Annotated in this window: 51 protein-coding genes (2 of these 51 only partly in view); 37 read left to right on the top strand and 14 right to left on the bottom strand. The window is 68.0% G+C overall.

The window, feature by feature from the left end:
• The 8 genes from RZE77_RS29595 to RZE77_RS29630 form a co-directional block, all read left to right on the top strand.
• A protein-coding gene (locus RZE77_RS29595; protein ID WP_319443265.1) for a PilN domain-containing protein crosses the window boundary here: on the top strand, positions 1–72 show its 3' portion. The gene continues 450 nt to the left of window position 1, outside the view; the window shows 72 of its 522 coding nt (coding positions 451–522); the start codon falls outside the window, past its left edge; it ends in the stop codon at positions 70–72.
• On the top strand, positions 57–662 hold the full coding sequence (locus tag RZE77_RS29600) for a hypothetical protein (protein ID WP_319443266.1): 606 nt from the start codon (positions 57–59) through the stop codon (positions 660–662). The genes RZE77_RS29595 and RZE77_RS29600 overlap by 16 nt, the downstream gene beginning before the upstream one ends.
• Entirely contained in the window at positions 659–1171 is a 513-nt protein-coding gene (locus RZE77_RS29605; protein ID WP_319443267.1) for a hypothetical protein, read from the top strand. Before RZE77_RS29600 ends, RZE77_RS29605 begins: the two co-directional genes overlap by 4 nt.
• Positions 1168–3429: a secretin N-terminal domain-containing protein gene (locus RZE77_RS29610; protein ID WP_319443268.1), complete on the top strand. Its 2262-nt coding sequence runs from the start codon at positions 1168–1170 to the stop codon at positions 3427–3429. Before RZE77_RS29605 ends, RZE77_RS29610 begins: the two co-directional genes overlap by 4 nt.
• Positions 3426–3899, top strand: a complete 474-nt coding sequence (locus tag RZE77_RS29615; RefSeq protein WP_319443269.1) for a type II secretion system protein — start codon at positions 3426–3428, stop codon at positions 3897–3899. Before RZE77_RS29610 ends, RZE77_RS29615 begins: the two co-directional genes overlap by 4 nt.
• Positions 3900–3901: 2 nt before the next feature.
• Positions 3902–4285: a type II secretion system protein gene (locus tag RZE77_RS29620; RefSeq protein WP_319443270.1), complete on the top strand. Its 384-nt coding sequence runs from the start codon at positions 3902–3904 to the stop codon at positions 4283–4285.
• Positions 4260–4760 (top strand): type II secretion system protein, encoded by a 501-nt coding sequence (locus tag RZE77_RS29625; RefSeq protein WP_319443271.1) that lies wholly within the window; start codon positions 4260–4262, stop codon positions 4758–4760. The genes RZE77_RS29620 and RZE77_RS29625 overlap by 26 nt, the downstream gene beginning before the upstream one ends.
• Positions 4761–5041: 281 nt before the next feature.
• Positions 5042–8239, top strand: a complete 3198-nt coding sequence (locus RZE77_RS29630) for a hypothetical protein (protein ID WP_319443272.1) — start codon at positions 5042–5044, stop codon at positions 8237–8239.
• 105 nt (positions 8240–8344) lie between these two features.
• Here the strand turns inward: RZE77_RS29630 and RZE77_RS29635 are convergent, their stop codons facing one another.
• Both RZE77_RS29635 and RZE77_RS29640 read right to left on the bottom strand, forming a co-directional pair.
• The gene (locus RZE77_RS29635; protein ID WP_319443273.1) at positions 8345–8719 is read right to left on the bottom strand and encodes a hypothetical protein; all 375 of its coding nucleotides are present in this window, start codon (positions 8717–8719) and stop codon (positions 8345–8347) included.
• 22 nt (positions 8720–8741) lie between these two features.
• A complete protein-coding gene (locus RZE77_RS29640) occupies positions 8742–9635 on the bottom strand; it encodes a LysR family transcriptional regulator (protein ID WP_319443274.1) in 894 nt (297 codons plus the stop codon).
• Positions 9636–9746: 111 nt separating this feature from the next.
• On the opposite strand from RZE77_RS29640, the gene RZE77_RS29645 reads away from it, so the two are divergent.
• From RZE77_RS29645 to RZE77_RS29715, 15 genes are all read left to right on the top strand, one after another.
• A complete protein-coding gene (locus RZE77_RS29645; protein ID WP_319443275.1) occupies positions 9747–10745 on the top strand; it encodes a Bug family tripartite tricarboxylate transporter substrate binding protein in 999 nt (332 codons plus the stop codon).
• Positions 10745–12058 (top strand): FAD-dependent oxidoreductase, encoded by a 1314-nt coding sequence (locus tag RZE77_RS29650; protein WP_319443276.1) that lies wholly within the window; start codon positions 10745–10747, stop codon positions 12056–12058. Before RZE77_RS29645 ends, RZE77_RS29650 begins: the two co-directional genes overlap by 1 nt.
• Positions 12059–12313: 255 nt before the next feature.
• Positions 12314–13570 carry a hypothetical protein gene (locus RZE77_RS29655; protein WP_319443277.1) on the top strand — a complete coding sequence of 419 codons (1257 nt, stop codon included), beginning with the start codon at positions 12314–12316 and terminating at the stop codon, positions 13568–13570.
• A gap of 293 nt (positions 13571–13863) precedes the next feature.
• Positions 13864–16536 carry a pyruvate dehydrogenase (acetyl-transferring), homodimeric type gene (gene aceE / locus RZE77_RS29660; RefSeq protein ID WP_319443278.1) on the top strand — a complete coding sequence of 891 codons (2673 nt, stop codon included), beginning with the start codon at positions 13864–13866 and terminating at the stop codon, positions 16534–16536.
• 8 nt (positions 16537–16544) lie between these two features.
• Positions 16545–17828 (top strand): dihydrolipoyllysine-residue acetyltransferase, encoded by a 1284-nt coding sequence (locus tag RZE77_RS29665; RefSeq protein WP_319443279.1) that lies wholly within the window; start codon positions 16545–16547, stop codon positions 17826–17828.
• Positions 17829–17840: 12 nt separating this feature from the next.
• Positions 17841–19577: a dihydrolipoyl dehydrogenase gene (gene lpdA, locus RZE77_RS29670; protein ID WP_319443280.1), complete on the top strand. Its 1737-nt coding sequence runs from the start codon at positions 17841–17843 to the stop codon at positions 19575–19577.
• Between the two features lie 9 nt (positions 19578–19586).
• On the top strand, positions 19587–20381 hold the full coding sequence (locus RZE77_RS29675; protein ID WP_319443281.1) for an alpha/beta fold hydrolase: 795 nt from the start codon (positions 19587–19589) through the stop codon (positions 20379–20381).
• Positions 20382–20398: 17 nt separating this feature from the next.
• Positions 20399–22684, top strand: a complete 2286-nt coding sequence (locus tag RZE77_RS29680; RefSeq protein WP_319443282.1) for an NADP-dependent malic enzyme — start codon at positions 20399–20401, stop codon at positions 22682–22684.
• Between the two features lie 13 nt (positions 22685–22697).
• Positions 22698–24095: a dicarboxylate/amino acid:cation symporter gene (locus tag RZE77_RS29685; RefSeq protein ID WP_319433225.1), complete on the top strand. Its 1398-nt coding sequence runs from the start codon at positions 22698–22700 to the stop codon at positions 24093–24095.
• Between the two features lie 32 nt (positions 24096–24127).
• Positions 24128–25462 carry an NAD(P)/FAD-dependent oxidoreductase gene (locus RZE77_RS29690; RefSeq protein ID WP_319443283.1) on the top strand — a complete coding sequence of 445 codons (1335 nt, stop codon included), beginning with the start codon at positions 24128–24130 and terminating at the stop codon, positions 25460–25462.
• A 47-nt stretch (positions 25463–25509) separates the two neighbouring features.
• Complete coding sequence (locus RZE77_RS29695; protein ID WP_319443284.1) at positions 25510–26694, top strand: acetyl-CoA C-acetyltransferase; 1185 nt, start codon at positions 25510–25512, stop codon at positions 26692–26694.
• 40 nt (positions 26695–26734) lie between these two features.
• Entirely contained in the window at positions 26735–27490 is a 756-nt protein-coding gene (phbB, locus tag RZE77_RS29700; RefSeq protein ID WP_319443285.1) for an acetoacetyl-CoA reductase, read from the top strand.
• Between the two features lie 4 nt (positions 27491–27494).
• Positions 27495–28175, top strand: coding sequence for a DUF6781 family protein (locus RZE77_RS29705; RefSeq protein ID WP_319443286.1), 681 nt, complete (start codon positions 27495–27497; stop codon positions 28173–28175).
• 34 nt (positions 28176–28209) lie between these two features.
• Positions 28210–30045 carry a sensor histidine kinase gene (locus RZE77_RS29710; protein ID WP_319443287.1) on the top strand — a complete coding sequence of 612 codons (1836 nt, stop codon included), beginning with the start codon at positions 28210–28212 and terminating at the stop codon, positions 30043–30045.
• Positions 30042–31409 carry a sigma-54-dependent transcriptional regulator gene (locus RZE77_RS29715; RefSeq protein WP_319443288.1) on the top strand — a complete coding sequence of 456 codons (1368 nt, stop codon included), beginning with the start codon at positions 30042–30044 and terminating at the stop codon, positions 31407–31409. The genes RZE77_RS29710 and RZE77_RS29715 overlap by 4 nt, the downstream gene beginning before the upstream one ends.
• A gap of 9 nt (positions 31410–31418) precedes the next feature.
• Here RZE77_RS29715 and RZE77_RS29720 read toward each other — a convergent pair whose 3' ends face one another.
• From RZE77_RS29720 to RZE77_RS29735, 4 genes are read right to left on the bottom strand one after another with little or no spacing between them, the layout of a single operon-like run.
• Positions 31419–32636 (bottom strand): NAD(P)/FAD-dependent oxidoreductase, encoded by a 1218-nt coding sequence (locus RZE77_RS29720; protein ID WP_319443289.1) that lies wholly within the window; start codon positions 32634–32636, stop codon positions 31419–31421.
• A 4-nt stretch (positions 32637–32640) separates the two neighbouring features.
• Positions 32641–32958 carry a non-heme iron oxygenase ferredoxin subunit gene (locus RZE77_RS29725; protein ID WP_319443290.1) on the bottom strand — a complete coding sequence of 106 codons (318 nt, stop codon included), beginning with the start codon at positions 32956–32958 and terminating at the stop codon, positions 32641–32643.
• A gap of 8 nt (positions 32959–32966) precedes the next feature.
• Positions 32967–33437 (bottom strand): aromatic-ring-hydroxylating dioxygenase subunit beta, encoded by a 471-nt coding sequence (locus tag RZE77_RS29730; RefSeq protein WP_062364529.1) that lies wholly within the window; start codon positions 33435–33437, stop codon positions 32967–32969.
• A gap of 1 nt (position 33438) precedes the next feature.
• The gene (locus RZE77_RS29735) at positions 33439–34704 is read right to left on the bottom strand and encodes an aromatic ring-hydroxylating dioxygenase subunit alpha (protein WP_319443291.1); all 1266 of its coding nucleotides are present in this window, start codon (positions 34702–34704) and stop codon (positions 33439–33441) included.
• Between the two features lie 128 nt (positions 34705–34832).
• Here RZE77_RS29735 and RZE77_RS29740 point away from each other — a divergent pair, with 128 nt between their 5' ends.
• Complete coding sequence (locus tag RZE77_RS29740) at positions 34833–35747, top strand: LysR family transcriptional regulator (RefSeq protein WP_319443292.1); 915 nt, start codon at positions 34833–34835, stop codon at positions 35745–35747.
• Positions 35748–35771: 24 nt separating this feature from the next.
• On the opposite strand, the gene RZE77_RS29745 is transcribed toward RZE77_RS29740, so the two are convergent.
• Positions 35772–36443, bottom strand: coding sequence for a GntR family transcriptional regulator (locus RZE77_RS29745; RefSeq protein WP_319443293.1), 672 nt, complete (start codon positions 36441–36443; stop codon positions 35772–35774).
• Positions 36444–36554: 111 nt separating this feature from the next.
• On the opposite strand from RZE77_RS29745, the gene RZE77_RS29750 reads away from it, so the two are divergent.
• The 13 genes from RZE77_RS29750 (at position 36555) to RZE77_RS29810 (ending at position 50117) form a co-directional block, all read left to right on the top strand.
• Entirely contained in the window at positions 36555–38249 is a 1695-nt protein-coding gene (locus RZE77_RS29750; protein ID WP_319443294.1) for a thiamine pyrophosphate-binding protein, read from the top strand.
• 59 nt (positions 38250–38308) lie between these two features.
• Entirely contained in the window at positions 38309–39283 is a 975-nt protein-coding gene (locus RZE77_RS29755) for a tripartite tricarboxylate transporter substrate binding protein (RefSeq protein WP_185738408.1), read from the top strand.
• A 4-nt stretch (positions 39284–39287) separates the two neighbouring features.
• The gene (locus RZE77_RS29760) at positions 39288–40010 is read left to right on the top strand and encodes a VOC family protein (protein WP_319443295.1); all 723 of its coding nucleotides are present in this window, start codon (positions 39288–39290) and stop codon (positions 40008–40010) included.
• 122 nt (positions 40011–40132) lie between these two features.
• The gene (locus RZE77_RS29765) at positions 40133–41053 is read left to right on the top strand and encodes an AraC family transcriptional regulator (protein WP_319443296.1); all 921 of its coding nucleotides are present in this window, start codon (positions 40133–40135) and stop codon (positions 41051–41053) included.
• Between the two features lie 189 nt (positions 41054–41242).
• The gene (locus RZE77_RS29770; protein WP_319443297.1) at positions 41243–41962 is read left to right on the top strand and encodes a pirin family protein; all 720 of its coding nucleotides are present in this window, start codon (positions 41243–41245) and stop codon (positions 41960–41962) included.
• A 139-nt stretch (positions 41963–42101) separates the two neighbouring features.
• Positions 42102–42755 carry a hydrolase gene (locus tag RZE77_RS29775; RefSeq protein ID WP_319443298.1) on the top strand — a complete coding sequence of 218 codons (654 nt, stop codon included), beginning with the start codon at positions 42102–42104 and terminating at the stop codon, positions 42753–42755.
• Between the two features lie 17 nt (positions 42756–42772).
• Entirely contained in the window at positions 42773–43048 is a 276-nt protein-coding gene (locus RZE77_RS29780) for a DUF1427 family protein (RefSeq protein ID WP_319443299.1), read from the top strand.
• 71 nt (positions 43049–43119) lie between these two features.
• Entirely contained in the window at positions 43120–45042 is a 1923-nt protein-coding gene (locus RZE77_RS29785) for an amidohydrolase (RefSeq protein WP_319443438.1), read from the top strand.
• On the top strand, positions 45042–45437 hold the full coding sequence (locus RZE77_RS29790) for a DoxX family protein (RefSeq protein WP_319443300.1): 396 nt from the start codon (positions 45042–45044) through the stop codon (positions 45435–45437). The genes RZE77_RS29785 and RZE77_RS29790 overlap by 1 nt, the downstream gene beginning before the upstream one ends.
• The gene (locus RZE77_RS29795; RefSeq protein ID WP_319443301.1) at positions 45430–47031 is read left to right on the top strand and encodes an MFS transporter; all 1602 of its coding nucleotides are present in this window, start codon (positions 45430–45432) and stop codon (positions 47029–47031) included. Before RZE77_RS29790 ends, RZE77_RS29795 begins: the two co-directional genes overlap by 8 nt.
• 39 nt (positions 47032–47070) lie before the next feature.
• Entirely contained in the window at positions 47071–47892 is an 822-nt protein-coding gene (locus RZE77_RS29800; RefSeq protein ID WP_319443302.1) for an alpha/beta fold hydrolase, read from the top strand.
• A gap of 19 nt (positions 47893–47911) precedes the next feature.
• Positions 47912–48511 (top strand): AraC family transcriptional regulator, encoded by a 600-nt coding sequence (locus tag RZE77_RS29805; RefSeq protein WP_319443303.1) that lies wholly within the window; start codon positions 47912–47914, stop codon positions 48509–48511.
• A 160-nt stretch (positions 48512–48671) separates the two neighbouring features.
• Positions 48672–50117 (top strand): catalase, encoded by a 1446-nt coding sequence (locus RZE77_RS29810; protein WP_319443304.1) that lies wholly within the window; start codon positions 48672–48674, stop codon positions 50115–50117.
• On the opposite strand, the gene RZE77_RS29815 is transcribed toward RZE77_RS29810, so the two are convergent.
• From RZE77_RS29815 to mdcE, 7 genes are all read right to left on the bottom strand, one after another.
• A complete protein-coding gene (locus RZE77_RS29815) occupies positions 50114–51043 on the bottom strand; it encodes an AraC family transcriptional regulator (RefSeq protein WP_319443305.1) in 930 nt (309 codons plus the stop codon). The two genes, RZE77_RS29810 and RZE77_RS29815, sit on opposite strands and share 4 nt — an antisense overlap.
• 112 nt (positions 51044–51155) lie before the next feature.
• Positions 51156–52130, bottom strand: a complete 975-nt coding sequence (locus RZE77_RS29820) for an alpha/beta fold hydrolase (RefSeq protein ID WP_405547946.1) — start codon at positions 52128–52130, stop codon at positions 51156–51158.
• A gap of 123 nt (positions 52131–52253) precedes the next feature.
• A complete protein-coding gene (gene acs / locus RZE77_RS29825) occupies positions 52254–54176 on the bottom strand; it encodes an acetate--CoA ligase (protein WP_319443440.1) in 1923 nt (640 codons plus the stop codon).
• A gap of 95 nt (positions 54177–54271) precedes the next feature.
• A complete protein-coding gene (locus RZE77_RS29830) occupies positions 54272–55180 on the bottom strand; it encodes an acyltransferase domain-containing protein (protein ID WP_319443306.1) in 909 nt (302 codons plus the stop codon).
• Positions 55177–56040, bottom strand: a complete 864-nt coding sequence (gene mdcB, locus RZE77_RS29835; RefSeq protein ID WP_319443307.1) for a triphosphoribosyl-dephospho-CoA synthase MdcB — start codon at positions 56038–56040, stop codon at positions 55177–55179. Before mdcB ends, RZE77_RS29830 begins: the two co-directional genes overlap by 4 nt.
• Positions 56037–56720, bottom strand: coding sequence for a malonate decarboxylase holo-[acyl-carrier-protein] synthase (gene mdcG / locus RZE77_RS29840; RefSeq protein WP_319443308.1), 684 nt, complete (start codon positions 56718–56720; stop codon positions 56037–56039). The genes mdcB and mdcG overlap by 4 nt, the downstream gene beginning before the upstream one ends.
• Positions 56721–56746: 26 nt before the next feature.
• Positions 56747–56968, bottom strand: partial view of a biotin-independent malonate decarboxylase subunit gamma gene (gene mdcE, locus RZE77_RS29845; RefSeq protein WP_319443309.1) — the end only. It continues 480 nt past the right edge of the window; only the last 222 of its 702 coding nucleotides appear in the window; the start codon falls outside the window, past its right edge — the gene reads right to left on this strand; its stop codon occupies positions 56747–56749.

The following is a 56968-nucleotide window of genomic DNA, read 5'->3' on the forward strand; positions in this document are numbered from 1 at the left end:
CAGGCGGACAACCCGGTTCCTGGTGGCAAGCCCGTGGCGTTCCAGTTGGCGGCCGAATGGAATCGGCCGTGACCGCCCGAGGGATTCGCCTGGACGAGCTCATCGGGCGCTTGCGCTGGGGTGCGCGCCTGGCGTGGGAAGACGTCGCCTGGCCTGAATTCCTTGCGGTTGCCGCCCTTGTTCTTGGCGCTGGCGTCGAGTTCTGGGTGAACAAGCCATTGCGCCAGGAGCTGCGCGAACTCCGCGCTTACACGGCGACGGCAAAGGTGGATTCCCCGGCAGAACTGGCGATAGCTCCGGAGCGGGGAGGCGCAGACCTGGTCGCAGGGTTCATGGCCTTTCTCCCGGCGACGGAAATGCGGGAGCAGCAGATGCAGACGCTGCACAGCCTGGCAAGCGAAAGCGGCGTCGCGCTCTCTCGCGTGGAGTACGGACACGGCAGGCTGGAACATCTGCCCGGCCAGCGAATGACGATGCAGCTCTCCGTGTCCGCCGAGTACGGGCCGTATCGGAAGTTCATGCACAACCTGCTGGTCGCCATGCCCAACCTGGGCATCGATCGCGTGACGATGGAAAGAGCGCCCGGGCCAGGGGACAAGCTCAACATCCGTCTTGAAACTACCCTCTATTACCGAGTTGCGGACCCAGGGAGCGCGCGATGAAGGCGCTGTCTTTGTCCAAGCCGTTGCAGGCCGCCTTGCTGTTGACGGCCGCGCTGACGGCGATTGCCTTGCTGAAGCCCGACGCGCTGGACACTCCGGCCGCAGCTCCATTGCAGGTGCATGCCCCGCAGGATCGAACGAGCACCTCACCAGGTTCGGGAGCGCCCTGGATGCGCCTGGCGGGCGAGGAATGGCGGCCCTCGGACGCCGAACAGAGGCGTGCGGCCGAAGCGGCAGCCGCTGCGGCTGCTCCCGTGGTGCCTCCAGCGCCGCCCATGCCATCTCCAAAGCCCACGGCACCCGACCCCGCGCTGACCTACCTCGGCCGCATCGACCAGGACGGGCGCAGCTACGTCTTCCTGGGCAAAGGGGCCGATCCGCAGGTGGTCGAAATCGGCAGCCTGGTCGATCCGCAGTGGAGAGTCGAAAAGGCCAGCGCCACGCAGATCGAGCTTCGCTACCTTCCCCTGAACGAGACTCGCATGATCCCTGTGACTGCGGCGCAATGAAAAAGAACATGTCCGCTCCCTTCGTATCGCCCAGGCTGGTTATGCTCCCGCTGCTGATCGGGCTCCTGTCCGGATGCGCCACCTACCTGGAGGAGCGCCGCGCCGATCAGCTTCTGGCCGAAGGCAGCAACGATGCGGCACTGGTCATGCTGAGCCAATTGGCGAAGACCGACCCGACCGGGTACCGCTTGAAATACCTCCAGGTCAGAGATGGCGTCTTGCGCGACATGCTGCAGAAGGCGCGGCGTCTTGCCGCGGAGAAAAAGACTGCGGGTGCTGAAGAGGGATACCGGGCGGTGCTCCGCATCGATCCTCAGAACGAGGCGGCGCTCGCCGGCCTGGCCGCGCTGGAGCGCGATACCCGTGAGTCGGAACAGATGGGCCAGGCGAGTGCGGCCCTCAAGAATGGCGATTCCGCGGCGGCGATGCGCTCCCTCAGGTCCGTCTTGTCCGAGAACTCGTCGCAGCCCGAGGCGCAACGGCTCCTCCAGGGCATCGAGCTGGAGAGAAACCGCGGCCTCACCGCCGATCCTGTGCTGTCCGAGGCCCTCAAGAAGCCCGTGACCCTGGAGCTCAGGGACGTCGGCATCCAGATGGTGCTCGAGATCCTGTCGCGCACGTCGGGCGTCAATTTTGTGGTCGACAAGGATGTGAAGAGCGACATCAAGACCACGATCTTCGCGAAGAACACTTCGGTCGAAGACGCACTGAACCTCGTGCTGCGTACCAGCCAGCTCAACAAGAAAATTCTCAACGAGTCGACCCTGCTGATCTACGCCGACACCGACGAAAAGAAGAGGCGCTACGAAGACCTGGTGATGCGCACGTTCTACCTGAAGAACGCCGATCCCAAGAAGATGCAGGAGATGGTGAAGGCGCTGATCAATCCGAAGTCGATCTATGTGGACGACCGGTTCAAGATGATGGTGGTGCGCGACAACCTCGACGTCATTGCGGCCATCGAGCGTCTCGTGGCCACCTATGACATTGCCGACCCTGAGGTGCTGCTGGAAGTCGAGATCCTGGAGGTCAACTCCAATGGCCTGCTCAATGCAGGCGTTCAGTATCCGGACCGGTTGGGCGTCAGCGTCCTTGGCAAGGCCGGATTGGCGGGGCAACTGACGGTCAATGAAATCAGAAACCTCAACCGCGACAATTTTCAGCTGTTCCTGCCGGATCCGTTGCTGGTACTCAACCTGAAGCAGACCAGCAGCGATGCAAAGACGCTGGCGAACCCTCGGATCCGCGTCACCAATCGGCAGAAGGCCAAGGTCCTGATCGGCGACAAGGTGCCCGTGATCACCACCACGATCAACCAGACCTCCAGCGCGTCGACCGAATCGATCAGCTACCTCGACGTGGGCCTGAAGCTCGAGGTGGTTCCGGAGATCCACGTGAACAGCGAGGTGACGATTGCGATCGACCTTGAGGTGAGCAATGTCGTGAAGGAAATCCGCTCGACCACCGGACTGCTGGCCTACCAGATCGGCACGCGCAATGCGAGCACGATGCTGCGCCTGCGCGATGGCGAAACCCAGGTGCTGGCAGGTCTCTTGAAAGACGAGCAGAACAACAATTCGGCGGGCATTCCCGGCCTTGGGACGGTGCCGGGTGTGGGCCGGCTGTTCTCGAACCAGACGAACACCAATGGCCGGTCGGAGATCGTCCTCTTGATCACGCCGCGCATCGTGCGGGCCATGCCGACGCCGCCGGCCCATGTCGTCGAGTTTCCGTCCGGCACGGCGGACAACGCCTCCGTCAGGCCCATGCGGCTGACGCCCATTGGCCAATACAGTGGCAGCGACGTGCAGTTGACGCAGGGCTCCAACCTGTCCGGAATGCCCGGGGGAATCCAGGGAGGAGCGCCGGGCGCCCCGGCGATTCCTGCCGTGGACTTGCGTGTTCCCGACCGCGTGCAAGTGGGCACCGATTTCAATGTCACGGTCAATCATGACGCGCCCTACGAGTCGATCGAATTCGACTTGGTTCTGGACCAGCCGGGCATCGAGCTGGCGCGGCCTGCCAAGGAAGCAGAGGGTGCCCAGGTGCAAACGGCGCAAGCCGGGCAGATCATCCACGTGAGCGGAGGAAAGCGGACACAGCCAGGTGCGGTGGTTGCCGTGATTGCGATGAAGGCCGCCAGGATGCCGGCGTCGCCCGTCAGCATTTCCGTTCAGAACCTTCGGGTGAAGGGCGCGGGCGGCGCAGATCTTCCTGCCGCAGTCACCTTGCCCAGGCAGTTCGCGGTGCATCGATGAATGCAGCCCGCGGATTCACGCTGATCGAGATGATGGTCACGGTGGTGCTGGTGGGCATCCTGGCATCCGTTGTGGTGCCGCTCACTGAAATGTCCATCCGGCGGGGAAAGGAGCAGGAGCTGCGCATTGCGCTGCGCGAAGTGCGCGGCGCCATCGACGCCTACAAGCGCGCGGGAGACGAGGGACGCATCTACCGCTCGGCAACGACCACGGGCTATCCGGAAACGCTCGATGTGCTCGTTCAGGGGACGCCCGACCTCAAGGACCCGGGGCATCGGAAGATCTTCTTCCTGCGCCGTGTACCGCGCGATCCCATGAATGCGGACATGAAGCTAGCGCCGGCCGCCACCTGGGGCAAGCGCGCTTACTCGAGCGAGGCCGATCGGCCCAAGGAAGGCGACGACGTGTACGACATCTATTCACTCAGCAAACGAGCGGGCCTGAACGGCGTGCCGTACACGCAGTGGTGAACATGACGAACAACAGAAGCCGCGGCTTCACGCTGATCGAGTTGCTGGTGGTGATGGCCATCGTGTCGGCGTTGCTCAGCATCGTGGTGCCGCGCTACATGCAGAAGGTCGACGTCGCGAAGGAGGCGGCGCTGAAGGAGAACCTGGTCGCGCTTCGCATCGCGCTCGACCAGCACTACAGCGACAAAGGCGCATACCCCGAGAAGCTCGCCGACTTGGTCGCCCAGCGCTATTTGAGAGCGCTCCCGCTGGATCCGGTGACCGAGCGCCGGGATTCCTGGATACCTTCCCTCCGCGAGGAAGAGGGCGGCAGGAAGGTTGTTCACGACGTGCACAGCGGCGCGGCTGGCAATGCCTTGGATGGAACTGCGTTCAAGTCCTGGTAGCCGCACCGGCGCGCGGTATCGACAGCGTCGGCAGCAAGGGGTGGGCTACCTCTTCATGCTGCTGGCGGTGTTCTTGTTGTCGCTGGGCGTTGGCAAGGCGATGGATGTCTATTCGGCGAGTGCGCAAAGAGAGCGCGAGGCCGAACTCGTCCATGTGGGCTCTCTGTACCGCGAGGCCATCAAGGACTACTACCTGAGTGCTCCCAGCGGGCAGCGCCGCTATCCCGTTCAGCTCGAAGACCTCCTGAAGGATGCGCGGCATCTGGTAACGCGCCGCTATCTGCGGCAGCTCTACCAGGACCCGATGACCGCCAAGGCGTTCACGCCGCTTCTGGCGCCTCAGGGTGGCATCTGGGGCGTGGCGAGCGCTTCTTCGAGCCAGCCGATCCGTTCGGTGGTGCCGACCGGCATCACCTTGAAGCAGTCACCGGCGCAGCATTATTCGGACTGGCAGTTTGTCTACGATGGGACTTGAAATGCATCGGCGTGGTCAGTCGCGGCTAGCAAGCGCAGCTCAAAGGCGCGGCCGGATTCGATGTCGTGTTACGTGGTACGTGATCCCCCACGTAACGTAGCAACAGCCAAAAGCTTGGGCGCCTGTGACGAACGGCGCGGCTTCCGCCACACGCATGAACAGCGAAAAAGCCTTTCAAATCAAGGGCTTGCAATAAATCGCACGAGGCTTCCCCGGAGTGGTAGGGCAGTGGCACGCATGTTGCCACTTGTGACCATCCATTCAACGAGGAGGCCTCTCACATGACCGCGTCGCAGACATCGATTCCATCCACTTCCGGAGCCGTCAACAACGACGTTGCACCGGTGGTCATCGCCCAAGCCACGGTGACCCCCATCGCTCCGATGGGATCGTCCGCAGTGCCACCGGTCGCCGCCTCCGGGCCGTCCAGCATCGGATCGCTTTCCAATGCCACTCCCGGCACCGCGCTGATTCGCGACGGCGTCCGGATTCCCGTGGACGGCAGCCACGCCCTTCTCACCGGCGACCGCGTGCTGGTACCCGAAGGTGGCCAGGCCAACGTGTTGTTTCCCGGCTCGCCTTCCAACAAGGCGCCCTTGTCCGGCGTCTTTACCGGCGGCACCGACGCAACGCTCGGATCGACCAAGCTGCCCGGCGGCCTCGAGCAGGTGAACGTCGACGTCGCCACGGGCGACCTCAAGATCACGCCACCCGACAACGATGCCGACGCAGCAGCTGTCGCCGTTACCAAGGCGCATACCGGCGCAGCCGGCATCGGCCTGGGCGAATTCGCCCTCGGCGCGCTCGGAGCAGTCGCGCTCGGTGCGGCATTGAGCGGCGGTGGCGGCAGCGACGGCGGAACGGTTCCGTTCTTCCTTGGCAGCGGGGCCGGCACCGGCGGCGGTACGGGAGGCGGTCTCGATGATGGTGACAGCGACAGCGACAGTGATGCTGATGCTGATGCTGATGCTGATGCTGATGCTGATGCTGATGCTGATGCTGATGCTGATGCTGATGCCGATGCCGATGCCGATGCCGATGCCGATGCTGACGCCGATGCAGACGCCGACGCCGACGCTGACGCTGACGCTGACGCCGATGCCGATGCCGATGCCGATGCCGATGCAGACGCCGACGCTGACGCTGACGCTGACGCTGACGCTGACGCCGATGCGGATGCCGATGCTGACGCCGATGCCGATGCCGATGCCGATGCTGACGCCGATGCCGATGCCGATGCCGATGCCGATGCAGACGCTGACGCCGATGCGGATGCCGACGCCGACGCCGACGCTGACGCTGACGCTGATGCCGATGCCGATGCCGATGCCGACGCCGACGGCGATGCCGACGCCGACGCCGACGCCGACGCCGACGCTGACGCTGATGCTGATGCTGATGCTGATGCTGATGCTGATGCTGATGCTGATGCTGATGCTGATGCTGATGCTGACGCTGATGCAGATGCAGATGCAGATGCAGATGCGGATGCGGATGCCGATGCAGACGCTGATGCAGACGCTGATGCAGACGCAGACGCAGACGCAGACGGCGATCACCTCCTCGATCCGGGCGATGACCTCACCGGCGGCCTGATCGGCTCGACCGACGACAACCTGGGCCTGGGTGGTTCACTCACACCAGTGCCCGGCGTCATCGACGGCGCGACCGACCTGATCGACGACATCGTGTCCCCGATCCTGGGCGAGGAGTTCACGCGGGACGATCCGAACCAGTTCGATCCGGTGGACGACTTCACCGAAACCGTGGTCGACAGCGTGGACGGCGTGGCCGCGCCCATCGTCGACGCCCTGCTGGGCGAAGGCGCCACCGATGCACTGGTCGGCCAGGTCGACCACGTCACCGACGCGCTTCAGAACGGCCTGGACAACCTCGTGGGCGAAAACGGCATCCTGAGCGGCGCGACCACGGCCCTCGGCCTCGACGGTGTCCTGGAAGACCTCGTGGGCGACGGCGGCGTCGTCGAAAACGTGGTCGAAAGCGTGCTGGGCGAGAACAGCCTGCTGAGCGGCCTGATGCAAGAAGAGGGCCTCGTAGGCGGCCTGCTCGCCGAAGACGGCCTGGTCGGCAACCTGCTGGGTGAAGACAGCGCCGTCGGTGGCCTGCTGGGCGAAGTGCTGAGCGACGAAGGCCTCGTCGGCGGCCTCCTGGGTGAAGACGGCGCTCTGGGCGGCCTGCTCGGCGGACCGCTGGGCCAAGAGGGCCTGCTCGGTGGCCTGCTCGGCGGCGAGGGCGCACTCGGCGGCCTGCTGGGCGGCGACGGGCTGGTCGGTGGTCTGCTGGGCGGAGAAGGCACGCTGGCCGGCGTGCTGGGCAGCGAGGGCCTGACCGGCAGCCTGCTCGGCCAGGACGGCGTGGTGGACAACCTGCTCGGCGTGAACGGTGTCGTCGGCGGCCTGATCGGAGACAGCCCGCTCGGTGGCCTGCTGGGCGGCGAGGACGGCCTGCTCGGCGGCCTGACCGACGGCGTGCTGGGTGACGATGGCCTGCTGGGCGGCCTGTTGGGCGAAGACGGCGTGGTCGGCGGCTTGCTGTCCGAGGACGGCGTGCTGGGCAACCTGCTCGGTGGCGATCTGCTGGGTGGTGACTTGCTTGGCGGCGACCTGCTCGATGGCGTCCTCGGTGAAGACGGCATCGTCGGCAACCTGCTTGGCGGCGACCTCCTGGGTGGCGACTTGCTCGGCGGCGACCTGCTCGACGGCATCCTTGGTGAGGACGGCCTTGTCGGCAACCTGCTCGGTGGTGACCTCTTGGGTGGTGATCTGCTGGGCGGCGACTTGCTCGACGGCGTGCTGGGTGAAGACGGCCTCGTTGGCAACCTGCTCGGTGGTGACCTCCTGGGCGGTGATCTGCTCGGTGGCGACCTGCTCGATGGCATCCTTGGTGAGGACGGCCTTGTCGGCAACCTGCTCGGTGGCGATCTCCTGGGTGGCGACTTGCTCGGCGGTGATTTGCTGGACGGCGTGCTGGGTGAAGACGGCCTCGTTGGCAACCTGCTCGGTGGTGACCTCTTGGGCGGTGATCTGCTCGGCGGTGACCTGCTGGACGGCGTGCTGGGTGAAGACGGCCTGGTCGGCAACGTGCTCGGTGGCGACCTCCTGGGTGGTGATCTGCTCGGCGGCGATCTGCTCGACGGCGTGCTGGGCGAAGACGGCCTCGTCGGCAACCTGCTGGGTGGCGATCTCCTGGGCGGTGACTTGCTCGGCGGCGATTTGCTCGATGGCGTCCTCGGTGAAGACGGCCTGGTCGGCAATCTGCTCGGTGGCGACCTCTTGGGTGGCGACCTGCTCGGCGGCGATCTGCTCGACGGCGTCCTCGGCGAAGACGGCCTCGTCGGCAACCTGCTCGGCGGCGACCTCCTGGGAGGAACCATCGCTCCGATCAGCAGCCAGGTCGACCAAGGGCTTGGCGGCAGCGGAACGCCGGTTGCCAGCATCCTGGACAGCCTGCTGGGCTGATCGATGATCCGGCCACCGTCCTTCTTCGAGAGGGGCGGTGGTGGATGCTTCTGAAAGGGGACAGGCCTTCGCGGCCTGTCCCGGACAAGCCCGCGCAGATCTGGCTCAGCGAAACGCTGCGGCCGGGTCGGCGCGGCGTACTTCCATCACGCCATGCGCGGTGGCCTGCTCGTAGACCGATGGCACGCGCGTGGCCAGGTGCAGCAGGATGCGCGGCGCGCGGGTCTTGACAGACCATCGAAGCAGAATGCCGGCCGCTACCAGCGGCCCGCCTATCCATGGATAACCGGCCAGCGCCACGGCGATGCCCGGGCCAATGAGGGCAATCGCCAGCGGCAAGGCGTACGTCCGGTGGGACACAAACGCCGCTGCCAGCGCGGGATTGACGATCACGCGAAAGCGCCCTTGCGGCAGGCCTTGGCGGAATTCCTCGAAAGGGACGTGTTCGGCCGTGTCCCGCATTTCGCTTTGGTTGTTCATGCGCTGCATTCTGACGCGGTGTTCAGCCGCGCCCCGCCTGCTTCAGCGAGGCAGCCGCCAGCTCGATCATCCGCTTGCCGAGCATCGACGGCGCGAAGCCCTCGTGCGCGAGCGCAAAGATGCCCAGCAACGGACTGCCGACGATCGGCCGGAAGTCCAGCTCGTCGCTGCGACAGGCGCGCGCCGTCAGGTCGTCCACGATCGCAATGCCCGCGCCGCAGGCTGCCAGCGCGCAGGCCATCTGGCCGGAACGCACCTCGACCGATGACGCCGCCTCCACCTGGCTGCTGGCACACCAGTCGGCAATGATGCGGCCCTGCGGCGTGTCCCGGCTGAACGAGATCAGGCGCTCGTTCAGCACGTCGCGGGGGCGCAGCAAGCGCTTCGACGACAGCGCATGGCCCCTGGGGAACACGCAGACAAGGCGCCACTGTCCGATCGGTTTCGATGCCAGCAGTGCGTTGTCGGTCGGGATGGTCGAGATCGCGAGGTCTGCTTCGCGGCGGATCAGGCGGCCGAGCATTTCGCGGGTCGGCAATGTCTCCAGGTAGATCCTGGCTGCCGGATATTCGCTTGCCAGCGCCGCGACGGCGCGCGGCACGGCGACCAGCGCGGTGCTCGGGCTGGCCAGCACGCGCAGCGACAGCCGCGCGCCCGATTTGAGCTCCTCGGCGCGTTCCGTCACCCGCCGGATGCCGCCATACACCTCGGACACTTCTTCGTGGAGGGACTGCGCTTCCGGGGTCGGCAGCAGCCGGCCCTTCTTGCGCTCGAACAGGCGCAGGCCCAGCTGCAGTTCGATGTGCGCCAGCATGCGGCTGATGCCCGGCTGCGACACGTGGAGCAGGCGCGCGGCGTCCGTGACGGAGCCCGCCAGCATCACGGCACGAAATACCTCGATCTGTCTCAGGTTCATCTGGGCCTCCGGATAACACGATGTTATGGGAACGCCCGATCTTGGTATTGGCTGGCGAAGCCGCCGCTTCCTATGATCGATCGCACGGCCCCCCAGACGAGAGACAAGCGAATGACCGAACACCTTCCGACAATGAACCGGCGCGCGGTGCTTTCCACCGTCGCGCTTGCCCTTGCCGCCGCCCATGCAGGACGCGGCCTGGCCGCACAGGCCTGGCCGAGCAGGACAGTGCGCATCATCGTGCCGTTCGCGCCGGGCGGTGGCGCCGACAGCTCGGCGCGCGTGCTGGCCGAAGTGCTGGCGCCGGCGCTGGGGCAGAGCGTCATCGTGGAGAACCGGCCGGGCGCCGGCAGCACCATCGGCGTGATGGCCGCCGCGCAGAGCAGGGACGGCCACACGCTGCTCATGGGCAGCAACAGCATGGTGATCAACCCGGTGCTGAATCCGTCGATCGCCTACGACGTGGCGCGCGACTTCGACGCGGTCGGCATGGTGTCGGCGCAGCCGCTGGTCCTGGTCGTGCCCGCGTCCTCGAAGATCGCCAGCTTTGCCGATCTGGTCGCCGAGGCGAAGGCACGGCCCGGCACGCTTACCGCCGGCAACAGCGGCAACGGCACGCTGGCACACCTGACGGCCGAGCTGTTCGCGATCCAGACGCAAGCAACGATCACCAGTGTTCCCTACAAGGGCGAGAGCGCGTTGGTGCCCGACCTGATCGGGGGGCTGGTGTCCTTCGGGTTCCTGAACCTGCCCAGCGTGATCGCGCACATCCGCTCTGGCCGCCTGCACGCGCTGGCCGTGTCCTCGCCTGCGCCCGTGGCCGCACTGCAGGGCGTGCCGACGCTGCGGTCGCTCGGGCAGCCGAGCCTCGAGGTGCAGGGCTGGGCCGCGCTGGTCGCGCCGAGGGGCACGATTCCACCGGAAGGCCTCGCCCGGCTGGAAACGCTGCTGACGCAGGCCCTGGCGACCGATGCCGTGAAGACTCGCTTCGCTTCCTTGAGCGTGGAGCCTGTCGCGAGCGGCCGAGAGGCCACGGCGCAGCACCTGAAAGCAGAGGGCGCGCGCTGGCAGCAGGTGATCAAGGCGCGCGGCATCAAGGCGGATTCGTGATGGACGGCAAGAGCTTCGGCTATCGCATCGCAGCGGCGATCGGCGCGGATGTGGTCGTCTGCGGCGGAGGCGTTGCCGGTGCGATGGCGGCGGTTGCGGCCGCACGCGCCGGCGCTTCGGTGGTGCTGGTCGAGCGCTACGGCTTTCTCGGCGGCAACGCCACGGCCGGGGCCGTCGCGCAGTTCAACAGCTGGCAGACGGCCAACGGCCGCCGGGTGATCGGGGGCCTGGCCGACGAGGTCGTGATGCGGCTCGAAAGGTACGGCGGCGCCGGCGAGCACGCGAGCTTCGTGATGTCGACCGGCCACAGGATGGACCGCGTCGAATACGCACCCGAGGTACTCAAGCTGGTGCTGGACGACATGGTCCAGGAAGCCGGCGTGCGCCCGCTGCTGCATGCCAGCGTGCTCGACGTCCGGGTGACCGGTCGGCACATCGATGCCGTGCACGTGCTGACCAAGAGCGGCGTGGTCGAATTGCGTGCGCAGGTGCTGATCGACGCCTCCGGGGACATCGATGCGCTGAAGCGCGCGGGCGCTGCTTTCCTCGAGCTCGATGATGGCGAGGCGTTGCAGCCGGCCACGATGATGTTCCGCTTCGGACCGATCGACTTCGCACGTTTCGAAGCCCTTTCGAAGACCGAGGTCGCGGCCCTGGCGCGGCGCGGCTACGACGAAGGACAGCTGGCGCGCGCCGCGTTGCACGCGAGCCGCGATCCCTTCAGCACCGACGGCTGGTTCAACATCGGCCGCCTCGGCATCGACGCCACGGACGCCATGGCCCTGGGCGCCGCCGAGATCGAGGGCCGGCGCCAGGCCTGGAAGGCGGCCCAGTACCTGCGGCGATGCGTGCCGGGTTGCGAGGCAGGTCAGCTGCGCGCATTCGGCACGCAGGTCGGCGTTCGCGAAACACGCCGCATCGTCGGCGACCATGTGCTGACCAGCGAGGAACTGCTGCGCCCGGAGCAGTTCCCCGATGCGATTGCCGCCGGCGCATATCCGATCGACATCCATCCGGCTGCCGGCGGAGAACTGCGCTACGAAGGGCTCGACGGCGACCACGCCTACCAGATTCCTTACCGCAGCCTGATTCCGGTCGGTTTCGACAATGCACTGGCGGTCGGTCGTGGCGTCTCGGCGACGCACAGCGCGCACGCCGCGATCCGCGTCATGACCATCTCGATGGCCGTCGGCCAGGCGGCCGGTGCGGCGGCTGCGATGGCCGCGCAGCCGAAGCAGGCCGGGCGCGTTCGTGCGGTCTCGATGCCGGCACTGCGCGAGCGTCTGTTCAGGGACGGGGCCAAGCTGGCCTGACCCGAAGGATCTGCGACACGGAATGTTGCTTCGACATTCCTTTTTTGTCGGCCGCAACCCGAATGCCATCCACGGCTGCCGCAAGTCGACCCCGAAGCGACACTCCACGTCACTTTCCGCTCCGATTCGTGCGTTCTTCGCCGGCAGCAGGCGCGGGTATGGATCGTGCACCGTGTGCCGCGGCAGCTGATTGCCTTCATTCTCAAAAAATCTTCTTTCATGATCATGTTTTTCCGGCGATGCGTTTCTGCACTGATGCTTTCGGTGCTCCTGTTCGGCTGCGGTGGTGGTGGCGGTGGCGGTGGCGGCGGTAGTCAAGGTGGCGGCTTCGCCGGCCTGATCGGCTCGGCCGGCAACAGTGGCGGCGGCACAGGTGCTGCTGCAGGTGGTTCGAGCGGCACGGGCGATGCAGGTGGCACAGGTGATACAGGCGGCACAGGCGGCGGCACTTCGCCCATCCCGGCGACTGCCGCATTGGTGGCAAAGCTCGGCAAGCCCGCGCGGGTGCTGCTCGGACTCGGCGCGGGCAACACCCTCGCGCAGATGAAAAGCCAGGACATCCATCCGGACATCGTCGACGCGTATCTCGTCGGCGTGGGCGCAGGTGCCTGGCCCACCTGGAACAGCCCCGACGGGGCCCACATCACCTTCACCGCGCAGGCCGCCCAGGCCTACGGCGCCGTCCCGATGTTCACGCTCTACCAGATGGCAACGAGCGGCGAGGGCAACATGAGCATCATCAACGACGCGGCCTTCATGAACGGCTACTGGTCGCAGGTGCGGCTGATGTACCAGCGCGTCGCGGCCCTGGGTACGCCCGTCCTAATCAACCTGGAGCCGGACTTCTGGGGCTTCGTCGCGGCACAGGCGCCGGACCGCGACGCGACGCGGCTGACGGCCCTCGTGAACAGCCAGTCCGAATGTTCAGCGTTGCCGAACACCGCCGCAGGCCTGGGGCAATGCCTGGTGCAGATGGGCAGGCAGATCGCGCCCAAGGCGCTGCTCGGGTTCCCACCCGCGTTCTGGAGCGGCACCGCTGCCGAGATCGGCGCACAGATGCGCGAGGTGGGGGCGCACCAGGCGGACTTCATCGTCGCCCAGACCACCGACCGCGACGCGGGCTGCCGGGAAGTTGCATCGCCGCCCGCGGAATGCACCGGGCGAAGCGGCCCGTTCTACTGGGACGAAAGCAACGTTGCCAGCCCGAACTTCCACGAGTCCCAGAAACAGATCTCGGACTACCGCACCGCGCTGGGCAACGGGCTGCCGATCCTGTGGTGGCAGACGCCGATGGGCGTGCCCTCCGCCACGCCGGGCGGCACCGACCTGCACTATCGCGACAACCATGTCGACTACATGCTGCGCAACGCCCAGGAGTACGGCGACACCCACGCCTTCGCGATCGTCTTCAGTGCCGGAGGCGCCGTTCAGACCTCGATCAGCACCGATGGCGGCCAGTTCGCCCGCCTGTCGACCCAGTACCTCGCACGCGGCGGCGCCGCTTTGAAGTAGCAGCGATCGGCAACGGCGGGAGCATGGCACTCCTGCCCTTGTCGCGCCCGGCACGAGAGGCCGGCGTAGCGTCAGGGTTCACCCCAATCACCGGTCCGGCAATTCGGACGGCCTCATCGCCGCGCATCCGGATCGTCGGCAGGGCGTCCACTTCATTCCTGCTTCGTTCCCCATGAAATCAATGACTTAGCGTGCCTTGCGCGCCACGCGTCGCGTGGCACATCGATTGCTCTGTACCAAGGCCGGCCGCATCGCCCGATGCAGGTCCCGGCCATGACACAGGAGACAAACCGATGAGCACCATGGGTGACCTTGACCCCACGGAAACCGGCGAATGGGTCGATGCGCTCGGCGCGGTCCAACAGCACCGCGGCAGCGAGCGCGCGAACTTTCTGCTGAATCGCCTCGTCGACGAGGGCCGCCGCGACGGCGTGTACGTGCCGCGCTCGCTGAACACGGCCTACCGAAACACCATCCCGCCCGAGAAGGAAGAAAAGTCTCCCGGCAACCGCGAGATCGAGCACCGCCTGCGCTCGATCATCCGCTGGAACGCGATGGCGATCATCCTGCGCGCCAACAAGGATTCGTCCGAACTCGGCGGCCACATCGCGAGCTTCCAGTCGGCGGCCACGCTCTACGACATCGGCTTCGGCCACTTCTGGCATGCGGCCACCGACACGCATGGCGGCGACCTGCTGTTCATCCAGGGCCACAGCTCGCCCGGCATCTACGCGCGTGCATTCCTCGAAGGCCGGCTGAGCGAGCAGCAGCTGCTCAACTACCGGCAGGAGTCCGAAGGCAACGGCATCCCGTCGTACCCGCACCCGTGGCTCATGCCCGATTTCTGGCAGTTCCCCACCGTGTCGATGGGCCTGGGCCCGCTGATGGCGATCTACCAGGCGCGCTTCCTCAAGTACCTGCATGGCCGGGGTCTTGCCGACACGGCGCCGCGCAAGGTCTGGGCCTTCATGGGCGACGGCGAGATGGACGAGCCCGAGTCGCTCGGCGCCATCTCGCTCGCGGGCCGCGAGAGCCTGGACAACCTCGTGTTCGTCATCAACTGCAACCTGCAGCGCCTGGATGGCCCGGTGCGCGGCAACGGCAAGATCGTGCAGGAGCTCGAGAGCGTGTTCCGCGGGGCCGGATGGAACGTCATCAAGGTGCTCTGGGGCAGCGGCTGGGACGCACTGCTCGCCAAGGACAAGAGCGGCAAGCTGCTGCAGCGCATGGAAGAGTGCGTGGACGGCGAGTACCAGGACTTCAAGAGCAAGAGCGGCGCCTACGTGCGCGAGCATTTCTTCGGCAAGTACGACGAGACCCGCGCGCTGGTCGCAGAGATGAGCGACGACGAGATCTGGGGCCTCACGCGCGGGGGCCATGACCCCGAGAAGGTGTTTGCCGCCTATGCCGCGGCCGTCAGGCACAAGGGCCAGCCCACGCTGATCCTGCCCAAGACGGTGAAGGGCTACGGCATGGGCGAATCGGGCGAGGGCCAGATGATCGCGCACCAGGCCAAGAAGATGACGCAGGACGCGCTGCGCGGCTTTCGCGACCGCTTCCAGATCCCGGTGTCCGACGAAGAGCTGCCCGACGTGCCCTTCATCCGGCTCGCCGAGGACAGCCCCGAGATGAAGTACCTGCGCGAGCGCCGCGCCGCGCTCGGCGGCTACCTGCCGCAGCGCCGCCGCAAGTCGACCGCGCTCGAGATTCCGCCGCTGGCCACCTTCGAGCGCCTGCTCAAGGACACCGGCGAGCGCGAGATCTCGACCACCATGGCCTTCGTGCAGATGCTCGGCACCTTGGTGCGCGACAAGCAGATCGGCAAGCACGTGGTGCCGATCGTGCCCGACGAGTCGCGCACCTTCGGCATGGAAGGCATGTTCCGCCAGCTCGGCATCTGGTCATCGCTCGGCCAGCTGTACAAGCCGCAGGACGCCGACCAGCTCATGTACTACCGCGAGTCGAAGGACGGCCAGGTGCTGCAGGAAGGCATCAACGAGGGCGGCGCGATGTCCAGCTGGATCGTCGCGGCCACCTCGTACAGCACGAACAACGTGCCGATGATTCCGTTCTACATCTACTACTCGATGTTCGGCCTGCAGCGCGTGGGCGACCTGGCCTGGCTGGCCGGCGACATGCGGGCGCGCGGTTTCCTGCTGGGCGGCACTGCCGGGCGCACCACGCTCAACGGCGAGGGCCTGCAGCACGAGGACGGCCACAGCCACATCCTGGCCGGCACCATTCCCAACTGCGTCTCGTACGACCCGACCTTCGCCTACGAGGTGGTGGCCATCGTGCGCGACGGCATGCGGCGCATGTACGCCGAGCAGGAGGACGTGTATTACTACATCACCCTCATGAACGAGAACTACCCGCACCCCGGCATGCCCGAGGGCAGCGAGGCGGGCATTCTCAAGGGGCTCTACCAGCTCGGCGACGGCGGCAAGACACCCAAGAAGGGCCACCGCGTGCAGCTCATGGGCAGCGGCACCATCCTGCGCGAGGTGATGTTCGCGGCCGAGCTGCTCAAGAACGACTTCGGCATTGCCGCCGACGTATGGAGCGCCACCAGCTACAACGAGCTGCGCCGCGACGGCATGGCCGCCGAGCGATGGAGCCGGCTGCACCCGACCGAGCCGGCGCGCAAGAGCCACGTCGAGCAATGCCTCGAAGGCCACGACGGCCCGGTCATCGCGGCCACCGACTACATGCGCAACTACGCCGACCAGGTGCGCGAATACATGCAGGCCGCGGGCCGGCGCTACACCGTGCTGGGCACCGACGGGTTCGGGCGCAGCGACTACCGCCGCAAGCTGCGCCGCTTCTTCGAGGTCGACCGCTGGCACGTGGCCGTGGCCGCCCTCAAGGCGCTGGCCGACGACGGCGTGATCAAGCACACCGTGGTGGCCGAGGCCATCGAGAAGTACGGGCTCGATGCCGAGCGCGCCGCCCCCTGGACCGTCTGAGGCACGACATGAGCAATGCAATCGACATCAAGGTGCCCGACATCGGCGACTTCAGCGACGTGCCCGTCATCGAGATCTTCGTGAAGGTCGGCGACACGGTGAAGGCCGAAGACCCGCTGGTCTCGCTCGAATCCGACAAGGCGACGATGGATGTGCCCGCGCCGGTCTCGGGTGTGGTGACGGCCATTGGCATCAAGATCGGAGACAAGGTCAGCGAAGGGTCGGTGATTCTTTCGCTGGCGACGGGCGATGCGCCGGTGGCGGCGGCCGCTCCCTCACCCCAACCCTCTCCCGCGGGCGGGAGAGGGAGTGAAGCGGCGGCGGCGGTGCTGCCTGCCGGCAATGCAGAGGTCGAAGCCGGCTTCGCGCTCGCCTATGCCGGTCCGGCCGTGCGCAAGCTCGCACGCGAGCTCGGCGTCGACCTCGGCAAGCTCAAGGGCACCGGCGACCATGGCCGCATCGTGCGCGCCGACGTCGAGGCCTTCGCGAAGGGCGGCGGTACGTCTGCTGCACCGGCCGCGTCCAAGGCCGCACCCGCAGGCGGCGGCGTCGGCGGCATCGACCTCTTGCCCTGGCCCAAGGTCGACTTCGCCAAGTTCGGCCCGACCGAGCGCAAGGAGCTCTCGCGCATCAAGAAAATCAGCGCCGCCAACCTGCACCGCAACTGGGTCGTCATTCCGCATGTGACGACGCACGACGAAGCCGACATCACCGAGCTCGAGCCCTTCCGCGTGCAGATGAACAAGGAGCTGGAAAAGTCGGGCGTGAAGATCAGCATGCTGCCCTTCATGATGAAGGCGGCGGTGGCCGCGCTGAAGAAGTTCCCGGAGTTCAACGCCAGCCTCGACGGCGACGCACTGGTGCTCAAGAACTACTGGCACATCGGCTTCGCGGCCGACACGCCCAACGGGCTCATGGTGCCGGTGATCCGCGACGTCGACAAGAAGACCGTGCCCGAGATCGCGAAGGAGATGGGCGAGCTCGCCAAGCTCGCGCGCGACGGCAAGCTCAAGCCCGACCAGATGTCGGGCGGCACCTTCACCATCAGCTCGCTCGGCGGCATCGGCGGCATCTACTTCACGCCGATCATCAACGCGCCCGAGGTCGCCATCATGGGCGTGTGCAAGAGCTACTGGAAGCAGCACTCCGCCGACGGCAAGACCTGGACCTCGCGCCTCACGCTGCCGCTGTCCCTGTCGTGGGACCACCGCGTGATCGACGGCGCCGCCGCCGCGCGCTTCAACGTCTATTTCGCCAACGTGCTCGCCGACCTGCGGCGCGTGCTGTTCTGAAGGAAGCTCCCAATGGCAAACACGGTGGAAGTCAAGGTCCCGGACATCGGCGAATTCAAGGATGTCGCGGTCATCGAACTGCTGGTCAAGCCGGGCGAAGTCATCGCGGTCGATACCGGGTTGATCATGGTGGAGTCGGACAAGGCCTCGATGGAGATTCCTTCGAGCCATGCGGGGACGGTGAAGGAACTGAAGGTCGGGCTGGGGGACAAGGTGAGCGAAGGCTCCGTCATCCTGGTCATCGAGACGGCTGCTGCGGGGGCGGGGGCACCCTCACCCCAGCCCTCTCCCGCCAGCGGGAGAGGGAGTGAAGCGGCCGGCTACGCCGGCAAAGTAGATCTGGAATGCGAAGTGCTCGTGCTCGGCGCCGGCCCCGGCGGCTATTCGGCCGCATTCCGCAGCGCCGACCTCGGCATGAAGACCGTGCTGGTCGAGCGCTACGCGACGCTCGGCGGCGTGTGCCTCAACGTGGGCTGCATCCCCTCGAAGGCGCTGCTGCACACGGCCGGCGTGATGGACGAGGTGAAACTGCTCGCCAAACACGGCATCAAGTACACCGCGCCCGAAGTCGACATCGACGCGCTGCGCGGCTTCAAGGATGGCGTCATCAAGAAGCTCACCGGCGGCCTGGCGGGCATGGCGAAGGCGCGCAAGGTCGAGGTGGTCACCGGTGTCGGCAGCTTCCTCGATGCGCATCACGTCGAGGTGGTGGGCGAGGGCGGTGGCAAGCGCGTGCTGAAGTTTGCCAAGGCCATCATCGCCGCGGGCTCGCAGGCCGTGAAGCTGCCCTTCATGCCCGAGGACGAGCGCGTCGTCGACTCCACCGGCGCGCTGCTTCTCAAGGGCATTCCCAAGCGCATGCTGGTGATCGGCGGCGGCATCATCGGCCTGGAGATGGCCACGGTGTACTCGACCCTGGGCACGCGCATCGACGTGGTCGAGATGCTCGACGGCCTCATGCAGGGTGCCGACCGCGACCTCGTCAAGGTGTGGGAGAAGTTCAACGCGCCGCGCTTCGACAACGTGATGCTCAAGACCAAGACCGTCGGTGCCAAGGCGACGAAGGCCGGCATCGAGGTGAGCTTCGAAGGCGAAAAGGCGCCTTCCACCCCGCAGCTCTACGACCTCGTTCTGGTCGCCGTGGGCCGCAGCCCCAACGGCGGGAAGATCGGCGCCGACAAGGCCGGCGTGGCCGTCACCGAGCGCGGCTTCATCGAAGTCGACAGGCAGATGCGCACCAACGTGCCGCACATCTTTGCCATCGGCGACATCGTGGGCCAACCCATGCTCGCCCACAAGGCCGTGCACGAGGCGCATGTGGCGGCCGAGGTGGCGCACGGCGAGGCCGCGTACTTCGATGCGCGGCAGATTCCCTCGGTGGCCTACACCGACCCCGAGGTGGCCTGGGCCGGCAAGACCGAGGAGCAGTGCAAGGCCGAGGGCCTGAAGATCGGCAAGGCGGTGTTCCCGTGGGCCGCATCGGGCCGCGCCATCGCCAACGGGCGCGACGAAGGCTTCACCAAGCTGCTGTTCGACGAGGCCACGCACCGCATCGTCGGCGGCGGCATCGTCGGCACGCATGCGGGCGACCTGATCAGCGAGCTGTGCCTGGCCATCGAGATGGGCTGCGAGCCCGCCGACATCGGCAAGACCATCCACCCGCATCCGACGCTCGGCGAATCCATCGGCATGGCCGCCGAGCTGTTCGAAGGGGTGTGTACCGACCTGCCCCCGGTGAAGAAGAAGTAGGCCGCCGCGATGCCGCTCGCACTGGCTTTCGAAGCGCTGGGATCGGGCCCTCCGGTGGTGATCCTGCACGGCCTGTTCGGCGCGGGGCGCAACTGGATGCGGGTTGCAGAGGCGCTGGCCGCGGACCACCGTGTCTACTTGCCCGACGCCCGCAACCACGGCGCCTCGCCCTGGGCCGAGTCCATGTCATACGTGGAGATGGCGGAGGACGTGCTCGCGCTGATCGAGCGGGAGCAATTGCAGCGGCCCTTCGTGATCGGGCACAGCATGGGCGGCAAGACGGCGATGGCGCTGGCGCTGTCGCATCCGCAGGCCATCGGCGGCATCGCCGTGATCGACATCGCGCCGGAGAGCTACACCGATCAGTTCTCGTCGTACGTGTCGGCCATGCGCAGTCTCGATGTGGCGGGTGCCGCCGGCCGCCGCGAAATCCACCAGGCACTGGCCGACAGCCTCAACGCGGAGGCCCCGGTCGACTTCCTGATGCAGAACCTGCGCCGGCAGAACGACCGCTTCGACTGGCGGTTGAACCTGCTCGCCACGGGCCTGTGCATGCGCGAGCTCTGCGGCTTTCCCGAAGCCTTGCGCGACGCGCGCTACGACGGTCCGGCGCTCTTCATCCACGGCGCGGAGTCCGGCTACGTGCGGCCTTCGTCGCTCGCCGGCATCCGCGCGCTGTTCCCGCGTGCCGGGACCGAGCGCGTCGCCGACGCGGGGCACTGGGTGCATGCCGACCAGCCCGCGGCACTGCTGTGCGGGCTGCGCAATTGGCTGGCCGGCGGTGGCACGGCCGTCCCTCAATGACATTCCACGGAGACACCATGTCCGACGACAAACTGCGCGAAGCCGCACTCGACTACCACCGCTATCCCACGCCAGGCAAGATCTCGGTGAACCCGACCAAGCCGATGGCCACGCAGCGCGACCTTGCGCTCGCGTACTCGCCCGGCGTGGCCGAAGCCTGCATGGAGATTGCCCGCGACCCGGCCGAGGCCATGAACCTCACCTCGCGCGCCAACCTCGTGGCCGTCATCACCAACGGCACGGCGGTGCTGGGGCTGGGCAACATCGGGGCGCTGGCCGGCAAGCCGGTGATGGAAGGCAAGGCCTGCCTCTTCAAGAAATTTGCCGGCATCGACGTGTTCGACATCGAGCTCGACGAGAACGATCCCGACGCGCTCATCGACACCATCGCGCGGATGGAGCCCACCTTCGGCGGCATCAACCTGGAGGACATCAAGGCGCCCGAGTGCTTCTACATCGAGAAGAAGCTGCGCGAACGCATGAAGATCCCGGTCTTCCACGACGACCAGCACGGCACCGCCATCGTCGCGGCCGCCGCCATTCTCAATGCGCTGCGGCATGTGCAGAAGGACATCCGCGAAGTGAAGCTGGTGGCCTCGGGCGCCGGTGCGGCGGCGCTGGCCTGCCTCGACCTGATCGTGAGCCTGGGCCTGCCGATGCGGAACATCTACGTGTCCGACAGCGCGGGCGTGGTGTACACCGGCCGCAAGGAGCAGATGGACCCGAACAAGGCCCGCTATGCGCAGGAGACCCCGGCGCGCAAGCTGGCCGACGTGATAGCCGGCGCGGACATCTTCCTCGGCCTTTCGGCCGGCGGCGTGCTCAAGCCCGAGATGGTGAAGGAGATGGCGCGCGACCCGATCATCCTCGCCATGGCCAACCCGGCGCCGGAGATCCTGCCGGAAGACGCGCTGGCCGTGCGGCCCGATGCGATCCTGGGCACCGGCCGGTCGGACTATCCGAACCAGGTCAACAACGTGCTGTGTTTTCCGTTCATCTTCCGCGGCGCGCTCGACGTGGGTGCGACGGCCATCAACGAAGAGATGAAGCTTGCCGCGGTGCGCGCCATCGCCGAACTCGCGCATGCCGAGATTCCCGAAGTGGTGGCGCAGGCCTACGGCGCGCTCGGCCTGCGCTTCGGCCGCGACTACCTGATCCCCAAGCCTTTCGACCCACGGCTGATCGAGGCGGTCGCGCCCGCGGTGGCGCAAGCCGCGGTCGACAGCGGCGTGGCAACGCGGCCCATCGCCGACATGAAGGCCTACCGCCAGCGCCTGTCGCAGTTCGTCTACCAGTCGGGCAGCAGCATGCAGCCGCTGTTCGCAGCCGCCAAGCAGTCGCCCAAGCGGGTGGTCTACGCCGAGGGCGAGGACGAACGCGTGCTGCGCGCCGCGCAGGTGGTGGTCGACGAAGGCCTGGCGCGCCCGCTGCTGCTGGGCCGGCCCGAAGTGATCGCCGAGCGCATCGCGCAGTACGGCCTGCGCCTCACGCTGGGCACCGACTGCGAGGCCGTCGACCCGCTCGATGCGGCCGTGCATGGCGATGCGGCCGAGGCCTACTACCAGCTCAAGCGCCGCGAGGGCGTCTCGCGCCTGGTGGCGCAGACCGAGATGCGCAGCCGCGGCACGCTGCTGGCGGCCGTGCTGGTGCGCCAGGGCCGGGCCGACGCCATGCTGTGCGGCACGCTCGGCAGCTACGGCGACCACCTGCGCCATGTGCGCGACGCGATCGGCCTGCGCGCGGGCGCCAGGACCATGGCCGCGATGCAGATGCTGATGCTGCCGGGGCGCCAGCTCTTCATCTGCGACACGCACGTGAACCGCGACCCCGATGCCGCGCAGGTCGCCGAGATCGCGCTGCTCGCGGCCGAGGAGGTGCGCCGCTTCGGCGTGACGCCGAGCGTGGCGCTGCTGTCGCACTCGAACTTCGGCGGCTCGGACGCGGCCTCGGCCGTGAAGATGCGCGAGGCGCTCGCGCTCATCAAGGCGGCCGATCCGCAGCTCGCGGTGGAGGGCGAGATGCGCGGCGACGCGGCGCTGTCCAAGACCATCCTCGACCACGAGTTTCCGGATTCGGCGCTGGAGACCGAGGCCAACGTGCTCGTCATGCCCAACGTCGACGCGGCCAACATTTCGTACAACCTGCTGCGCATGGCGGCCGGCAGCGGCATCACGGTGGGCGGCATCCTGCTGGGCGCGGCGCGCTCGGTGCACATCCTCACGCCGTCGTCCACCGTGCGCCGCATCGTCAACATGACGGCGCTGGCGGTGGTCGATGCCAACTCGCACCGCAATGCGGCCTGACGAGGGTGCGGCCATGAACGACACCGTGACGCCGCCGGCGTCTGAAATTTTCCAGGAGATTCCCGTGGACCAACCATCCGTCGCACCCAAGCCCTTCTACAGATCGCTCTACTTCCAGGTCATCACCGCCATCGTGCTCGGGGTGCTGCTGGGGCACTTCTGGCCCGACACCGGCGCATCGATGAAACCGCTGGGCGACGGCTTCATCAAGCTCATCAAGATGATCATCGCGCCGATCATCTTCTGCACCGTGGTGGTGGGCATCGCGGGCATGGAGGACATGAAGAAGGTCGGCAAGACCGGCGGCCTGGCGCTCCTGTACTTCGAGATCGTGAGCTCCATCGCGCTGGTGGTGGGCCTGGTGATCATCAACATCGTGCGCCCCGGCGCCGGCATGAACGTCGACGTGAGCCAGCTCGACGCCAAGAGCGTGGCGGCCTACACCGGCCCCGGCAAGATGCAGAGCACCACCGACTTCCTTCTCAACGTGATTCCCAACACGGTGGTCGACGCCTTCGCCAAGGGCGAGATCCTGCAGGTGCTGCTGATCGCGGTGATGTTCGGCTTTGCGCTGCACAAGTTCGGCGGCCGCGGCACGCTGGTGTTCGACGTGATCGAGAAGGGCTCGCACGTGCTCTTCGTGATCGTGGGCTACATCATGAAGGTCGCGCCCATCGGCGCCTTCGGTGCCATGGCCTTCACCATCGGCAAGTACGGCGTGAGTTCGCTGCTGCAGCTGGGCCAGCTGATGGCCACCTTCTACCTGACCTGCCTGCTGTTCATCTTCGTGGTGCTGGGGGGCATCGCGCGCTTCCACGGGTTCAGCATCTGGAAGTTCATCAAGTACATCAAGGAAGAACTGCTGATCGTGCTGGGCACCTCGTCGAGCGAATCGGTGCTGCCGCGCATGATGGCCAAGCTGGAGAACCTGGGCGCCAAGAAATCGGTGGTCGGCCTGGTGGTGCCCACGGGCTACTCCTTCAACCTGGACGGCACCTCGATCTACCTGACGATGGCGGCGGTGTTCATCGCGCAGGCAACCAACACCGACATGACGCTCACGCAGCAGCTCACGCTGCTCGCGGTGCTGCTGCTCACCTCGAAGGGTGCGGCGGGCGTCACGGGCAGCGGCTTCATCGTGCTGGCGGCCACGCTGTCGGCCGTCGGCCACGTGCCGGTCGCGGGCCTGGCGCTGATCCTGGGCATCGACCGCTTCATGTCGGAAGCCCGCGCGCTGACCAACCTGATCGGCAACGGCGTGGCCACGGTGGTGGTCGCCAAGTGGACCAATGACCTGGACACCGTGCGCATGAAGCGCATCCTGGACAACGAGACATCGGCCGAAGCCGACGCGCCCGAGGCGGTGCTGGACAAGGTCGAGACCCACATGCCCGTGGCCCAGCCGCGCTGAGGCGCCCACATGCCCGTACGGAACAGCCCGCCATGAACAGCTCCGTGCAGAAGCACCGCGTGGTCATCGTGGGCGGTGGCGCCGGGGGCCTGGAGCTGGCCACCCGACTGGGCGATTCGCTGGGCAAGAAGGGGCGGGCGGACGTCACGCTGATCGACAAGCACCGCACCCACGTGTGGAAGCCCAAGCTGCACGAGATCGCCTCGGGCAGCATGGACATGAGCGCGCACGAGGTCGACTACCTCGCGCAGGCGCACTGGCACCACTTTCGCTTCCGGCTCGGCGAGCTGACCGGCATCGACCGCGAGCGGCGCGAAGTGCAGGTGGCGCCGTACCTGGACGACGAAGGCCGGCTGGTCACGCCCGAGCGCGCCTTCGGCTACGACACGCTGGTGGTCGCCATCGGCAGCCTCAGCAACGACTTCGGCACGCCCGGCGTGCGCGAGCATGCGCTGCGGCTCGAATCGAAGGCCGATGCGCAGCGCTTTCACCAGCGCATGGTCAACGCCTGCATCCGCGCGCATGCGCAGGCCACGCCGCTGCGCCCCGAGCAGCTGCACGTGGCGATCATCGGCGCGGGCGCCACGGGCGTGGAGCTGGCGGCCGAGCTGCACCGCACCACGCGCGAAGTGGTGGCCTACGGGCTGGACCGCGTGGATGCCGAGAAAGACATCCAGGTCAGCGTGATCGAAGCCGCCGACCGCGTGCTGCCCGCATTGCCCGCGCGCATGTCGACCGCCACCGAGGCGCTGCTGCGCAAGCTGGGCGTGGATGTGCACACCGGCGCCAAGGTGGCCGAGGTGCTGCCCGAGGGCGTGCGCCTGGCCGACGGCCGCGTGCTGCCGGCCGAGCTGGTGGTGTGGGCCGCGGGCGTGAAGGCGGCCGATTTCATGAAGGACATCGCGGGCCTGGAGACCAACCGCAGCAACCAGCTCGCGGTGCTGCCCACGCTGCAGACCACGCGCGATGCGGACATCTTCGCGATCGGCGACTGCGCGGCCTGCGACTGGCCCGAAGCCAATGGCGGCAAGGGCGGCCTGGTGCCGCCGCGCGCCCAGGCGGCGCACCAGCAGGCCTCGCACGTCGCGGCGCAGATTCGCCGGCGCCTGGACGCAAAGGCGCTCGAGCCCTACCGCTACCGCGACTTCGGCTCGCTGGTGTCGCTCGGCGAGTTCAGCACCGTGGGCAACATGATGGGCGGCCTGATCGGCGGGAGCCTGATGGTCGAGGGGCTGTTTGCGCGGCTCATGTACATCTCGCTCTACAAGATGCACGAACTGGCGCTGCACGGCGTCGTCAAGGTGTCGCTCGACACGCTCGCCCGCCTCATCACGCGGCGCACCGAACCCCACGTCAAGCTGCATTGAGCAGCAAAGGGCCATCCTTCTTTCGCACCAACCTCAAGGAGATTCTCATGTCAGACGATATCGTGATCGTGGCCGCGCAACGCACGGCAGTCGGCAAGTTCGGCGGCGCGCTGGCCGGCACGGCCGCACCGGAACTGGGCGCGCATGTGGTGAAGGGGCTGCTCGAGAAAGCCGGCGTACCGGGCGATGCGGTGTCCGAAGTGATCATGGGCCAGGTGCTCGCGGCCGGCGCTGGGCAGAACCCGGCGCGGCAGACGGTCATCAAGGCGGGGCTGCCGATCGGCGTGCCGGGCCTCACCATCAACAAGGTCTGCGGCTCGGGCCTGAAGGCCGTGATGCTGGCGGCGCAGGCCGTGAAGTGCGGCGACGCCGAGATCGTGGTGGCCGGCGGCCAGGAGAACATGAGCGCCGCGCCGCACGTGCTGCCCAACTCGCGCAACGGCCAGCGCATGGGCGACTGGAAGCTGGTCGACACCATGATCGTGGACGGCCTGTGGGACGTCTACAACCAGTACCACATGGGCACCACGGCCGAGAACGTGGCAAAGAAGTACGGCATCACGCGCGAGATGCAGGACGCGCTCGCGCTCGCCTCGCAGCAGAAGGCCGCGGCCGCGCAGGATGCGGGGCGCTTCGACGACGAGATCCTGCCGTTCAGCATCGCGCAGAAGAAGGGCGACCCCATCGTCTTCGCGGCCGACGAGTTCGTGAACCGCAAGACCAATGCCGACGCACTGGCCGGCCTGCGCCCGGCCTTCGACAAGACGGGCTCAGTCACCGCCGGCAATGCCTCGGGCCTGAACGACGGCGCGGCCGCGGTGCTGGTGATGTCGGCCTCGCGCGCCGCCGCGCTCGGCCTGCAGCCGCTGGCGGTGATCCGCGCCTACGCGAGCGCCGGCCTGGACCCGTCGCTCATGGGCATGGGCCCGGTGCCCGCTTCGCAGCTCGCGCTCAGGAAGGCCGGCTGGAAGGCGCAGGACCTCGACCTGATGGAAATCAACGAAGCCTTCGCGGCCCAGGCCTGCGCGGTCAACCGCGAGATGGACTGGGACACCAGCCGCATCAACGTGAACGGCGGCGCCATTGCCATCGGCCACCCCATCGGCGCCTCGGGCTGCCGCGTGCTGGTGACGCTGCTGCACGAGATGCGCCGCCGCGGCGCCAACAAGGGCCTGGCCTCGCTGTGCATCGGTGGCGGCATGGGCGTGGCGCTCGCAGTCGAACGCGCTTGAACAAGTTTTTTTGTCACACAACGCACCAAGGAGAAATCAGATGAGCGAGAGCAAGCAGCAACAAGTGGTCCTGGTCACCGGCGGCATGGGCGGCCTGGGCGAGACGATCTCCACCAAGATGGTCGATGCGGGCTACAAGCTCGCGGTGACCTATTCGCCCGGCAACAAGTCGCACGCCGACTGGGTGGCGCAGATGGCCGAGCGCGGCTACCAGATCCTGGCCGTGCCCTGCGACGTGGCCGACTACGACTCCTGCGCACGGGCGGTGGGCCAGGTGCGGGAAGCCCTGGGCCCGGTCGACGTGCTGGTCAACAACGCCGGCATCACGCGCGACATGACCTTCAAGAAGATGGACCAGATCAACTGGAACGCCGTGCTGCGCACCAACCTCGACAGCCTGTTCAACATGAGCAAGCAGGTGGCCGACGGCATGGTGGAGCGGGGCTGGGGCCGCATCATCAACGTGTCGTCGGTGAACGGCTCGAAGGGCGCGTTCGGGCAGACCAACTACTCGGCCGCCAAGGCCGGGGTGCACGGCTTCACCAAGGCGCTGGCGCTTGAAGTGGCCAAGAAGGGCGTGACCGTGAACACCATCTCGCCGGGCTACATCGGCACGAAGATGGTCACGGCCATTCCGAAGGAAGTGCTCGACAGCAAGATCCTGCCGCACATTCCCGTGGGGCGCCTGGGCAAGCCCGAGGAAGTGGCGGGGCTGATCATCTACCTGGCCTCGGAGGAGGCGGCCTTCGTGACGGGCGCCAACATCGCCATCAACGGCGGCCAGCACATGCAATGAACGCATGACCATGATCCTCAAGAACGGCATCGATCAGGCCGCGCTGATCACCAAGTTCACCGACGCCTCCGCGAGGCAGGGCGAAACCATCCGCAAGGCCGTGCACGAGGCCACGCTCAAGGCGCTGCAGGGCCGCGAGCTCACGCTCGCGAACATCCGGCAGGTGCTGGGCACGGTCACCAAGGCGGCCTCGGCCGGCGCAGAAGGCAGCAAGCTGCCCGCGCCCGACGTGCAGGCGCTGCTGGCCAAGGCCTTCGCCGGCATGGACGGTGCGCTGGAGCAGGCGGTGCTGGCCAACCAGCGCGCGCTGCAGCAGCTGGTCGACCAGGGCGTGAGCCTGCGCGAGACGCAGCTCAAGAAGGCGCTCGCCGACATCGAGAAGATGGAAGACACGCTGTTCGCCAGCGTCAGAAAGGCGGCGCCGATGGACGGCCCGTGGAGCGGCGTGTTCCAGGCGCTGCAGGGCAAGGGCACCGGCACCGGCGCGCGCGCCACCGCGGCGCTCGAACAGCTCATGGAAGACACGCACAAGAACCTGCGCGATGGTCGCGCGCTGAGCCTGCGCGCCACGCAGGCGATGCTCGACAGCTATGCGACGCTCGCGAGCGGCGTGCTGATCGGCATGTCCGAAGCCCTGAAGCAGGGCGGGGCGGCTTCCGGACGCACGCCATCGGGCAGCCACTGATGCGGCGGCGGCGGCCTTGTGCAATAACGGGTTCATGATTCCACGGGAGCCGGCCCGGCGCTTCGACTTGCCTTCCCGCAGCCCGAGACGGTGGCGCGGCCTGCCGCGCTGGTGCGGCGCACTGGCGCTGGTGGCCGCGGCCGCCTTTGCGGGGCACCACTTCGCCATGCAGAACGGCCTCGCGCGGCTGCGCGAGGCGGCCGACCACCGGCTCGACATGCTCGCAACAGGGCTCGATGCCGACCTGGCCCGTTTCGAGTACCTGCCGGCGCTGCTGGAGATGACGCCCATCGTCCCCGGGCTGCTCGGTACGCCCTCGGACGCGTCGCTGCGCGATGCGGTCAACCGCTATCTCGACGGCGTCAACGCTGCTGCCGGCGCGGAGATGCTCTACGTGCTGGACGCCGCCGGCACCTCGCTGGCGGCTTCCGACTGGAACCGGCCCGGCACCACCGTCGGCCAGGACCTGTCGTTCCGGCCCTACGTGATCGATGCGCTGGGGCAGGGCAAGGGCCGCTTCTATGGCGTCGGCATCACCAGCCGCAAGCCCGGCTACTACCTCTCGTATGCCTTGCGCCGCGACCAGCCCTCGCGCGGCGTGGTCGCCGTGAAGGTCAACCTGGAGGAAACCGAACGCGCCTGGCGCAAGCTGCCGGGCGACGTGGCGCTGATCGACCAGCGCGGCGTGGTGATCCTCGCCACCCGCGAAGAGCTCAAGTTCCGGCCGATGCTGCCGCTCGACGCCCTGCAGCGGGCCGAGGTGCAGCGCTCGCGCCCCTACGGCGAGGCCGGCCTGCAGCCGCTGCAATGGGCGCTGAAGCAGACGCTGGCGCGCGATGTGAAGGTGATCGCGCTCGACGGCGTCGACCAGCTGGCATCGACGCGTTCGCTGCGCGGTGCACCGTGGCAGCTGATGGCGCTCGACGACCTGGCGCCGGTGCGCGTGGGCGCGCGCAACGCAGCCATCACCGCGAGCCTGGCAATGGCGGTGCTGCTGCTGGTTGCCGTCACGCTGTGGCAGCGCCGCCGCGCCGTGCGGCAGAAGCTGGCCAACCAGGCTGCGCTGCAGGCGGCGCACGACACGCTCGAGTCGACCGTGGTGGCGCGCACCGCACAGCTGCGCGCCGCCCAGGGCGAGCTGGTGCATGCCGGCAAGATGGCGGCGCTGGGCCAGATGTCGGCCGGCGTGGTGCACGAGCTGAACCAGCCGCTCACCGCAATGCGCACGCTCTCGGAGAGCGCTGCCATCCTGCTCGACAAGAACCGCCTGGACGACGTGCGCGGCAACCTGCAGCGCATCCGGGGCATGGTCGACCGCCTCGCGCGCCTGACCTCGCAGCTCAAGACCTTCGCGCACAAGAGCGAACTTCCGCTCGCGGCGGTGCCGGTGGCGCGAGCCGTGGCCGACGCGCAGGCCATCGTGGCCGAGGCCACGAAGAAGAACGGCGTCGCCATCGAGGTCGACGTGCAGCCCGCGAGCCTGAGCGTGATGGCCGAAGAGGCCGCGCTGGGCAGCGTGCTCGTCAACCTGATGCGCAACGCCATCGACGCCATGCAGGCCTCGCCCCGGCGCAGGCTGCGGCTCGAGGCGCGGCCGCAGGAGGGCCGGGTGATCCTGCGCGTGAGCGACACCGGGCCGGGCATTCCACCCGACATCCTGCCGCGCCTGTTCGAGCCCTTCGTTTCCAGCAAGCCGGCGGGCGCGGGCCTCGGGCTCGGGCTCGCGATCTCGGCACAATTGGTGCGGGCCATGGACGGCACGCTGCGCGCGGCCAACCTGCCGGAAGGCGGCGCCTGCTTTGTCGCCGACCTGCCCGCCGCCGTCCACGCCATCCATATTCCCGCCCTTACAGGAGTGATCAACAAGTGAGCGAAACCCCCGTCATCCGGGTGATGCTGGTCGAGGACGACGAAGACGTCCGCATCAGCACGACGCAGGTGCTGACCCTGGCCGGTTTCGAGGTCGAAGCCTTTGCGAGCGTCGAACGCGCACGCGGCCACATCCGCTTCGGCGTGCCGGCCATCGTGGTCTGCGACGTGCGCCTGCCGGGCCTGAGCGGCGCCGAATGGTTGCCCGAACTGCACGGCATCGATGCCGAGCTGCCTGTGATCCTGGTCACTGGCCACGGCCATATCGCGATGGCGGTGCAGGCCATGCGCGAGGGCGCCTACGACTTCATCGAGAAGCCTTTCAGTTCCGAGCGGCTGGTGGCCATCGTGCGCCATGCCGTCGAGCGCCGGCAGCTTTCGCTGCAGGTGCGCGCGCTGCGCGATGCACTGGAAAACTGGAACGGCATCCAGTCGGTGCTGATCGGCCGCTCGGCCCAGATGCAGCTGGTGCGCCGCAACGTGATGACGCTGGCCGAAACTTCGGCCGACGTGCTGATCTACGGCGAGACCGGCACCGGCAAGGAACTGGTCGCGCGCTGCCTGCACGACCACAGCGAGCGCCGCCGCCAGCATTTCGTTCCGCTCAATTGCGGCGGCCTGCCCGAGGCGCTGGCCGAGAGCGAGCTGTTCGGCCACGAGGCCGGCGCCTTCACCAGCGCCAACCGCGTGCGCGTGGGCAAGTTCGAATATGCCAACGGCGGCACGCTCTTCCTCGACGAGATCGAGAGCATGCCGGTGGCGGTGCAGATCAAGCTCCTGCGCGCGCTGCAGGAACGCTGCATCGAGCGCATCGGTTCCAACAAGGCCATTCCCTTCGACTGCCGCGTGGTGGCCGCAAGCAAGGACGACCTGAAGGAAATGAGCGACCGCCAGAAATTCAGGGCCGACCTGTACTACCGGCTCGGTGTCGCCTTCATCGAGCTGCCGCCGCTGCGCGAGCGGCGCGAAGACATTCCCCTGCTGTTCGAGCACTTCACGCTGCTGGCCGCGAGCCGCTACGAGCGTGCGGCGCCGCTGCCCACCAACGCCCAGCTGGCCGACCTGATGGCCTATGCGTGGCCGGGCAACGTGCGCGAACTGCGCAACGTGGCCGACCGCTTCGTGCTGGGCCTGCTCGGCGAGCGCCTGACGCAGACCCGCGGCACCGGCGAGGGCTCGCCGGCGCTGCCGCGCGCGCTGCCGCAGCAGGTCGAATCCTTCGAGCGTGCGGTGATCGTCGAGGCGCTGCGCAAGCACCAGGGCGACCAGCCGGCCACGGCTGCCGCGCTGGCCATCGCGCGGCAGACGCTGCACGACAAGCTGCGCAAGCTCGGCATCGCGGCGGAAGAGTTCAAGGCCCAGTGATCCGTCGCCTCACAGCCTGGCGAGCGGCACCTGCAGGTCGGCGAGCTGCGCCGCATCCACGCGGGTGCGGCGCTCGATCAGCCGCCGCGCAAAGCGCAGGTCGCGCGCGGCGTTGGGGCCCAGCGCCGCAACGACCTTGCCGGCGTCCAGGAAGAACATCATGAAGCTGCTGGAATTCCGGTCGCCGCGCACCACCACATCGTGCGCCGGCGTGGGCATGCCGAAGATCTGCAGATTGACCTCGTACTGGTCGGACCAGAACCAGGGCAGCGGCTGATGGTTCACCGCGATGCCGAGCGCGGCACGCGCGGCGGCAATGCCTTGCTCCTGGGCGTTCTGCCACGATTCGAGCCGCATCCGCCGCCCCGCCCATTCGCAGTGCCATGTGGCCACGTCGCCCGCGGCCAGGATGTCGGGATCGGATGAGCGGCACTGCGAATCGACCTGCACGCCGCCCTCGCATGCCAGGCCCGCCTCGCGCGCGAGTTCGTCGTTGGGGACCAAGCCGACACCGACGAGGACCGCGTCGCATTCGAGCGCGCGCCCATCGGTGAATGAGGCCGTGAGGCCGCCCCCCGCGTTCTGCGCCAGGCGCTCGATGCCGGTGCCGAGCCGAACGTCCACGCCATGCGTTGTATGGAGCTGCAGCAGGTAGCCGGAAATCTCCGGCGGAACGGTGCGCTCGCAGAGCCGGCCCATCGCTTCGACCACGGTTACGTCCAGGCCCTTCTTCCGGGCCGTCGCGGCCACCTCGAGCCCGATCCAGCCGCCCCCGACGACGAGCAGCCGCTTGCCGGCCGACAGCGCGGCACCGAGCGCCGCCGCATCCTCGATGCTGCGCAGGCTGAAGACGCCGGGCAGATCGGCGCCTGGAATATTCAGGCGGCGCGCCCGGCCGCCGTTGCAGAGAATCAGCTTGTCGTACGGAACATGCTCGCCCTGCGTCAGGTGGAGCTGCTTCGCCGCCCGGTCGATGAAGGTCGCGCCGACGTTCGGCCGCCAGTCGACCCCGAGCGCATCGAAGGCCTCCGGTTTCAGCAGGTGGGTCGTGTCCGCGTGCGCGTCCCCGGAGAGCACCGCCTTGGACAGCGGCGGGCGCTCATAGGGACGATGGGGCTCATCGCCGATCAGCACCACGCGCCCCGCGAAACCCTCGCTGCGCAGCGTCTGCGCGGCCCAGCCGCCGGCCTGGCCGGCACCCACGATGGCGATGGTCCCGGTGCCCATGGCTTCAGTCGAGCGAGAGGAACACGCGGCCCGCGTCGATCCTCACGGGGTACGCGCGGATTGCCTCGGTCACCGGCGCGCAGGTCGGCTTGCCATTGCGCACGTCGAACTTGCCCTGGTGCAGCGGGCACTCGATCTCGTGCCCTTCGAGAAAGCCCTCGCACAGGCGTGCATGGCCGTGGGTGCACACGTTGTCGGTCGCGTAGATCTGGCCCTCCACGTTGTACAGCGCAATGTCGCGCCCGCCGACCTGCATGCCGACGACATCGTCGGTCGGAACTTCGTCGACAGCTGCGGCCTCGGTCCATTGGGAATCGTTCATGGCTGGCCTCAGAGGGGATAGATGACGGAGTTGGGGATCATCTCGCTGTCGTAGATGACCTGGCGCGAGGCGAACTTCAGTCCCTCCGGGGTGCGCACGACCACATCGATGTAGCGCCCCACGTTGAACACGCTCGAGAGTTCCGAGAGCTTGGTGCGGAACACCGCGTAGTTGGCCTCGCACTCGAAGCGGTCCGCCTCGGCCTTCAGCACGAGCGGCGTCCCGACCACGTGGCGCTGGTAGTAGGGGTCGTGGAACAGGGTCTCGCGGATGCCGTAGACGCGGTCCTTCAGCATGCCCTTGCTCTCGAACGACAGCGTGGCCAGCGGAAAGCCGCGTTCGTGGTTCTCGCGCGGCTGCAGGCGGTAGCTGCAGTCCTCCGTGAAGAATTCCGGCCAGAGTTCCCATTGGCCGGAGCTCACGGCCTGGGCGTAGCGGGCGTAGAGCTGGGTCAGCTCGAAGTAGTCCTGGAAGTTCATCTCAAGCCTCCATCACCTTGCGCCAGTATTCGTACATGCCCCGGATCAGGGTCTCGGTGACCATGTGGTCCGTGTCGCCGACCTCGCGGCCGCCGAGCTCGGCGAGCGTGCGGTGGAAGGGCTTCTGTTCGAAGCCTTTCTGCGAGAGCTCGATCACCTCGCCATCGTCGGCCGAGACGAAGCCCGCCGGCCCGAAGAGATTGGCCTGGCGCAGCCGCCGCAAGGTCATGGCCTCGTCGTCGTCCTCGAAGCCGAAGTGCGTCCAGACGAAATCGAAGGCGCCGGGGCCGCTCGGCTGGATGTGCCGGGTCGAGACGCTGTTGACCTGCTGCTGGAAGACCACGCTCGGAAACAGCGTCATCATCACCGCCGTCGGGCCGCGCCACCATGGCTCGGGCACGATGTCCAGGAAGCGGTCGTCGTTGAGCTTCATGCTTTCCTTGAAGCTCGACACCTGGGTGACCTGGTCCGCCTTGCCGCTCGCGCCGCGGGTCGAGATCATCGCGGCGTGCCGGTGATGGCGGTCCATCTTCAGCTCCGACTTGTTGTCCGCGCGCCAGAGCCCGAAGGTGACGAACCACGTGTGCAGCAGGCCCGGGTGGTACGGATCCTTGATGTTCTCCTGCATCAGCTTCCAGTTGCCGGGAATGCGCTGGCGGTTGTAGCCGAGGATCGTGAGCTTGCGGCCGTTGAAGAGCCGGTCGAAGTAGCCCAGGATCTCCGGGCCCATGAAGTCCTCGAGCGATTCCACCTCCGCATCGAAGGACGCGAACACGACGCCGCCGCGCGTCGCAACCTTGAGCTTGTTGAGGCCGTGCTCGGCCGGCTTGAAGTCGGCCGGCATCCCGCCGTTGACCTTGCCGTCCTGCTTCACGCCGCGGCGAAAGGGCACGCCCTGCAGGTCGCCGCCGAGCGAATAGTTCCACTGGTGATAGGGGCAGGTGAAGCCGCCGGCCTTGCGGTTGCCGTGCCGCTCGCGGCAGAACTGCATGCCCCGGTGTGCGCACACGTTCTCCACCACGCTGATGGAATCCTCGGCATCGCGGACCATGATCACCGAGCGCTCGCCGATCACCGTGCGCTTGAAGTCGCCGACCTCCGGAATCTCGGCCTCCAGGCCCACGTAGCACCAGTGGCCCCGGTAGAAGAGGCGCTCGAGCTCGCGCCGGTGCTGGCCGGCCTCGGTGTAGGCCATGAAGGGGATGCGGCTCGTGCCCTTGTCTTCCCAGCGGATCTGCTGCGGAAAAACGGCGGATGTGTCGTCCATTTCTTTGTCTCCTTGCGGCCGCGTCGCCCGGGCCGCTCGTCTCGTGGTCCCCCATGATCGGCCGTCCGGGCCCATCGTTCAATAGAATGTGCCGAATAGTTCATATAGATTTCGCGAATGGGGACGCCGTGGAGCTCAAGGACATCGACCTCAACCTGCTGGTGGTGTTCAACCAGCTGCTGATCGACCGGCGGGTGTCGAAGGCGGCGACGAATCTCGGCCTCTCGCAGCCGGGCGTGAGCAACGCGCTGGCGCGCCTGCGCAAGCTCACCGACGACCCGCTGTTTCTTCGAACGCCCAAGGGCATGGAGCCGACGCCTTTTGCCGAGCAGCTGGCCGCACCCACCGCGAGCGCGCTGCAGACGATCCATGCCGCCATCAACCAGCGGAGCTCCTTCGATCCGGCCACCTCGACGCGCGCCTTCACCATCGGCATGACCGACATCGGGGAGATCTATTTCCTGCCCAAGCTGATGAAGGAACTGGCGCGCGTGGCGCCGGGCCTGTCGATCAGCACTGTCCGCAACACGGCGGTCAATCTCCAGGACGAGATGGAATCCGGCCACGTCACGCTGGCCATCGGCCTGCTGCCGCAGCTCAAGAGCGGCTACTTCCAGCGGCGGCTGTTCAAGCAGCACTACGTCTGCATGTTCCGCCGCGGGCATGCGCTCGACAAGCGGCAGATCTCGCTGGCCGAATTCTCAAAGGCCGATCACGTGGTCGTGGTCTCGGAGGGAACCGGCCACGGCAAGGCGGACGAGCTTCTGAGCCGCAAGAAGATCGTGCGCAAGGTCGTGCTGACCGTGCCGCACTACGTGGCGGTCGGCCATATCCTGCACGGCTCCGACCTGGTGGCCACCGTGCCCGAGCGGCTCGCGCAGGCCTTGGCCGAGCCCTTCGGCCTGTCTTATGTGCGGCATCCGGCCAGGCTGCCCGAGATTGCGATCAGCCTGTTCTGGCACGGCCGCTATCACCGGGACCCCGCCGTGGCGTGGCTGCGCGCCTTGATCGCGCGGCTTCACGGGGAGGGCGGGCCGGGTTGAGCTTGCGCCGGCGCCGGGTGCCTTTCAACGCACGGCCTCGGGTGGCAGGTAGATCCTCGCCAGCCCCTTGGCAATCGCCTCCACGATCTGCTCCTTGCGCAGCCCGATGTGCGCCTTGAGCGCCTGCTGCGCCGCCGCCTCGTCGCGCGCCTGCAGGGCCTTGAGGATCTGCAGGTGCTCCTTCTGCGTGGCGTTGCGCCCCACGTTCTCCATGTCGATCCAGCGGATGAACCGGATCCGTTCGTTGAGCACGCCCAGCATTCGGCGCAGTTCCTGGTTGCGCGCCATGTCCGCGATGCGCAGGTGGAATCCCTCGTCGAGTTCGACCAGCTGCTCCACCGGCGTGTCCGGCGCGGCCTTCTGGCTGGCGGCCAGGTAGGCCTTGGCCTGGGCGATCTCCTCGTCGGTGGCCCGCTGGATCGCCAGTGACAGGCAGGCGCTTTCGACGGCCACGCGGGCCTCGTACAGGTCGAGCGTCTCCTGGACATCGAGCGGCCGCCGAACGAAGCCGCGCGACGCAGGCAGCAGGAAGCCGTCGTTCACCAGGCGCGCCAAGGCTTCGCGCACGGGGGTGCGGCTCACACCCAGGCGCTGCGACAGCTCGATCTCGCTCAGGCGCTCACCGGGCTTGAGCTGGTAGGAGATCGCCATCTTGCGCAGCGCCTCGAGAACGCCCGAGCCGCGTTCGCGGCGCATTTTGGAGATGGGCGCGGATGCCCCGCGCCTGCTTGTGCTTGTGCTTGGCATGTTTTTAAGTATACTGAAATGAATTCTTAACTGATCACGATCCGCAGGAGCTCATCGAGAATGTCTTCCATGAACGGCGCCGATGCGATGGTGCGCATGCTGCAACTCAACGGCGTCAAGCACATCTTCGGATTGTGCGGCGACACCAGCCTTCCCTTCTATGACGCGCTGGCGCGCCTGGACCACGGCATCGACCACGTGCTCACGCGCGACGAGCGCAGCGCGGCCTACATGGCCGACGCCTACGCGCGCGTGACGGGCAGGCCCGGCATCTGCGAAGGCCCCAGCGGCGGCGGTGCCACCTACCTGCTGCCCGGCCTGGTGGAAGCCAACGAGTCGGCCATCCCGGTGCTGGGCATCACCTCCGATGTGTCGGTAGGGGCGCGCGGCAAGTTTCCGTTGACCGAACTGGACCAGCAGGCGCTCTACCAGCCGCTGACCAAGTGGAACACCACCGTCGACCGCGTCGACCAGATCCCGCATGCAGTGCGCAGCGCCTTCCGCGCCATGGTCACGGGCCGGCCCGGCGCCACGCACATCTGCCTGCCCTACGACGTGCAGAAGCACGCCATCGATCCCGCGGAGGTCTGGGCCCAGCCGGGGCACGACCGCTACCCGGCCTATCGCTTCGCGCCGGACCCCGCCGAGGTCGAGCGCGCGGCGGCCATGCTGGCGGCGGCGCGCTGCCCGGTCATCGTGTGCGGCGGAGGCGTGGTCATCTCCGGCGCCCACACCGCGCTCGAGACGCTGGCCACCCGGCTGAATGCGCCCGTTTGCCTCACGATCAGCGGCAGCGGCAGCCTGCCCGGCAGCCATCCGCTCAATGCCGGCGTGATCGGCACCAACGGCGGCGTGGAGGCCACGCGCGACGTGATCGCCCAGGCCGATCTGGTGCTCTTCGTCGGCGCGCGCGCGGGCTCCACCACCACCGAGCACTGGAAGATGCCGGCGCGCGAGGTCGCCATCCTGCACCTGGACATCGACCCAGGCACCATCGCCACCAACTACCGGACCGACGTGGCCCTGGTGGGCGATGCGCGCCTGGGCTTGGCGGCGCTGGCCGACGCGGTGCATGCGCGCAGCGCGCAGCGCCCGGCCGATGCGGTCGACGGCCGAGCCGTCGTGGCGCGCAGCCGCGCGCGCAAGCAGGCCTTCTTCGCCAGCCTGGCGCACTCTGCCGATCGCCCCATCAAGCCCGAGCGCGTGGTGGATGCGCTGAACCGCCTGTTGCCGGCCAAAGCCGTGGTGGTGGCCGACCCAGGCACGCCATGCCCGTACTTCGCGGCCTATTTCGATGCGCCGCAAGCGGGCCGCCACTTCATCACCAACCGCGCCCACGGCGCGCTCGGCTTTTCCATGGCCGCCGGCGTCGGTGCCGCCTTCGGCCGGCCCGACGCCATGGTGGTCTCGGTCATGGGCGACGGCAGCTTCGGCTTCACCTGCGGCGAGATGGAAACCATCGTGCGGCGCGGCGTGCCGCTGAAGATGATCGTGTTTTCCAATTCGGTGTTCGGCTGGATCAAGGCCAGCCAGAAGACGGGCTACGACGCGCGCTACTTCTCGGTGGATTTCGACCGCACCGATCACGCGCGCGTGGCCGAAGCCTTCGGCGTGAAGGCCTGGCGGGTCGAGGACCCGGCCGAGCTGGAGCCGGCGCTGAAGGCGGCGCTGGCGCACGACGGCCCGGCGCTGGTGGACGTGATCTCGCAGCAGCTGCAAGACACGGCCGTGCCGGTCAGCCAGTGGATGGGCTGAGCCGCCGCTTCACCGAGCTCCAGGCTTCACGCGCAGCATTGATGAAAGGCCAACAGAAGATGCAGATCCGATTCAACAGACGCCAGGTCCTGGCGGCCGCGGCCGCCGCTGGCTTGTGCGGCGGCGCGGCGGCACAGTCCTCGGACGCGCCGCTGCACATGGTCGTCACCTTTCCGCCCGGCGGCAGCACCGACATCGCCGCGCGCATCATGCAGCCCGAACTCGAAAAGCGCCTGGGCCGCCCGGTCGTGGTAGAGAACAAGCCCGGTGCGGCGAGCCAGCTGGCCACCAACTACGTCGCCAAGTCGGCGCCCAACGGCAACACGGTGCTGGTGAGCTTCGACACGCATGCGATCAATCCCATCGCCAAGGCCAGGCTGCCCTATGACACCTTCAAGGACTTTGCCGGCATCACCCTGGCGGTGCGCTTTCCGCTCGTGATCGGCGCTTCGGCCTCCGTGCCGGCCAAGGACCTGCGCAGCTTCATCGCCAGTGCGCGCAAGGAACCCGCGCGCTACAGCTACGCATCCACCGGCGTGGGCTCCATGAACCACCTGGTCATGGAAGACATCAAGCGCCGCGCCGGCATCTATGTGCTGCACGTGCCCTACGGTGGCGGCGGACCGGCGGTGCAAGCCGTGCTGGGCGACGTCTCGCAGCTCACGCTGCTGAGCTACGCCGCGCTCAAGGGCCAGATCGCCGCCGGCAAGATCAAGCCGCTGGCCGTCACCGGCGCGAAGCGCCTGCCCGAGCTGCCGGACGTGCCCACGGTGGCCGAGTCCGGCTTCCCGGGCTTCGAGGCCTATTCATGGATCGGCATCTTCGCGCCCGCGGGCACGCCGGCCGACAAGCTGTCCACGCTGACCGAGGGATTCCGCGCCGCGCTGCGAGCACCCGAGGTCCATGGCAAGCTCACCCAGGCAGGCTTCGAGGTCATGGCCACGGACGGCGCCGGCGTCGACAGGCATGCCCGCGCCGAGTACGAGCGCTGGGCCGCCTTCGTGCGCGAAACCCGGCTCAAGCTGGAGGAGTGAAACCATGGCCATGGCGCTGGACCATGTGGTGATCGTGGTGGCCTCGCTGGAGCAGGCGATGGCCGACTACCGGCGCGCCGGCTTCACCGTGGCCGCGGGCGGCAAGCATCCGGGACGCAACACCGCCAATGCGCTGATCGTGTTCGCGGACGGCAGCTATCTGGAACTGATCGCATATTCCGCCCCTTCACCCGAAGAGCGCTGGTGGCGCGTGCTGGAGGCGGCGGGCGAGGGCCTGGTCGACTTCGCGCTGCTGCCGCGCGACATCGATGCGGCCACGGCCGATGCGCGCGAACGCGGCCTGGTCGAACTCACGGCCGTGCCCGGCGCGCGGAATCGGCCCGATGGCCAGCGCATCGCGTGGAGCTCGGCGCGGCAACAGCGCCATGACCTGCCGTTCCTGTGCGCCGACATCACGCCAAGGCCGCTTCGGGTGCCGGAAGGCGAGGTCCGACGCCATCCCAACGGCGCAACAGGCATCGCCGCCGTCCAGGTGATGGTGCGGGACGTGGCGGCCAGCCTGGCGCGCTACCGTATGCTGCTGGGCCCCGACGCCGTGGAGGCCGGCGTCGTGCGGCTGCAAGGCTGCGAGATTGCACTGCATGCGGGGCAGGACAGGGCGCGCGGCGAAGGGCCGGGCGCGATCACGTTGTCGGTCGATGCGCCCCGCGAGGGCTTGCGGTTCGACCCGGCGCTCACGCACGGGGTTGCGATTCACGTCCGGTAGGCAGTGTTGGCCCGTGAGGCCCTCATGTTTACCGCGACGGCGTCAACAGATCCGGACCTTGGCTGAAGCTACCATGCAGCTTTTGCCCAACCGCCTGCCAGCGCCGCCTGTCGCACTCCCACATGCCGAACACTCCTGCTTCCGACTGCCAGCTTGGCCAACGCCTGGCCATGCAGTACGGCGTGGACGCGGTGCAGTCGCTCGTGAGCAGGACGCGCCGGGGGTGCGAACTGGGCGTTGCGCGCATGCACTATGAGTTGCCGCACCTGTTCGTGCTGGCGCCCCTGCCGGCCGAAGACGCCTTCCTGCTCAGCGTGGAAATCAATCCGGGCGGCAGCCGGCGCATCGTCCGGGACGGCGCTTCACGCCAGCTGGGCCTGCAGCGGGAAGGCGCCTTCCACATCGCCGACCTGTCGCAGCGCGCGTCGGCGTATGTGAGCAGCCCGTTCCACTCGATGTTCTTCCACCTGTCGCGCGCCACGCTCGATGCGTTCGCCGAAGAAATGGAAATGCCCCGCCGCGTCAACGGGCTGCGCTGCGATGCCGGCACGGTGGACCCCGTGATCGCCAGCCTGGGCCGCGCGATGCTGCCCGTGCTGATGCATCCGCAAGAGGCGAGCCGGCTGTTCGTGGACCATGTGGCGCTGGCCTTGAAGGCGCATGTGGTCCATGCCTACGGCGATGTGGGCAGCACCGCGCCTGCACGGACGCGCGGGCTTGCGCCCTGGCAGGAGCGCCGCGCGAAGGCTTTCCTGATGCAGCACCTTGCGGGTGACGTATCGCTGGCCGATGCGGCGCGCGAGTGCGCGCTGTCGCGCAGCCACTTCAGCAAGGCCTTCAAGCAGACCACCGGGCAGACGCCGCATGCCTGGCTCGTGGGCCAGCGCATCGAAGCGGCGCAGCGCCTGCTGCAGGACCCCGCGCTCTCGATCGCGCAGGTGGCGGTGGCTTGCGGTTTTGCCGACCAGAGCCACCTGACCCGCGTGTTCTCCGCCCGCACGGGCACCTCGCCGGCACGCTGGCGCCGCAGCCGGGCCGACTGAAGCCCCTGCCGCTGCAAAAACACCCCGCAGCCGCGCCAAGAATAATGATCGAAAACTTCGATCATTGCCGCCAAAAAGTTTCGCCAACAGACCCTCGTTGAGCGAAGAAGATTCAGCCCTAGCTCGGAGATTTCCTTCGAGACCTGTTTTGAGTTCAATCGAATTCATCGAATCAGAAAGGCTTGAATCATGTTGGAAATTCGCAATGCCGACGACCGTGGACTCGCGGACTTCGGCTGGCTGAAGTCTCGCCACACTTTTTCCTTCGGCCATTACCACGACCCGGCGCAGGAAGGCTTCTCGGATCTGTTGGTGATCAACGACGACCGCGTGCATCCGGGCCGCGGCTTCGGCACCCACCCGCACCGCGACATGGAGATCTTCTCGTACGTGCTCGAGGGTGCGCTCGAGCACAAGGACTCGATGGGCACGGGCTCCGTCATCCGCCCCGGCGACGTGCAGATGATGAGCGCGGGCACCGGCGTGCGCCACAGCGAGTTCAATTCGTCGGCCGCCGATCCGCTGCACTTCCTGCAGATCTGGATCACGCCGAATGCCAAGGGCGTCGCGCCCCGCTATCAGCAGGTGCATTTCGCGCCGGAAGAAAAGCGCGGCCGGCTGCGGCTGATCATTTCGCCCGAAGGCAGCGACGGCTCGCTCGCCGTGCATCAGGACGCCCGCGTCTACGCGGGCCTGTTCGACGGCGACGAAGCCGCATCGCTGGTGCTTGGAGCGAATCGCCATGCCTATGTGCATGTGGCGCGCGGCAGCGTCGAAGTCAACGGCCAGCGCCTGGGAGAGGGCGACGGCGCGCGCGTGCGCCAGGAAGACCGCATCGACCTGGCGCGCGGCAAGGGCGCCGAGGTGCTGGTGTTCGACCTGCGGCCGAACGAGTTGCCTTCCTTCTGACAACCCTGTGCGCCTTTGGCCGGCGCGGACGGCAAATGTCCAAACGGCCTCACTAATCGACAAGACATGCATCGGCGCCGAAACGACGATGCATGGCAACGCAAGACCAATTTTTCATCACCAACTCACGGAGAGTCCCATGTCCATCCAAGCCACCCCCACCGCCGGCGCCAAGCTGCTCACCCCCACCGACCACACGCTGGTGATGATCGACTTCCAGTCGCAGATGGCCTTTGCCACGCACTCGATCGATGCGGTGAACCTGCGCAACAACGCCGCGCTGGTGGCGCAGGCCGCGGCCGGCTTCAAGGTGCCGACCATCCTGACCACGGTGGCCGAGAAGAGCTTCTCGGGCCCGATGTTCAGCGAGATCACCGACGCCTTCCCGGGCCAGAAGATGCTCGACCGCACCTCGATGAACACCTGGGAAGACGCGGCCGTGATCGAGCGTGTGAACGAGATCGGAAAGAAGCGCATCGTGCTCGCGGGCCTGTGGACCGGCGTGTGCATCGTGGGCCCGGCGCTGTCGGCCATCGACCAGGGCTTCGAGGTCTATGTGATCGCCGATGCCTGCGGCGACGTCTCTGCCGAGGCGCACAACCGCGCGATGGACCGCATGGTGCAGGCCGGCGCGCAGCCGATGACCTCGCTGCAGTACCTGCTCGAGCTGCAGCGCGACTGGGCCCGCACGGACACCTACGAGCTGACCACCGGCATCGCCAGGAAGGTGGGCGGCGCCTACGGCCTGGGCGTGACCTACGCCAAGACCATGTTCGGCGCGCACGAAGGCTGACCGCCGCGGTGAACAAGATGAAGCCCTACGTCCTGTCGCTCGCGCTCGGCCTGCTGGTCGGTGTGATCTACGCACTGTTCCAGGTGCGTTCGCCGGCACCGCCGGTCATCGCCCTCGTGGGGCTGCTCGGGATCCTGCTCGGCGAGCAGATCCCGCCGCTCATCAAGAGCGTGATCAAACCCCAGGCGGCTGCCACTTCATGGCTGCAGCACCAGGTCAAGCCGCATGTGTTCGGCGAACTGCCGCAGTGCGCCAAGGGCGAGGCCGGCGCCGCGGCCGGAAAGAAGGCATGAGCGATTCATTCGACGAGCAGCGCCGGCGCCTCTGCCTCGGCACGCTCGGCGCCGCTCTTGCCGGTACGGCAATGGCCCAACCCAACCCCTCAAGGACACCCGACATGGCAGGCACCACCGCCCCTCACCTGATCCTGCACAACGGCCGCTTCACCACGCTGGACCGCGCCAATCCAGCGGCCGACGCCGTGGCCATCAAGGACGGCCGCTTCACCCGCGTGGGCCGCGCGCAGGACATCCTGCCGCTGGCGGACGGCAGCACCCGGGTCATCGACCTGCACGGCAAGCGCGTGCTGCCGGGCCTCATCGACAACCACCTGCACATCATCCGCGGCGGCCTCAACTTCAACCTCGAACTGCGCTGGGACGGCGTGAGGAGCCTGGCCGACGCCATGGCGATGCTGAAGCGCCAGGTCGCGATCACTCCCGCGCCGCAATGGGTGCGCGTGGTGGGCGGCTTCACCGAGCACCAGTTCGCCGAAAAGCGCCTGCCGACCATCGAGGAGCTCAACGCGGTGGCGCCCGACACGCCGGTGTTCCTGCTGCACCTGTACGACCGTGCGCTGCTCAACGGCGCCGCGCTGCGCGCCGTCGGCTACACCAAGGACACGCCCGCGCCCCCCGGCGGAGAGATCGTGCGCGACGCGGCCGGCAACCCGACCGGCCTGCTGCTGGCCAAGCCGAATGCATCGATCCTCTATGCGACCTTGGCCAAGGGCCCGAAGCTGCCCTTCGAATACCAGCTCAATTCCACGCGCCACTTCATGCGCGAGCTCAACCGCCTGGGCGTGACCGGCGCCATCGACGCGGGCGGCGGCTTCCAGAATTTTCCCGAGGACTACCAGGTGATCCAGCAGCTGGCCGATGCCGGCCAGCTCACCATCCGCCTGGCCTACAACCTGTTCACGCAGAAGCCCAGGCAGGAGAAGGAGGACTTCCTCCACTGGACCGCCACCTCGAAGTACAAGCAGGGCGACGACTACTTTCGCCACAACGGCGCGGGCGAGATGTTGGTGTTCTCGGCCGCCGACTTCGAGGACTTCCGCCAGCCGCGCCCCGACATGGCGCCCGAGATGGAAGGCGATCTCGAAGAAGTGGTGCGCGTGCTGGTGCAGAACAAGTGGCCGTGGCGCCTGCATGCCACCTACGACGAGACCATCGATCGCGCGCTCGGCGTGTTCGAGAAGGTGAACCGCGATACGCCGCTCGCGGGCCTGAACTGGTTCTTCGACCATTGCGAAACCATCTCCGAGAAATCGATCGACCGCATCGCCGCGCTGGGCGGCGGCATCGCGGTGCAGCACCGCATGGCCTACCAGGGCGAATACTTCGTCGAGCGCTACGGCGCCGGCGCGGCCGAGGCCACGCCGCCGGTCAAGCGCATGCTCGAGAAGGGCGTGAAGGTGTCGGCCGGCACCGATGCGACGCGCGTCGCCTCGTACAACCCATGGGTGTCGCTCTCGTGGCTGGTCACGGGCAAGACGGTGGGCGGCATGCAGCTCTACCCGCAGCGCAACTGCCTGGACCGCGAGGCCGCGCTGCGCATGTGGACCGAGAACGTGACCTGGTTCTCGAACGAGGTCGGCAAGAAGGGCCGCATCGAAGAGGGCATGCTCGCCGACCTCGTGGTGCCCGACCGCGACTTCTTCGCCTGCCCGGAATCGGAGATTGCCGACACCACGGCGCTCCTGACCATGGTCGGCGGCAAGGTGGTCTACGGCGCCGGCCCGTTCGCCGCGCACGACGAAGGCGCGCCGCCGCCGGCCATGCCCGACTGGTCGCCGGTGCGCCGCTTCGGCGGCTACGCCGGCTGGGGCGATGCCGAGGGCGCGCCGCTGCAAAAGGCGATGCGCCACGCGGCCATGTCCTGCGCCTGCGCCAACGACTGCAACGTGCACGGCCACCAGCACGCGACGGCCTGGAGCAGCAAGCTGCCGATCGCCGACCTCAAGAGCTTCTGGGGCGCGCTCGGCTGCGCCTGCTGGGCGGTGTGATGCGCTGGACCATTTCACCCGCCGTGCGCTGGCTCGCCTTGCTGCTGCTGTGCGCGGCCTACCTGCAGGGCGGGCTCAACAAGGCCATGGACTTCAACGCGGCCATCGCCGAGATGAACCACTTCGGCCTGTCGCCCGCGGGGCCGCTGGCCGCGGCGGTGATCGTGCTGGAGCTCGGCGCCGCCGCGCTCATCCTCACGGGCTTCCATCGCTGGCTCGGCGCGCTGGCGCTCGCGGGCTTCACCCTGATGGCAAGCTTCGTGGCGCTGCGCTTCTGGGAATTGCCGCAGCCCCAGCGCTTCATGGCCGCCAATTCCTTCTTCGAGCACCTGGGCCTGGTCGGCGGCTTTCTGCTCGTCGCCTGGCTCGACCTGAAAGAGCGTGCCCATGTCTGATTCAACCCAAGGCGCCGCTGCCGCTCCTGCACCGCCCGGCGCCTTCGCGCCCTTGCGCCAGCCGGTCTTTGCCGTGCTGTGGGCGGCCACCGTGCTCGGCAACATCGGCAGCTTCATGCGCGACGTGGCGAGCTCCTGGCTGGTGACCGACCTGTCGGCCAGCCCCACGGCGGTGGCGCTGATCCAGACCGCGGCCACGCTGCCGATCTTCCTGCTCGCGATCCCGGCCGGGGTGCTGTCCGACATCCTCGACCGGCGGCGCTTCCTGATCTTCGTGCAGCTGGTGCTGGCGGCCGTGAGCGGCGCGCTGCTGCTGCTCTCGCACGCCGGCGCGCTCACCGTCGAGTACCTGATCGCGCTGACCTTCGTCGGCGGCATCGGCGCCGCGCTGATGGGGCCGACCTGGCAGTCGATCGTGCCCGAGCTGGTGCCGCGCGCCGATCTCAAGAACGCGGTGGCGCTGAACTCGCTGGGCATCAACATCGCGCGCTCCATCGGGCCGGCCGCAGGCGGGCTGATCCTCGCGAGCTTCGGCGCCGCCGTCACCTACGGCATCGACGTGCTCAGCTATATGTTCGTGATCGCGGCGCTGCTGTGGTGGAAGCGCCCGGCGGCCACCGACAGCGGCCTGTCCGAGAACTTCCTGGGCGCCTTCCGCGCGGGCCTGCGCTACACGCGCGCCAGCCGCGAGCTGCACCGCGTGCTGCTGCGCGCGGCGGTGTTCTTTGTGTTCGCGAGCTCGGTCTGGGCGCTGCTGCCGCTGGTGGCGCGCCAGATGCTCGGCGGCAGCGCCGGCTTCTACGGCATCCTGCTGGGCGCCGTGGGTGCGGGCGCCATCGGCGGCGCGCTGGTGATGCCGCGGCTGCGCGCGCGGCTCGATGCCGACGGCATGCTGCTGCTGGCCTCGCTGCTCACCGCCGGCGTGATGGGCAGCCTGGTCTTCGCGCCGCCGCAGTGGCTCGCGGTGCTGTTGCTGCTGGTGCTGGGCCTGGGCTGGATCATTGCGCTCACCACGCTCAACGGCGTGGCGCAATCGATCCTGCCAAACTGGGTGCGCGGCCGAGGGCTGGCGGTCTACCTGACCGTGTTCAACGGCGCGATGGCAGCCGGCAGCCTGGGCTGGGGCCTGGTCGCGCAGGAGATCGGCGTGCCCTACACGCTGGTGGCGGGCGCCGCCGGCCTGGCCGTCATGGCCCTGCTGTTCCACCGCGCGCGCCTGCCCACCGGCGAGTCGGACCTGCAGCCCTCGAACCACTGGCCCGAGCCGCTGGTCGCCGAGCCTGTCGCGCACGACCGCGGCCCCGTGATGGTGCAGGTCGAGTACCGCATCCGCAAGGAAGACCGCCCGGCGTTTCTCGATGCGATGAAGCGGCTGTCGCTCGAGCGCCGGCGCGACGGTGCCTACGCCTGGGGCGTGACCGAGCACACCGGCGACCCGGAGCGCGTGATGGAGTGGTTCCTGGTCGAGTCCTGGGCCGAGCATCTGCGCCAGCACCACCGCGTGTCGCATGCCGATGCCGACCTGCAGGGCGAGGCCACGCGCTTTCACATCGGTCCCGGCAAGCCCGAGGTGCACCACTTCCTGTCGCTCTGATTTCCTTCTTCTCTTACTTTTCATCAACCTGGAAAAACCATGACCACACTGACACTGCGCGACGGCACCGAGCTCTACTACAAGGACTGGGGCTCGGGCCAGCCCATTCTCTTCAGCCACGGCTGGCCGCTGAGCGCCGACATGTGGGACGCCCAGATGCTGTTCTTCGCCGAACGCGGCTACCGCACGATCGCCTTCGACCGCCGCGGCTTCGGCCGCTCCAGCCAGCCGTGGACCGGCTACGACTACGACACCTTCGCCGACGACATCGCCGAGCTGATCGAGAAGCTCGACCTGAAGGACGTGACCCTGGTGGGCTTCTCGATGGGCGGCGGCGACGTGGCGCGCTACATCGCGCGCAAGGGCAGCGCACGCGTGGCGAAGCTCGCGCTCATCAGCGCCGTGACGCCGCTGTTCATGAAGACGCCCGACCATCCCGTGGGGCCCGATGCGTCGGTGTTCGCCGGCATCCGCGCAGGCCTGGCCGCCGACCGCCCGCAGTTCCTGGACGACTTCAGCACGCTCTTCTACGGCACCAACCGCCCCGGCGCGAAGGTGTCGCAGGGCATCTTCAAGCAGACGCTGCAGATCGCGCTGCAGGCCTCGGCCAAGGCCACCATCGACTGCGTGACCGCGTTCTCCGAAACCGACTTCCGCCCCGACATGGCGAAGATCGACGTGCCCACGCTCGTGATCCACGGCGACGACGACCAGGTGGTGCCCATCGAGGCCACCGGCAAGCTCGCGGCCGAGATGATCAAGGGCAGCCAGCTCAAGGTCTACGCCGGCGCACCGCATGCCACCTGCACCACGCACAAGGACCAGGTGAACGCCGACCTGCTGGCGTTCATCCAGGGCTGACCGTCCGGCGGACGCGGGCATGCAAGGCGCTTACGGCGATCTCCTGGGGCGGTACTTCGAGCTGCCTTCCGCGCCCGCCCTCGTCATGCTGCCCGCGCCGAAGACGCCGTTCGTCGCCACGCGCATCACCTGCCTGCCCGACCAGCTGGGCATGAAGCAGGAGATCCCGCCGCAGGATGCCTTTGCCGTGACCCTGCACCTGGCCGGCGTGAGCCACCACGAGCTCTGGGTACGGGGCCGGCCTTCGGTGGTGCGCGGCTACGTGCCCGGGGCGATCAGCATCGTCGACCTGCGCGACGAGGTGGCGAGCTACCTGGGCAGTCCGCTGGATGCCCTTCACTTCTACGTGCCGCGCGCGCTGGTGGACGCCGTGACCGATGCGGCGGGGCTGGCGCGCGTGAGCGGCCTCGCCTGCACGCCGGGGCTGGTCGATCCCGTGATGGGAAACCTGGGCGCGGCGGTGCTGACCTTGCTCGAGGGGCCGCAGCGCGCGAGTTCGGCGACGAGCGAGCACCTGGCGATCGCGATCTGCGCGCACCTGGTCCATCGCTTCGGAAACACGGCCCGCGGCGATGCGGCCGCGTCCCAAGCCCCGCGGCATTCGCGGTGCATGCATTGAGCAACCCCTCCGCGCGGCCCGGGGGCCTCTGAGGCGGCCTGGCGGCTGCGTTGCACATTCGTGCGCCCCCGGGGGCCTTCAAGGCGGGCGACTCTTGTTCAAGACACGGGCGCATCGGCGCGGTACACATCCCGTCGAGACATCCCGCATCAAGAATTCCATGACCCACCCCCACAGCAGACCCCCGACCCTGACCACCGCGGGCGGCGCGCCCGTCGCGGACAGCCAGCACTCGATCACCGCGGGCCCGCGCGGGCCGATCCTGCGGCAGGACTACCAGATGAGCGAGAAGTTGGCCTACCTGGCGCGCGAACGCATTCCGGAACGCGTACTGCATGCCAAGGGCGCGGCCGCCTTCGGCACGCTGCGCATCACGGGCGACATCTCGCGCCACACGCGCGCACAGGTGCTCCAGCCGGGGCAGCGCACGCCCGTGCTGGTCCGCTTCTCGGGGCTGACGGGCGAGCAGGGCTGCGCGGACGCGGAGCGCGACCTGCGCGGCTTCGCCATCAAGGCGTACACCGAGGAAGGCAACTGGGACCTGGTCGGCAGCCACCTGCCGGTCGCCTGTATCCGCGATCCGCAGAAATTTCCCGACCTGGTACGGGCGCTGAAGCGGCATCCGGTCAGGCATGTGCGCTCGCCAACAGCGATCTGGGACTTCTGGTCACTGTCGCCCGAGAGCCTGCACCAGATCGTGATGCTGTTCTCCGACCGCGGCCTGCCGGCAGGCTTTCGGCACATGCACGGCTATGGCGCGCATGCCTTCGGGCTGGTCAACGCGGTCGGCGAGCGGGTCTGGGTCAAGTTCCATCTGCGCACGCTGCAGGGCATCCGGTGCCTGACAAATGGGGAAGCCCGCGAGCTGATCGCCGACGACCGCGAAAGCGCACAGCGCGACCTGTTCGACGCGATCGAGCGGGGGGAGCTTCCGCGCTGGTCGCTGCAGATCCAGGTGATGGACGAGGCTCAGGCGGCGCAGTTGCCGTTCAACCCCTTCGACGCGACCAAGGTCTGGCCGCGGCGGGAGTTTCCGCTCGTCGAGGTCGGCGTTCTCGAGCTCGACACGAACCCCGACAACTACTTTGCGCAGGTCGAGCAGGCCACCTTCAATCCGGCCAACATCGTGCCCGGCATCTGCTTCTCGCCCGACAAGCTGCTGCAGGGGCGGCTGCTGGCCTATGCCGACGCACAGCGCTACCGCGTGGGGACGCACCACGAGGCCCTGCCCGTGAACCGGCCGAAGTCGCCGGTGCACACCTATCACGCGGACGGCGCGATGCGCCTGGACGTTCCGGCCCGCACCGACGCCTACTATGAGCCCAACTCGTTCGGAGGACCGCGCCCGGACCGCACGCTTGTCGAGCCGCCGCTGCCGCTGGACGGCGACGCCATGCGCTTCGACGATCGCCAGGGGCTCGGGGACCATGCGCAGGCCGCCGCCCTGTACCGCCGCATGGACGACGGCCACAGGCACCGGCTGCACGAGAACATCGCAAGATCGATGGCCGGGGTGCCCGAGGCGATCCAGCGGCGCCAGATTGCGCACTTCCGGCTCGTCGACCACGCGCTGGGCGAGGGCGTTGCAGACCGGCTCGGCCTCTAGCTTCCGACCCGCATCCTGCGCCGCCAGGTGCCCGGCGGGGCGCCGGAATGCTGGGAGAAAACGCGGGTGAAGTGGCTTTGATCGGCAAAGCCGCAGGCCGCCGCAACGTCCGCCAGCGGCATGTCGAAGTCGATGAGCAGCGCACGAGCCTGCTCCAGCCGCTGCGCAATCAACCATTGATGCGGCGTGTACCCGGTGGTCTCGCGGAAGGCGTGGATGAAATAGCTGCGCGACAGGCCGCACGCATCGGCGATCTCGGTGATCGAGATGCTGCCGTCGATCCTGCTGCGCAGCATCTCCTTGGCGCGCACCTCGTGCGCGCGCGACAGGAGCCGGTGGGTCCTGGGCGCCGTCGCGGCTGCGCCGCCGTATCTTTCGACGAGGTAGCTCGTCATGGCGACGCTCAGCTGGTCGACGAACAGCCTGCTCGCGCCGGCAGGGTGTTCCAGCGCCGGCGTCAGGGCCGCCGCCAGGTTGAGCAGCACCTCGTCCCGGACGCCCGCCACGCGGGCGAGGCTGCCGACGCGCTTTCCGCCCTTTTCGTCGATGGCCCGCTCGAGGCTCGCGTGCGAGATCTCGAGCAGCACGAAATCGAACGGGCGCCGGATGTCCGCGCGGTAGCGGTCCGAAAAACTGCGGATGTAGATGGAGCCCTTGTCGAAATCGTGGCTGGAGGCGCGGGGCCCGTCGAGAATGCGCCGGCTGTGGCCATCGCGCAGCGAGATTCCGAGCAGCACGCCGCGCGCGCTCGCCTCCGTCTCCACGTGATGGAGCTGGGGCACGTCCATCGTCTTGCGATGGATCGCGATCCCGTCCGCGCGCAGGCCCTGGTCCCGTTGAAGATGATGGGCCGTGCAGCCCAGGGTGTCCTTCGGGGCGGGATCGAGGCGCTGCGATGAGGAAGCTTCCTGGATCGACGGGGGCATGGTGCTGTCTTGTTTGCGATGGAAGGCCTGAGTGCCTTGCTGGAGATTCTGCACCGAGTCGAGCGCTGCGGCAGGAGGCGCTGACGGCCTCCTGCGGTTTCAGCCGGCGGCCTCAGCTCTTGAAGAACGCGAGCAGGTCGGGATTGATGAGGTCGGCATGGGTTGCGCACATGCCGTGCGGCAGTCCCGGGTAGACCTTCAAGGTCGCGTTCCTGATGATCTTCGCGGTCATCTCGCTCGAGATCCCGATCGGCACGACCTGGTCGTCGTCGCCGTGCATCACCAGCGTCGGCACGTCCATCTTCTTCAGGTCCTCGGTGAAGTCGGTCTCCGAGAATGCCTTGATGCCGTCGTAGTGCGCCTGGATGGAACCCATCATGCCCTGCTGCCACCAGTGCTCGCGGATGCCTTCCGAGATCTTCGCGCCGGGACGGTTGAAGCCGTAGAACGGCAGCGTGAAGTCCTTGAAGAACTGCGGCCGGTTGCTGGCCACCGCCGCGCGAATGCCGTCCAGCACCTCGATGGGCACGCCGTTGGGATTGGCCGCGGTCTTCAGCATCAGCGGGGGCACCGCGCTGATCAGCACGGCCTTGGCGACCCGCTTGCTGCCGTGCCGGCTGATGTAGCGCGCCACCTCGCCGCCGCCCGTGGAGTGGCCGACGTGGATGGCCTTGCGCAGGTCGAGCGCTTCGGTGAGCGCGGCCAGGTCGTCGGCATAGTGGTCCATGTCGTGGCCGGCCGCGCCCTGGCTCGAGCGCCCGTGCCCGCGCCGGTCATGCGCGATGACACGAAAGCCCTGGCGCAGGAAGAACAGCATCTGGCCGTCCCAGTCGTCCGCGCTCAGCGGCCAGCCGTGCGAGAAGACGATGGGCTGTCCGCTGCCCCAGTCCTTGTAGTAGATCTGGGTGCCGTCCCTGGTCGTGATGGTGTTCCTGGAGGCTGTTCCTTTTCCGCTCGGAAGCGGGGACGCGGCGCTTGCCGCGAACGGCATTCCCGCGCCCGCGGCCAGGCCGGCGCCGGTGGCGAGCAGTTGCCGTCGCGAAGGAACGGAAGAGGGGGTGCCGAGGGGGTCTGGTTCAAGTGCCATGTTCGTTCAAGAGGTGATTGGAAGGGTCTGGAGGCCGCAGACGAGCCTACGCATCACCGATCGAACTGGCTTGAACGATCTAACACTCAGTTGTCTGTTTGTTCGCAGGAATGCCCACGCCCCTCAGTTCCGCTCCGACAGTTGCTCCAGGATGGCCGGGTTCTCCAGCGTCGACGTGTCCTGCGTGATCGGCTCGCCCTTGGCCACGGAGCGCAGCAGGCGGCGCATGATCTTGCCGCTGCGCGTCTTGGGCAGGTTGTCGCCAAAGCGGATGTCCTTGGGCTTGGCGATCGGGCCGATCTCTTTCGCGACCCAGTTTCGCAGCTCGTTCGCGATCTTCTTCGCCTCGTCTCCAGTGGGGCGTGCGCGCTTCAGCACGACGAAGGCGCAGATCGCCTCGCCGGTGGTGTCGTCGGGGCGGCCGACCACCGCGGCCTCGGCCACGAGCGCGGTGCACGACACCAGCGCCGATTCGATCTCCATCGTGCCCATGCGGTGGCCCGAGACATTGAGCACATCGTCGATGCGGCCGGTGATCGTGAAATAGCCGGTCTTCGCATCGCGGATGGCGCCGTCGCCCGCGAGGTAGAAGCCCCTGAGTTCCGGCGGGTAGTAGCTCGCCTTGAAGCGTTCCGGGTCGCCCCAGATCGTGCGGATCATGCTCGGCCAGGGCTTCTTCACCACGAGGATGCCGCCCTGGCCGTTCGGCACGTCGGCGCCGGTTTCGTCGACGATGGCCGCCGCGATGCCGGGGAAGGGCAGGGTGCAGGAGCCCGGCACCAGCGGCGTGGCGCCAGGCAGCGGCGTGATCATGTGGCCGCCGGTCTCCGTCTGCCAGAAAGTGTCGACGATCGGACAGCGCCCACCGCCGACGTGCTGGTGGAACCATTCCCAGGCCGCCGGATTGATCGGCTCGCCGACCGAGCCCAGGATGCGCAGGCTCGACAGGTCGTAGCGCCTGGGGTGCACGGCTTCGTTGCCTTCGGCCGCCTTGATCAGCGAGCGGATGGCGGTGGGCGCGGTGTAGAACACGCTCACCTTGTGGTCCTCGATCATCTTCCAGAAGCGGCCCGCGTCGGGGTAGGTGGGCACGCCCTCGAACACCACTTCGGTGGCGCCCAGCGCCAGCGGACCGTAGGCGATGTAGGTGTGGCCCGTGACCCAGCCGATGTCGGCGGTGCACCAGAACACGTCGGCGGGCTTCAGGTCGAAGGTCCACTGGGTCGTCAGCGCCGCATGCAGCAGGTAGCCGCCGCTGGAATGCTGCACGCCCTTCGGCTTGCCGGTCGACCCGGAGGTGTAGAGCACGAACAGCGGATGCTCGGCGCCCACCCATTCGGGCTCGCAGGTCTCGGACTGGGCTTGCGTTTCTTCGTGCAGCCAGCGGTCGCGCGACGGCACCCAGCCGATCGGGCCGCCGGTGCGCCGGTAGACGATGACGTCTTTCACGGTCTCGCAGCCTCCCAGCGCGATGGCTTCGTCGACGATGGCCTTGAGCGGCAACTGCTTGCCGCCGCGCACCTGTTCGTCGGCGGTGACGACCATCACGGCGCCGGCATCCTGGATGCGGTCACGCAGGCTCTGCGCAGAGAAGCCGCCGAACACCACCGAATGCGTGGCGCCGATGCGCGCACAGGCCTGCATCGCGACCACGCCTTCGATGCTCATCGACATGTAGATGACGACCCGGTCGCCCTTCTTCACGCCGCGCGCCTTCAGCGCATTGGCCATGCGGCAGGTGCGCGCGAGCAGCTCGCGGTAGCTGGCCCGCGTCACCTGCCCGTCGTCGGCTTCGAAGATGATCGCGGCCTTGTCGCCCAGGCCGCGCTCGACCTGGCGGTCCAGGCAGTTCCAGGATACGTTCAGCGTACCGTCCTCGAACCACTTGAAGAAGGGCGCCCGGCTGTCGTCGAGCCCCCGGGTGAACGGCGTTCTCCAGCCCAGGAACTCACGCGCGAGGCGCGACCAATAGCCGCTGTGGTCGGCCTCTGCCTCGGCCACCAGTTTTTCATAGGCGTCCATGCCGTACACATGGGCGTCCTTCATGTCCGGGGCTGGAATGAGAGGGGTTGCTGCTTCGTTGCTGCTCACGATGGATCTCCTGATGGTTCGATTCGGTGCGTCAAGGGGCCTGCCCGGCTTCACGGATCCACATGGCTGTTCAGCCAGGCGGCAATCGCTGCGGCGCTGCGGAAGTCGTCGCAGGCGCGCGCGGGAACGCCGGGATAGCGCTGGTTCCACATGCGCGCGAGCGCCTGGCCCGGCCCCACCTCCAGCACGCAGCGCACCTGCCGCGCCATGATGTTTTCCATGCATTCGTCCCAGCGAACCGTCTGGGCAATCTGGGCAGCCAATGCCGTGCGGGCAGACCCTGCATCGCGGATGCGGTCCCCCGCATTGCTGAACAGCACGACGCGGGGCGCATGAAACGGCACCTGCGCCAGCGCCAGTGAAAAGCTCTCTGCCGCTTCGCGCATCCAGCGCGTGTGGGACGCGACGTTGACCCGCAGGCGCGTGCACTGCGCACCGGCTGCCGTGGCCATGCGCTCGGCATCGTTCAATGCCGCGATCGGGCCGCCGAGGACCACGCTGGCGGCGCCGTTGCGAATCGCGAGTTCGAGCCCCGCATCGATGCGCAATGGCTCCCACTTCTGCTCGGGCAAACCGCTCACCGCCAGCAGGCCACCGGGCGCACGGGCGGCGCAGCGGTCCATCGCCTTGGCCCGCTGCGGCGCAAGTGCTGCAGCCGCGTCCGCATCGATCACGCCGGCCGCGCTGAAGGCCGCCAGTTCGCCGACGCTGTAGCCGGCGACCGCGGCGGGCGGCGGAACCTTGGGCGCGAGCTGTGCCCACGCCGCCAGGGCAAGGCCCGTCAGCAGCGTCTGCGCGTTGTCGTTGCGCTCGGCCCAGTGCGGGTCTGCGAGGGCAAGGCGCCAGTCGGCGACGCCGAGTTGCGCACACATGTTGCGCACCAGTGCGTCGTCCGCGAGCCAGGGCAGCATCGCGGGATGCTGGGTGCCCTGGCCGGAAAAAAGCAATGCGAAGCTCATGGGCCTGGACACACGCGCTGGAGCCAGCAGGCGGCGGCCAGCGTGTCTGCCGCGCCGCCGGGCGACAGGCGCTGCCGCACGAAATCGTCTGCAATGGCTTGCGCCTCCTGGAGCCCTTCGGGCCGTGCGATCCCTCCCCGATCGAGAAAACCTTGCGCCGCGTGTTGGGCGCCGCGCAGACCGGCAAGGCCGCCGCGGTGCGCGAGGTTGCTGTCGTCCAGCACCGCAATGATGTGGAACAAGGTATCGAGCCGGGCCTGGCGGGGCGCGAGGCCCCGGGCCAATGCCTTCCTCAGTGCGGGAAGCGCCGTCTCGAACAGCACCGGAAACGCCAGCGCCGCCTCTTCGGATGCGCTGCGCAGGCCATGGCGCCGTGCAGCGATGCCGCCGGGCAGCACGGGTGGGCGCTGGCTGCGCCTGGCCAGTGCCTCGCCCCAGTGCCGGCGCAGCGCATCGCGCAGTGCCGCCGGGCTCAATGCATCGCCATGCGCCCGCAGCGCGGCACCGGCCGCGGCGCACAACAGGCCGAGCATGAAGATCGCGCCGCGGTGCGTGTTGACGCCGCCGGTGGCGGCCAGCATGCGCGCTTCCGCCGCGATGCCCTGCCGCTCGAGCACCGCGAAATCCGCGCCTGCAGCGCCGGCCTCGGCGATCCGGACGAAGTAGCGGCGCAGCGAGAACAGGCTGCGCATGAAGGTGTGTGCGTCCATGTCGTCGTGGCTGCCGCAGTCGATCAGCGTGACCAGGCCGGGCTTGGGCGACAGCGACAGTTCGTCGTAGAGCGAGAGCGTGGCCGCGCGTCCGATCGCCGCCGGTGCCAGGCGCGGATCCGGTGCCGGCAGGAGCGCGAAGTTCCTCATGCGGCGATCTCCATCGGGCCGGTGTGAGCGCACCATGCGGCATCGCGATGCAGGCACAGGCCGTCGAGCCGCTTGACCATCACGGCGCGCGCACGCCCGGCGCGCCATTCGGTCCACTCGCGCCACGCCACCGCCGCGCCGTCGCCGAACATGAGCTCGCCGTCCAGCCGGGGCTGCAGCGCCTCGAACGACCCGAGCGCGCGCACCACGGCATCCGCATGGGCCGCGCCCTCGACCGCGACCGACAGGTCGAGGTCGGAGGCCGCGCGCACATGGTCGAGGCCGCTGATCGCCTGCCAGCCGTAGCTGCCGAACACGCGTGCCGCCGCGTGGCATTGGCGGAGCCTGCCGAGCAGTTCACGCAGCGCGTCCCGCGCTGGCGGCGGCAGCAGGTGCTGCACGTCGGCAAGCCGCGGGAACTCGCCGAGGCCATGCACCGCGGCGCGCGGCACCTGCAGCGCAAGCCGGCGCCGGCCCCAGCACGCAGGCGCCGGCAAACCCAGCGCGATCCATCCCTCGGCGCCGGCATGGGCCGGCTGGCGCGTCACGACCAGCGGCAGCTGATGCATTGCCCAATGCGCGAGGCAGTCGCGCGCCTGCGCATCCCACGGCCGGCCCAGCACGCCGGCCCATCCGCTCTGGCTGAGCCAGGCGAGTTGGTGGCGATGCAGCGCAATCATGGCGGTCATCCGAACTCAGCCCGCGTTCACGCAGCGTCCAGCACGCGCTGCACGACCGAGGCGGCGAGCTGGCGTCCACCGCGCTCGGCACCGTCGCGTGCGCGCCGGTCTTCGGTCGGCGTGTGGGCCAGCGCCTCGCGCAGGCAGGCCTGCAGGTCGCCGCGCCAGAGTGCGCGCACGCCGCCCATCGCCACGTAGTTCTGCACGCCGGGTGCGAACACCGGGTTGGACTGCGACAGGGCAGTGAG

Origin of the sequence: Variovorax sp. SPNA7 (assembly GCF_033807855.1) — a bacterium.
Classification (GTDB): domain Bacteria; phylum Pseudomonadota; class Gammaproteobacteria; order Burkholderiales; family Burkholderiaceae_C; genus Variovorax; species Variovorax beijingensis.

Excerpts from the sequence above, each read along its gene's own strand:
- RZE77_RS29600 (WP_319443266.1), top strand. The coding sequence starts at position 57 with ATGGAATCGGCCGTGACCGCCCGAGGGATTCGCCTGGACGAGCTCATC.
- RZE77_RS29605 (WP_319443267.1), top strand. The coding sequence starts at position 659 with ATGAAGGCGCTGTCTTTGTCCAAGCCGTTGCAGGCCGCCTTGCTGTTG.
- RZE77_RS29610 (WP_319443268.1), top strand. The coding sequence starts at position 1,168 with ATGAAAAAGAACATGTCCGCTCCCTTCGTATCGCCCAGGCTGGTTATG.
- RZE77_RS29615 (WP_319443269.1), top strand. The coding sequence starts at position 3,426 with ATGAATGCAGCCCGCGGATTCACGCTGATCGAGATGATGGTCACGGTG.
- RZE77_RS29620 (WP_319443270.1), top strand. The coding sequence starts at position 3,902 with ATGACGAACAACAGAAGCCGCGGCTTCACGCTGATCGAGTTGCTGGTG.
- RZE77_RS29625 (WP_319443271.1), top strand. The coding sequence starts at position 4,260 with ATGGAACTGCGTTCAAGTCCTGGTAGCCGCACCGGCGCGCGGTATCGA.
- RZE77_RS29630 (WP_319443272.1), top strand. The coding sequence starts at position 5,042 with ATGACCGCGTCGCAGACATCGATTCCATCCACTTCCGGAGCCGTCAAC.
- RZE77_RS29635 (WP_319443273.1), bottom strand. The coding sequence starts at position 8,719 with ATGAACAACCAAAGCGAAATGCGGGACACGGCCGAACACGTCCCTTTC.
- RZE77_RS29640 (WP_319443274.1), bottom strand. The coding sequence starts at position 9,635 with ATGAACCTGAGACAGATCGAGGTATTTCGTGCCGTGATGCTGGCGGGC.
- RZE77_RS29645 (WP_319443275.1), top strand. The coding sequence starts at position 9,747 with ATGACCGAACACCTTCCGACAATGAACCGGCGCGCGGTGCTTTCCACC.
- RZE77_RS29650 (WP_319443276.1), top strand. The coding sequence starts at position 10,745 with ATGGACGGCAAGAGCTTCGGCTATCGCATCGCAGCGGCGATCGGCGCG.
- RZE77_RS29655 (WP_319443277.1), top strand. The coding sequence starts at position 12,314 with ATGCTTTCGGTGCTCCTGTTCGGCTGCGGTGGTGGTGGCGGTGGCGGT.
- aceE (WP_319443278.1), top strand. The coding sequence starts at position 13,864 with ATGAGCACCATGGGTGACCTTGACCCCACGGAAACCGGCGAATGGGTC.
- RZE77_RS29665 (WP_319443279.1), top strand. The coding sequence starts at position 16,545 with ATGAGCAATGCAATCGACATCAAGGTGCCCGACATCGGCGACTTCAGC.
- lpdA (WP_319443280.1), top strand. The coding sequence starts at position 17,841 with ATGGCAAACACGGTGGAAGTCAAGGTCCCGGACATCGGCGAATTCAAG.
- RZE77_RS29675 (WP_319443281.1), top strand. The coding sequence starts at position 19,587 with ATGCCGCTCGCACTGGCTTTCGAAGCGCTGGGATCGGGCCCTCCGGTG.
- RZE77_RS29680 (WP_319443282.1), top strand. The coding sequence starts at position 20,399 with ATGTCCGACGACAAACTGCGCGAAGCCGCACTCGACTACCACCGCTAT.
- RZE77_RS29685 (WP_319433225.1), top strand. The coding sequence starts at position 22,698 with ATGAACGACACCGTGACGCCGCCGGCGTCTGAAATTTTCCAGGAGATT.
- RZE77_RS29690 (WP_319443283.1), top strand. The coding sequence starts at position 24,128 with ATGAACAGCTCCGTGCAGAAGCACCGCGTGGTCATCGTGGGCGGTGGC.
- RZE77_RS29695 (WP_319443284.1), top strand. The coding sequence starts at position 25,510 with ATGTCAGACGATATCGTGATCGTGGCCGCGCAACGCACGGCAGTCGGC.
- phbB (WP_319443285.1), top strand. The coding sequence starts at position 26,735 with ATGAGCGAGAGCAAGCAGCAACAAGTGGTCCTGGTCACCGGCGGCATG.
- RZE77_RS29705 (WP_319443286.1), top strand. The coding sequence starts at position 27,495 with ATGACCATGATCCTCAAGAACGGCATCGATCAGGCCGCGCTGATCACC.
- RZE77_RS29710 (WP_319443287.1), top strand. The coding sequence starts at position 28,210 with ATGATTCCACGGGAGCCGGCCCGGCGCTTCGACTTGCCTTCCCGCAGC.
- RZE77_RS29720 (WP_319443289.1), bottom strand. The coding sequence starts at position 32,636 with ATGGGCACCGGGACCATCGCCATCGTGGGTGCCGGCCAGGCCGGCGGC.
- RZE77_RS29725 (WP_319443290.1), bottom strand. The coding sequence starts at position 32,958 with ATGAACGATTCCCAATGGACCGAGGCCGCAGCTGTCGACGAAGTTCCG.
- RZE77_RS29730 (WP_062364529.1), bottom strand. The coding sequence starts at position 33,437 with ATGAACTTCCAGGACTACTTCGAGCTGACCCAGCTCTACGCCCGCTAC.
- RZE77_RS29735 (WP_319443291.1), bottom strand. The coding sequence starts at position 34,704 with ATGGACGACACATCCGCCGTTTTTCCGCAGCAGATCCGCTGGGAAGAC.
- RZE77_RS29745 (WP_319443293.1), bottom strand. The coding sequence starts at position 36,443 with ATGCGCCGCGAACGCGGCTCGGGCGTTCTCGAGGCGCTGCGCAAGATG.
- RZE77_RS29750 (WP_319443294.1), top strand. The coding sequence starts at position 36,555 with ATGTCTTCCATGAACGGCGCCGATGCGATGGTGCGCATGCTGCAACTC.
- RZE77_RS29755 (WP_185738408.1), top strand. The coding sequence starts at position 38,309 with ATGCAGATCCGATTCAACAGACGCCAGGTCCTGGCGGCCGCGGCCGCC.
- RZE77_RS29760 (WP_319443295.1), top strand. The coding sequence starts at position 39,288 with ATGGCCATGGCGCTGGACCATGTGGTGATCGTGGTGGCCTCGCTGGAG.
- RZE77_RS29765 (WP_319443296.1), top strand. The coding sequence starts at position 40,133 with ATGCCGAACACTCCTGCTTCCGACTGCCAGCTTGGCCAACGCCTGGCC.
- RZE77_RS29770 (WP_319443297.1), top strand. The coding sequence starts at position 41,243 with ATGTTGGAAATTCGCAATGCCGACGACCGTGGACTCGCGGACTTCGGC.
- RZE77_RS29775 (WP_319443298.1), top strand. The coding sequence starts at position 42,102 with ATGTCCATCCAAGCCACCCCCACCGCCGGCGCCAAGCTGCTCACCCCC.
- RZE77_RS29780 (WP_319443299.1), top strand. The coding sequence starts at position 42,773 with ATGAAGCCCTACGTCCTGTCGCTCGCGCTCGGCCTGCTGGTCGGTGTG.
- RZE77_RS29785 (WP_319443438.1), top strand. The coding sequence starts at position 43,120 with ATGGCCCAACCCAACCCCTCAAGGACACCCGACATGGCAGGCACCACC.
- RZE77_RS29790 (WP_319443300.1), top strand. The coding sequence starts at position 45,042 with ATGCGCTGGACCATTTCACCCGCCGTGCGCTGGCTCGCCTTGCTGCTG.
- RZE77_RS29795 (WP_319443301.1), top strand. The coding sequence starts at position 45,430 with ATGTCTGATTCAACCCAAGGCGCCGCTGCCGCTCCTGCACCGCCCGGC.
- RZE77_RS29800 (WP_319443302.1), top strand. The coding sequence starts at position 47,071 with ATGACCACACTGACACTGCGCGACGGCACCGAGCTCTACTACAAGGAC.
- RZE77_RS29805 (WP_319443303.1), top strand. The coding sequence starts at position 47,912 with ATGCAAGGCGCTTACGGCGATCTCCTGGGGCGGTACTTCGAGCTGCCT.
- RZE77_RS29810 (WP_319443304.1), top strand. The coding sequence starts at position 48,672 with ATGACCCACCCCCACAGCAGACCCCCGACCCTGACCACCGCGGGCGGC.
- RZE77_RS29815 (WP_319443305.1), bottom strand. The coding sequence starts at position 51,043 with ATGCCCCCGTCGATCCAGGAAGCTTCCTCATCGCAGCGCCTCGATCCC.
- RZE77_RS29820 (WP_405547946.1), bottom strand. The coding sequence starts at position 52,130 with ATGGCACTTGAACCAGACCCCCTCGGCACCCCCTCTTCCGTTCCTTCG.
- acs (WP_319443440.1), bottom strand. The coding sequence starts at position 54,176 with ATGAAGGACGCCCATGTGTACGGCATGGACGCCTATGAAAAACTGGTG.
- RZE77_RS29830 (WP_319443306.1), bottom strand. The coding sequence starts at position 55,180 with ATGAGCTTCGCATTGCTTTTTTCCGGCCAGGGCACCCAGCATCCCGCG.
- mdcB (WP_319443307.1), bottom strand. The coding sequence starts at position 56,040 with ATGAGGAACTTCGCGCTCCTGCCGGCACCGGATCCGCGCCTGGCACCG.
- mdcG (WP_319443308.1), bottom strand. The coding sequence starts at position 56,720 with ATGATTGCGCTGCATCGCCACCAACTCGCCTGGCTCAGCCAGAGCGGA.